Source organism: Streptomyces sp. NPDC032940, assembly GCF_040636935.1.
Taxonomy (GTDB): domain Bacteria; phylum Actinomycetota; class Actinomycetes; order Streptomycetales; family Streptomycetaceae; genus Streptomyces.
On sequence record NZ_JBEZVJ010000040.1, the window covers coordinates 1 to 43,272 of the forward strand.

The following is a 43,272-nucleotide window of genomic DNA, read 5'->3' on the forward strand; positions in this document are numbered from 1 at the left end:
CATCCGCGCCCATCCCTGCCACGGCTGCGACGACCGCGAGGACCACGCCCGCTGGGCCGAGCGGTACCACCGGCTGCTGCGCGACACCTCCCAGCCGGGCACTGTGCCCGGCGAGCCTCTTCGCGTGTCGGCCGCTACCGCATCACCGCTTGCCGGCCAGCTTCCAGGCGGCGGGCAGCGCGCCCATGGCCAGGGCGGCCTTGAGGGCGTCGCCGATCAGGAACGGCGTGAGGCCGGCCGCGATCGCGGCGCTGAGGGACATGTCGGCGGCGAGGGCCAGGTACGGGACGCCGACGGCGTAGATGATCGCCTCGCCCAGCAGCATCGTGCCGGCCGTGCGCAGCACCGAGCGGTCGGCGCCGCGGCGGGCGAGGGCGCCGACGACCGTGGCGGCGAGCAGCATGCCGAAGACATAGCCGAGGGACGGGGCGGCGGTGCCGGAGCCGCCCTCCGCGAACCACGGCACGCCCGCCATGCCGACCAGCGCGTACAGCGCGAGGGAGAGCAGGCCGCGGCCGGCGCCGAGGGAGGTGCCGACGAGGAGCGCTGCGAAGGTCTGGCCGGTCACCGGCACCGGGGAACCGGGCACGGGCACCGCGATCTGGGCCGCGACGCCGGTGAGCACGGCACCGCCCGCCACGAGTGCGACGTCCCGGACTCGGGAGGAGGGGATGAGGTCGGCGAGGACCTGCCCGGTGCGGGCGGGGGCGGCAGCGGTGCTCATGGGGACTCCGCGGTGGTGTGGACATGTCGGGACAGCGTGACGCTATCCCAGAGGGCCACAGGCGATCACGAGCAGCGCTCGACAAAGGCTGGATCGGCGGCTTGGTGGGCTCCCGACAAAGAATGGCGGGCACACCCGCCGCGAGGTGATACCGGTCACTGAGGTGGGGAGGCGGGGGTCACCGGGAGCGGCCCGCGCCCGCTGTGGGGTCCCGCCAAAGGCGACCGGGCTCCACCGGGCAACCGGACCATCACGTTCCGTATCGCGGGCGTCCGCATACTGGGCAGCCGCTGTCGCGGGGAAGGGGCACCGCCGAGACTGTGGGCGTTTTACCCCCGTCCCCCCACGCATTGGACGAGCCTCCAGATGTCCGACAGCACCACCACCGAGGCGCCGCCGCAGTCGGACGACGCCTCCCTCTCGCACGGCCTCAAGCAGCGCCACCTGTCGATGATCGCCCTCGGCGGCGTGATCGGCGCCGGGCTGTTCGTCGGGTCCGGGGCCGGCATCGCCGCCGCCGGTCCGTCGATCGTCGTCGCCTACACCCTCTCCGGCCTCCTCGTGATGTTGGTGATGCGGATGCTGGGCGAGATGTCCGCCGCGTATCCGTCGTCGGGCTCCTTCTCCGCGCACGCCGAGCGGGCGATCGGGCCCTGGGCCGGCTTCACCGCGGGCTGGGCGTTCTGGGTGCTGCTGTGCACGGCCGTCGGCCTGGAGGGCATCGGCGCCGCCCAGATCGTGCACGGCTGGCTGCCGGGCACGCCGGAGTGGGCGTGGGTGGCGCTGTTCATGGTCGTGTTCTGCGGCACGAACCTGGCCGCCGTGAAGAACTTCGGCGAGTTCGAGTTCTGGTTCGCCGCCCTGAAGGTCGGCGCGATCTCGCTGTTCCTGGTGCTGGGCGTGCTGGCCATCGCCGGCGTCCTGCCGGGCACCGACTCCCCCGGCGCCTCCCACCTGAGCGACTTCCTGCCCAACGGCGGCAACGGCCTGATCATCGGCCTGCTCGCCTCGGTCTTCGCCTACGGCGGCCTGGAGACGGTGACCATCGCCGCGGCCGAGTCGGAGAACCCGGTCAAGGGCGTGGCGAGCGCCGTGCGCACGGCGATGTGGCGGATCGCGCTGTTCTACATCGGCTCGATGGCGGTGATCGTCACCCTGGTCCCCTGGGACTCCGCCGAGGTGGTCGAGAAGGGCCCGTACGTCGCCGCCCTCGACGAGCTGGGCATCCCGGGTGCCGGACAGCTGATGAACGTGGTCGTGCTGGTCGCGCTGCTGAGCGCGATGAACGCCAACATCTACGGCGCCTCGCGCATCGGCTACTCGCTGGTCGAGCGCGGCCAGGGGCCGAAGGTGCTGGGCCTGGTGTCGGGCGGGGTGCCGCGGGTCGCGGTCCTCGTCTCCTCGCTGTTCGGCTTCGGCTGTGTGCTGCTCAGCTACTGGCGGCCGGACGACGTCTTCTCCTGGCTGCTGAACATGATCGGCGCGGTCATCCTGGTCGTCTGGATCTTCATCGCCGTCTCCCAGCTGCGGCTGCGCCGCCGGCTGGAGCGGGAGGCGCCCGCGAAGCTGGTCGTGCGCATGTGGGGCTTCCCGTGGCTGACCTGGGTGGCGCTGGCGGGCATGGCCGCGGTCTTCGTGCTGATGGCCCGTGAGCCGGACACGCGGGTGCAGCTGTACTCGACGGGCGGGATGACGCTGGTCCTGGCGGCCGTCGGCTACGCCTGGCAGCGGCGGCGGGCGCGCGGCTAGCAGTCGCTTCGAGCCTCGAAGGGCCCCGTACGGAGACGGATCCGTGCGGGGCCCTTTCGCGTGCCCCGGCACAGCCGGGACGCTTCTGCTGCTAGCGTGCACCTGCAAGCCTTTTGCAATAAGAGGTCGGAGGGGATCCGCCATGTCCGTCTACACGCTTCCTGAACTGCCGTACGACTACTCCGCGCTGGCCCCCGTGATCAGCCCCGAGATCATCGAGCTGCACCACGACAAGCACCACGCGGCCTACGTGAAGGGCGCCAACGACACCCTGGAGCAGCTCGCCGAGGCGCGGGACAAGGAGTCGTGGGGCGCGGTCAACGGCCTGGAGAAGAACCTGGCCTTCCACCTCTCCGGCCACATCCTGCACTCCATCTACTGGCACAACATGACCGGCGACGGCGGCGGCGAGCCGCTGGAGAAGGACGGCGTGGGCGAGCTCGCGGACGCGATCGCCGAGTCCTTCGGCTCCTTCGCCGGCTTCAAGGCGCAGCTCACCAAGGCCGCCGCCACCACGCAGGGCTCCGGCTGGGGCGTGCTGGCGTACGAGCCGCTCAGCGGGCGCCTGATCGTCGAGCAGATCTACGACCACCAGGGCAACGTCGGCCAGGGTTCCACCCCGATCCTGGTCTTCGACGCCTGGGAGCACGCCTTCTACCTCCAGTACAAGAACCAGAAGGTCGACTTCATCGACGCCATGTGGGCGGTCGTCAACTGGCAGGACGTGGCCAGGCGTTACGAGGCCGCCAGGTCCCGGACGAACACGCTGCTGCTGGCGCCCTGAGCCGCCAGGCCCCCTGAGACGTCCCGCCTCGTGATCGTCTTCTCACCCTTCACGGCGGCGGGCGGTATGAGGGAAGCCCCCGCGAGGACGTGACTCGCGGGGGCTTTCTGCGTCCCGGGTGCGTGTGACGGTCGGGGCTGGCGGGCGGCCCCGCCGTGCTGCCCGACCGGCACCGGGAGGTGCCGTCCGGGGCCGGGGCCGGGCTCCACAGCGGGACGGACACCACGGCGGGGCCGACTGGTCCCTCCGTGAGCCGGTCCGCGGGCCCGATCGGCGTCTTTGCGCGCGGCGGGCTTCCCGGTGGGAGGGGTTCCGGGCGACAGTGGCCCGCATGGGTCTTCCGAACAGGCGGTGTCCCAACTGCGGGGACACGGATCAGGACTTCCGGCCGCTCGACGACGCCGAGAAGGCGTATGCGCTGGGGCCGGGGCAGGTGCCCAGGGCCGATCTGGGCACCTACCGGCGCTGCGCCCGCGCGGGATGCGTGCGGGTGCAGTCCTACTTCAACTGGAGGACCGGCTTCGACCTGCCGGAGTCCTTCCGGAGCGCGGCCTCGTGAGGCCCGGACTCACAGGTTGCTGAAGTCGGGGCCCTTGGTGCGGGTGCGCTTGATCTCGTAGAAGCCGGGGACCGAGGCGACCGCGAGGGTGCCGTCCCAGAGCCGGGCTGCCTCCTCGCCCTTGGGGGCCGGGGTGACGACCGGGCCGAAGAAGGCGAGCTGCCCGCCGTCGGCGCCGGGGACGGCGATCACCGGGGTGCCGACGTCCTGGCCGACCTTGTCGATGCCCTCCTTGTGGGAGGCGCGCAGCTGGGGCTCGTAGGGAGTGGAGTCCCAGTGGTCCAGGAGCGACTCGGGCAGTCCGGCGTCCTTCAGGGCGGCGGCGACCGTCTCCCGGCCGGGGCCCTCGCCCTGGTTGTGGATGCGGGTGCCGAGCGCGGTGTAGAGGTCGCCGAGCACCTCGGCGCCGTGCTCCTCCTGGGCCGCGATGACGACCCGGACCGGGCCCCAGGCTTTGTTCTCCAGCATGTCCCGGTAGTCCTCGGGCAGCTCGTCGAGCTTGTCCTCGTTGAGGACGGCGAGACTCATCACGTGCCAGCGGACCTCGATGTCCCGCACCTTCTCGACCTCGAGGACCCAGCGCGAGGTCATCCAGGCCCAGGGGCACAGCGGGTCGAACCAGAAGTCGACGGGAGTCTTGTCCGTCATGTCTCTCCTCAGGGGCGTGCCGGACCGAGCATTTCTCCCGGGGCAACGCGGGAGGCGGCCCCGCCCATTCCCGGCTGCCGCCCGTCAGGGGCACATGGCAGGATCAGTGCTGTCCGCATACTGAACACCGTTCGAGGGAGTACCGCCCGTGCCCGGTCAGAATCTGTCCCGCGACGAGGCCCGGGAGCGGGCCGCCCTGCTGTCCGTCGACGGGTACGAGGTGTCGCTCGACGTGCGCTCGGCCGTCGGTGACGCCCAGGGCGAGGGGCCGCGCACCTTCCGGTCCGTCACCACGATCCGCTTCCGCTGCAACGAGCCCGGCGCGAGCAGCTTCGCCGACCTGATCGCGCCGAGCGTCACCGCGGTCTCCCTCAACGGCCGCGACCTCGACCCGAGCGAGGTCTTCGACGGCTCCCGGATCGCCCTGGAGGACCTGGCCGCCGACAACGAGCTGGTCGTCGACGCCCAGTGCGCCTACTCCCGCACCGGTGAGGGCCTGCACCGCTTCGTCGACCCGGAGGACGGCGAGGTGTACCTGTACACCCAGTACGAGCCGGCCGACTCGCGCCGGGTGTTCGCCAACTTCGAGCAGCCGGACCTCAAGGCGCCGTTCCGCTTCGAGGTGCGGGCGCCCGAGGAGTGGACGGTGTGGTCGAACGGGGCCGGTGAGCTCGCCGACGGCGTGTGGCGGTTCGCGGAGACGAAGCCGATCTCGACGTACATCACGTGCGTGGTCGCGGGGCCGTACCACTACGTGACGGACTCCTACGAGCGGGTGCTCGAGGACGGTACGCGGCTGGAGATCCCGCTGGGCGCGATGTGCCGCAAGGGTCTCGCGCCGCACTTCGACGCCGACGACGTCTTCCTGATCACCAAGCAGGGCCTGGACTTCTTCCACGACCACTTCGACTACCCGTACCCCTTCGGCAAGTACGACCAGGCGTTCGTGCCCGAGTACAACCTCGGCGCGATGGAGAACCCGGGCATGGTCACCTTCCGGGAGGAGTACATCTTCCGCGGGAAGGTGACGCGGGCGTCGTACGAGGGCCGTGCCAACACGATCCTGCACGAGATGGCGCACATGTGGTTCGGCGACCTGGTCACCATGGAGTGGTGGGACGACCTGTGGCTGAAGGAGTCCTTCGCCGACTTCATGGGCGCCTTCGCCAACGTCGGCGCGACCCGCTTCAAGGACGCCTGGATCACCTTCGCCAACCGCCGCAAGGCCTGGGCGTACCGCGCGGACCAGCTTCCGTCCACGCACCCGATCACGGCCGACATCCGTGACCTGGAGGACGCCAAGCTCAACTTCGACGGCATCACCTACGCCAAGGGCGCGAGCGTGCTCAAGCAGCTCGTCGCGTACGTCGGTGAGGACGCCTTCATGGAGGGTGCCCGCCGCTACTTCAAGCGGCACGCGTACGGCAACACGCGCCTCGGTGATCTGCTGTCGGTGCTGGAGGAGACCAGCGGCCGGGACATGGCCGCCTGGGCTCGGTCCTGGCTGCAGACGGCCGGCGTCAACTCGCTGACCCCGCAGGTGCTGCTGAGCGCCGAGGGCCGGATCGACGAGCTGGCGGTCGTGCAGGAGGCCGCCGAGTCGCACCCCGAACTGCGTCCGCACCGGGTGGCGGTGGGCCTGTACCGGCGTACCGGCGAGGGCGCGCTGGAGCGGTACGCGCGTGCCGAGGTGGACGTCGACGGGCCGCGCACGGTGGTCGCGGAGCTGGCCGGGGCCGAGGCGCCCGAGCTGGTCCTCGTCAACGACGACGACCTGACGTACTGCAAGACCCGCTTCGACGAGACCTCGCTGGCCACCCTGCGCGAGCACCTGGGGTCGCTGACCGACCCGCTGGCCCGTGCCCTGTGCTGGTCGGCGCTGTGGAACATGACGCGGGACGCGCTGCTGCCGGCCCGGGACTTCACCGCCCTGGTGCTGCGGTTCGGCGGGCGCGAGTCCGACATCGGCGTCCTGCAGATGCTGCACGCCTGGGCCGAGTCGGCGCTGGTGCACTACGTGGCCCCCGAGGGGCGCGAGGCCGTCGGCCGGCTGCTGGGCGAGGGCGCGCTGCGGGAGCTGCGCGACGCGGCGCCGGGCGGCGAGCAGCAGCTGGCGTGGGCGCGGTTCTTCGCGACGGTCGCCTCCGACGAGGCGGAGCTGCGGCTGCTGCGCGGGCTGCTGGAGGGCACGGAGAGGATCGACGGCCTGGACGTGGACCAGGAGCTGCGCTGGACGTTCCTGGAGCCGCTCGCCGCGCACGGCGAGGCCGACGAGGGCGTGCTGGCGGCCGAGCTGGCCCGGGACGACACGGCCTCCGGCAAGCGGCACCAGGTGCGCTGCCTGGCCGCCCGTCCGTCGGCGGCGGTGAAGGCGCAGGCCTGGGCGCAGGTCGTGGAGTCGGACGCGCTGTCCAACGCGCTGGTGGAGGCGACCATCGCGGGCTTCGCGCAGCCCTCGCAGCGGGAGCTGGTCGCGCCGTACGCGGAGAAGTACTTCGCGGCGATCGAGCGGGTGTGGAGCGAGCGGTCGATCCAGATCGGGATGGACGTCGTGCGGGGCCTGTTCCCGGCCCTGCGCGACTCGCAGGACACGCTCGACGCCACGGACGCCTGGCTGTCGGCCCACGAGAAGGCCGCGCCCGCGCTGCGCCGGCTGGTCCTGGAGGCGAGGGACGACCTGGCCCGGGCGCTGCGGGGGCAGGCCTGCGACGCGGCGGCGGCCACGCGGTAGGTCCTCCCCGGCACCCCGACCTCTGGCCAATGATTGGGCGTTCCGTCATCGTTACGGAATTCAGCCAATAGCAGCCGTAACCCCTGGCCGCACCGTTGCGGACCAGGGGTTTTCGGCATCCGAACACCCGTCCTTTAGGGCGGTCCTGTCCGGATTCGGCGATGGGCTTGTAACAGCGGTTAAGGGGCGGATCGGGCGCGGGAAGTTGCCGGTCATGACGCACAACACCCCGCTCTCCCCCCGCCCCCTCCACCACCTGGCCGACGGCAGGCGCCGCCTCATGACGGCCGCTCAGCTGCGGGCGCACGGTGTCTCGGCCGCCGAGGCCGACGAGCAGTGCCGCCCGGGCGGTCCCTGGCAGCAGCTCCTGCCGAACGTCGTCCTGCTCCACCCGGGCCCGCCCACCAGCGACGAGCGGCTGCACGCGGTCCTGCTGTACGCGGCCCGGGAGCGGTCCGCCGGCGCCACCGGGGTGCCGCTCCAGCCCGGCGCCGAGGGGGCCGCGTCCCCCGCCTACGCGGAGGCGGTGATCACGGGCCTGGCCGCGCTGACCCTGCACGGCTTCAGCGGCGCTCCCCCGCTGCCGTCCCTGGACGCCATCGACGTCCTGGTGCCGCGCACGCGCCGACTGCGTTCGACGGGGTGCGCGCGGATCGTGCGCACGGCCGCGCTGCCGGCCGCCGTGCCGGTCACCGGAGTGCCGGTGGCGCCGGTGGCCCGCGCCCTGGCCGACGCGGTGGCGGGGCTGACGGACGCGGGTGTCGTCCGCCGGCTGCTGACGGAGGCGGTGCGCGCGGGGCACTGCGAACCCGCCGCGGTGGTACGGGAGCTGACCCGGGCGCGGCTGCTGGGCCGGCCGCATGTGGTGGACGCCGTGGACTCGCTCGTGGCCGAGGGGCGGGCGATCGCGGAGCAGCGCCTGTACCGGATGGTGCGCGAGCACGGTCTGCCGGACCCGGTGTGGAACGTCGATCTGCGACTGCCCGGCGGCCCCCACCTCGGCGGTCTGGACGCCTACTGGCCGGAGCAGGCGGTGGCCCTGGAGCTGGACACCCGCGCGCACCGCCAGGAGGACGACGCGTTGTGGTCGGAATACGCCCGCAAGCGCGAGCACTTGGAACGACTGGGCATCACGGTCGTGCACATCACGCCGCGCAAGCTGCGGGAGTCGCTGGAGCACCAGGCGGCCGTGGTGCGTACGGCGTTGATGGCGGCCGGAGACCGGGAACCCGCCGCCTACGTCGTGGTGCTGCCCCGGTAGTGACGGACCGGGGCAGCATCCAGGAGGGGAGCGGAGGGACCGGTGGGCGCGATCGCCCGCCGGTCCCTCCTCGTGCGGACTCGGGTGGATTGTCACGGGCCACCCCTTTATGTCCCCGATGGCGTATGGCGGAAGTACGCCATGGCTCCCCGACGTCACGGACAACTCTCCCCAAACATCGATCCCTTGCGTAAGGCTGAGCGGTCGTCCGGGATCGCATTCCGGACCACTTCGGCCAGGGCCGATCGACCCCGGTCGTACACGCTCGTTCCTTCACCTTCAAGGGATGCAGATGACCCACACCCCCCAGCGCGAACCGATACCGGGCGCGAGACGCGCGGCCCGCCTGGCGATTGCCGCGGGTCTCGTCGCGGCGCTCTCGGCGGCCGGGCCGATACCCCTGGCCCTCGCGGCCGACGCCCCGGCCGCCGGCGCCCCCGCGCCGGCCGACGCCTCCGTCAAGTCCGCGCACGAAAAGCTCGGTTCGGACGACGCGGACCGGCTCGCCGAGGCCAAGGCCGACGGCACGAAGAGCGTCACGATGATGGTCGCCACAGCGCCCGGCCAGACCGAGCAGGTCGCGAAGGAGCTGGACGCCGTCGGCGGCGGCGCCGTGGGCCGGACCGACGACAAGCTCGGCTACGTCCGCGCCACCGTCCCCACCGCGAAGGCGGACTCGGTCATCGCCGCCGCCGCGAAGCTCTCCTCCGTGCACGGCATCGACCTGCGCGACGAGATCCCGCTGGACGACCCGACGCCGAGCGCGGACACGGCGAAGGGCGCCGCGACGAAGGGCCGCGCCTACCCGGCGCCGGACCGCCGGACGCCCGCCGAGAACCCGTACAACCCGTCCTTCGAGACGGGCGCCGTCGACTTCGTGAAGAAGAACCCGAAGGCGGACGGCCGCGGCATCACCATCGGCATCCTGGACTCGGGCGTGGACCTCGCCCACCCGGCGCTGCAGAAGACCACCACCGGCGAGCGCAAGATCGTCGACTGGGTCACCGCGACCGACCCGGTCGTCGACGGCGACCAGACCTGGCGTCCGATGCTGACCTCGGTCTCCGGTCCCGCCTTCACCTACGGCGGCCAGAGCTGGACGGCGCCCGCCGGCTCCTACCAGGTCAACGTCTTCCGCGAGGCGGTCACCGCCGGCGGCGACGCCAAGGGCGACGCGAACCGGGACGGCGACACCACCGACTCCTGGGGCGTCCTGTACGACGCCGCGGCCGGCACGGTCCGCGTCGACCTGAACAACAACCACGACTTCACCGACGACACCGCGATGAAGCCGTACAAGGACGGTTTCCAGGTCGGCTGGTTCGGCACCGACGACCCGAAGACGGACGTGGCCGAGCGCCAGCCGTTCGTGGTCGAGATCCGCAAGGACGTCGTCTACAACGGCGCCGGCGCCAAGGCCGACTTCGTCAACATCGGCGTCATCGAGTCCGAGCACGGCACGCACGTGGCCGGCCTCACCGCCGCTCACGGCCTGTTCGGCGGGAAGATGAACGGCGCGGCCCCGGGCGCGAAGATCGTCTCCTCGCGGGCCTGCTCCTGGTCCGGCGGCTGCACCAACGTCGCGCTCACCGAGGGCATGATCGACCTCGTCGTCAACCGCGGCGTCGACATCGTCAACATGTCGATCGGTGGCCTCCCGGCGCTGAACGACGGCAACAACGCGCGCGCCGAGCTGTACACGCGGCTCATCGACACCTACGGCGTCCAGCTGGTGATCTCCGCGGGCAACGAGGGCCCCGGCGCCAACACCATCGGCGACCCGGGCCTGGCCGACAAGGTCATCTCGGTGGGCGCGTCCATCTCCCGCGAGACCTGGGCCGCCAACTACGGCTCCGCGGTGAAGACGAAGTACGCGATGATGCCGTTCTCCTCCCGGGGCCCGCGTGAGGACGGCGGCTTCACGCCGACGCTCACCGCGCCCGGCGCCGCGGTCAACAGCATCCAGACCTGGCTGCCCGGCGCCCCCGTCCCGGAGGCCGGCTACGACCTGCCGGCCGGCTACGGCATGCTCCAGGGCACCTCGATGGCCTCCCCGCAGGCCGCCGGCGCCGCCGCGCTGCTGCTGTCCGCCGCCGAGCGGGAGGGCATCGACCTGACCCCGGCGAAGCTGCGCACCGCGCTGACCTCCACCGCCGACCACATCCCCGGCGTGCAGGCCTACGAGGAGGGCGCGGGCCTGGTCAACGTCCCCGACGCCTGGCGTGCGATCGAGCGCGGCGCGACCGCGCACGACTACACGGTCAAGGCGCCGGTCGACACCGCGATCGACCAGTTCCTGAAGACCCCGGGCCACGGCACCGGCCTCTACGACCGCGAGGGCGGCCTGAAGGCGGGCCAGAAGAAGACGTACGAGATCACACTGACCCGTACGTCCGGCGCCGACAAGGCGATCCGGCACGAGCTGCACTTCGAGAACAACGCCGGGCGCACCTTCCGGATCGTCGGCTCCGACGAGGTGAAGCTGCCGCTGAACAAGCCGGTGACCGTCAAGGTCGAGGCGCGGCCGGGCTCCGCGGGGCTCAAGAGCGCGATCCTGGAGGTCGACGACCCGCGCACCGAGGGCATCGACAAGCAGGTCCTCACCACGGTCGTGGTCTCGGCGCCGCTGAAGTACACCTTCTCCGCGAAGAACTCGGTGCAGCGCAACAGCACGCAGTCGTACTTCGTGACCGTCCCCGAGGGCGCCAAGACGCTCGAGGTGGCCATCGGCGGGCTGAAGGACAAGAGCCAGACCCGGTTCATCGCCATCCACCCGTACGGCGTCGCGGTCGACGACACCTCCACGCCGAAGTGCTACAACAACTACCTCGACGGCAACGGCTGCCGGCCCGACGTGCGCGCGTACGCCGACCCGCAGCCCGGCGTCTGGGAGATCGAGGTCGAGTCGCGGCGCACCTCGCCGCTGCTGGACAACCCGTACACGCTGGACGCCACCGTCCTCGGCGCCGACTTCGACCCCGAGGTCGTGACCGTGCCGGAGGCCAAGGCGGGCACCCCGGCGGCCGCCTCCTGGACGGTGACCAACCGGTACGCCGCCCTGGAGGGCAAGCTGGTCGGCGGCCCGCTCGGCTCGGCGAAGACGTCCCGCCCGTCGATCGAGCAGGGTGAGACCGCCACGACCACGGTCGAGGTGCCCGAGGGCGCCGCCTCGCTCGACGTCGCCATCGGGGGCGTCTCCGACGCGGCCGCCGACCTGGACCTGACGGTCTACGACCAGGACGGCGCCGTCGCCGGCCAGTCCGCCGACGGCGACTCGGAGGAGTCGGTGTCGATCGCGTCCCCGGCCGCCGGCACATACACCGTGGAGGTCGCGGGCTACTCGGTGCCGTCCGGCGCCACCGAGTACGACTACCGGGACGTGTACTTCGCCGCGTCCCTCGGCTCGGTCACCGTGGACGGCTCGGCGCCGGTGAAGCTCGGCACGGGCGGGACGGCGACGGTCACCGGCAGCGCGACCGCGCTGGCCGCCGCACCGGAGGGCCGTGAGTTCTTCGGCCGGGTCCAGCTGGTGAACGCCCGCGGCACGGTCGCGGGCCTCGGCAGCGTGCGGATCGGGACGGTCGTGCCGTAGTCCGGTACGGCACGACCGTGAGGGGGCGGGCGCCCGGTGGGGTGCCCGCCCCCTCTTCGTGGGGGGAGTCGTACGTCACACCGGGCCCGGCGCGCGGGTGCCGGCCGTCTCCCCCGGGCGGCGTCCGGAGCCGCCGCCGGCTCGGCGAAAATCTGTTCCCACAGCGGAAAGTCACCGCAACTTCCGGCCCGCGTCACCTCTCGAGAGGAATCCTCCAGGAGCGGGCGGCCTGCGACCGGCCGGCCGAAAGGCGGAGCTCAGGGGATTGCCCGTCCGTCCCTCGGGCAAACGATTGGACACACCGACCGGGATTCCGCACATGATGGAAGGGCCCCGCCCGCCCGGCCGGGTGCACGCACGTCACGAAAAGGAGTCACCGTGAGGGTCGGAATCGTCGGAGCCACCGGTCAGGTCGGCACGGTCATGCGCAGGATCCTCACGGAGCGGAACTTCCCGGTCACCGAGCTGCGCCTGTTCGCCTCGGCCCGCTCGGCCGGCAAGGACCTGGACGGTGTCACGGTGGAGGACGCGGCCACCGCCGACTACTCCGGCCTGGACATCGTGCTCTTCTCCGCGGGCGGCGCCACCTCCAAGGCGCTGGCCGAGAAGGTCGCCGCCCAGGGCCCCGTCGTGATCGACAACTCCTCGGCCTGGCGCCGCGACCCCGAGGTCCCCCTCGTGGTCTCCGAGGTGAACCCGCACGCGATCGCCGACCGCCCCAAGGGCATCATCGCCAACCCGAACTGCACCACGATGGCCGCGATGCCCGTGCTGCGTCCGCTGCACGCCGAGGCGGGCCTGGAGGCCCTCGTCGTCGCGACGTACCAGGCGGTGTCCGGCTCCGGGCTGGCCGGCGTGGACGAGCTGTTCGAGCAGGTCAGGAAGGTCGGCGACGACGCCCCGAAGCTCACCCACGACGGCTCGGCGGTGGAGTTCCCGAAGCCGGAGAAGTACGTCGCGCCGATCGCGTACAACGTGCTGCCGCTGGCCGGCTCGATCGTGGACGACGGTCTGCACGAGACGGACGAGGAGCAGAAGCTCCGCAACGAGTCCCGCAAGATCCTGGAGATCCCGGAGCTGAAGGTCTCCGGCACCTGTGTGCGCGTGCCCGTCTTCAGCGGCCACTCCCTCCAGATCAACGCCCGCTTCGCCCGCCCGATCAGCGTCGAGCGCGCCAAGGAGCTGCTCGCCGGCGCCCCCGGCGTCGCGCTGGCCGAGGTGCCGACCCCGTTGCAGGCGGCCGGCCAGGACCCCTCCTACGTGGGCCGCATCCGTCAGGACGAGACCGTGGAGAACGGCCTCGCCCTGTTCGTCTCCAACGACAACCTGCGCAAGGGCGCGGCGCTGAACGCGGTGCAGATCGCGGAGCTGGTGGCCGCCGAGCTGAAGGGCTAGTACCTGCGGGCTACCCCCGCCCGACCTCGTAGAGGAAGCAGCCGTACTCGACGGCCCGGACGTGGACGACCGCCACGGACGGGTCGTCGAACGCTTCCCGGAGGGCGTGGGGGAAGGCGCCGGGGTCCCCGATCAGCCGCCCGCCCAGGATGTGTCCGTCGGCGGAGTAGCGGCGCAGGACGCGGTGCGAGTTGGTGAAGGGCAGGCCGTCCGTCTCCGGGCCCGCGCAGTCCTCGGCGAAGGCGTGGACGAAGACCGGCCCCCGCTCGTCGTACGCGCCCGGGTCGGCGCCCGTCGCCGCCGCCCAGCGGCGCAGCGGCGCGTAGGAGACCAGGGCGATGCGCTCCCCCGGCACGCTGTGGCGCAGGCAGCAGCGCAGGGGTGAGCCGCCCTCGTCATCGGTCACGGGGACGGGGGCGCGGCCGGCGTCGTCGGTGTCGCGCAGTTCCTTGAGGGCGGCCGGGGGGACGGGCCGTACGAGGTAGCCGTTCATGGGTCCCAGCCTCACGCGCACGCGACCCGCGTACCGGCGGGAATTGGACATCGCGTTCGGGGTCGGCCACGTGGAAGGATGGCGCAACCCACACATAACGAGGAGATGACCGCGTGCCTGGCACAAACCTGACTCGCGAAGAGGCGCAGCAGCGGGCGAAGCTGCTGACCGTTGACTCGTACGAGATCGATCTCGATCTCACCGGCGCGCAGGAGGGCGGCACCTACCGGTCCGTGACCACGGTGCGCTTCGACGTCGCCCCGGGCGGCGGCGAGTCCTTCATCGACCTGGTCGCGCCGACGGTCCACGAGGTGACGCTGAACGGCGACACGCTCGACCCGGCCGAGGTGTTCCAGGACTCCCGCATCGCCCTGCCGGGGCTGCTGGAGGGCCGCAACGTCCTCCGCGTCGTCGCGGACTGCGCCTACACCAACACCGGTGAGGGCCTGCACCGCTTCGTCGACCCGGTGGACGACCAGGCGTACCTCTACACCCAGTTCGAGGTGCCGGACGCGCGGCGGGTCTTCGCGAGCTTCGAGCAGCCGGATCTGAAGGCGACCTTCCAGTTCACCGTGACGGCGCCCGAGGGCTGGACGGTCATCTCCAACTCGCCGACGCCCGAGCCGAAGGACAACGTCTGGTCCTTCGAGCCGACCCCGCGCATGTCGACGTACGTCACGGCGCTGATCGTCGGCCCGTACCACTCGGTGCACAGCGCCTACGAGAAGGACGGCCAGTCGGTGCCGCTCGGCATCTACTGCCGGCCCTCGCTCGCCGAGCACCTCGACGCGGACGCCATCTTCGAGGTGACCCGGCAGGGCTTCGACTGGTTCCAGGAGAAGTTCGACTACCGGTACCCCTTCAAGAAGTACGACCAGCTCTTCGTGCCGGAGTTCAACGCGGGCGCGATGGAGAACGCGGGCGCGGTGACCATCCGCGACCAGTACGTGTTCCGCTCCAAGGTGACGGACGCCGCGTACGAGGTGCGGGCGGCGACGATCCTGCACGAGCTGGCGCACATGTGGTTCGGCGACCTGGTCACCATGGAGTGGTGGAACGACCTGTGGCTGAACGAGTCGTTCGCCACCTACGCCGAGGCTGCCTGCCAGGCCGACGCGCCGGGCTCGAAGTGGCCGCACTCGTGGACGACGTTCGCCAACCAGATGAAGACCTGGGCGTACCGGCAGGACCAGCTGCCGTCCACGCACCCGATCATGGCGGACATCCGCGACCTGGACGACGTGCTCGTCAACTTCGACGGCATCACGTACGCCAAGGGCGCGAGCGTGCTCAAGCAGCTCGTCGCGTACGTCGGTGAGGACGCGTTCTTCGCGGGCGTGCAGGCGTACTTCAAGCGGCACGCGTTCGGCAACACCCGCCTGTCCGACCTGCTGGGCGCGCTGGAGGAGACCTCCGGGCGCGATCTGAAGACCTGGTCGAAGGCGTGGCTGGAGACGGCCGGCATCAATGTGCTGCGCCCGGAGATCGAGACGGACGCGGACGGCGTCATCACCTCCTTCGCGATCCGCCAGGAGGCCCCGGCGCTGCCCGCCGGCGCCAAGGGTGAGCCCACCCTGCGCCCGCACCGCATCGCGATCGGCGCCTACGACCTCGACGCGGACGGCAAGCTGGTGCGCGGCGACCGGGTCGAGCTGGACGTGGACGGCGAGCTGACGTCAGTGCCGCAGCTGGTCGGCAAGCGCCGCCCGGCGGTGGTGCTGCTCAACGACGACGACCTGTCGTACGCGAAGGTCCGCCTGGACGAGCAGTCCCTCGCGGTGGTCACCGAGCACCTCGGGGACTTCACCGAGTCGCTGCCGCGCGCCCTGTGCTGGGCGTCGGCCTGGGACATGACCCGGGACGCGGAACTCGCCACCCGGGACTACCTGTCGCTGGTGCTGTCCGGCATCGGCAAGGAGTCCGACATCGGCGTCGTGCAGTCGCTGCACCGCCAGGTGAAGCTGGCCATCGACCAGTACGCCGCCCCGACCGCCCGCGAGGCGCTGCTCACCCGCTGGACCGAGGCGACGCTGGCCCACCTGCGCGCCGCCGAGGCGGGCAGCGACCACCAGCTGGCGTGGGCGCGGGCGTTCGCGGCGACGGCCAGGACGCCGGAGCAGCTCGACCTCCTGGACGCGCTGCTCGACGGCACGCAGAGCATCGAGGGTCTGGCCGTCGACACCGAGCTGCGCTGGGCGTTCGTGCAGCGCCTCGCGGCCGTGGGCCGGTTCGGCGGCGCGGAGATCCAGAGCGAGTACGAGCGGGACAAGACGGCCGCCGGTGAGCGCCACGCCGCCACCGCGCGGGCCGCCCGTCCGACCGAGGCGGCCAAGGCGGAGGCCTGGGAGTCGGTCGTGGAGTCCGACAAGCTGCCGAACGCCGTGCAGGAGGCGGTCATCGCCGGCTTCGTCCAGACGGACCAGCGCGAGCTGCTGGCGCCGTACACGGAGCGGTACTTCGAGGCGCTCAAGGGCGTCTGGGACTCCCGTTCGCACGAGATCGCCCAGCAGATCGCGGTCGGCCTGTACCCGGCCGTGCAGGTGTCCCCGGAGACCCTGGACCGCACGGACGCCTGGCTGTCCTCCGCCGAGCCGAACGCGGCCCTGCGCCGGCTGGTCTCGGAGTCCCGCTCGGGCATCGAGCGCGCCCTGAAGGCCCAGGCGGCCGACGCGGCGGCGGCCGAGTAGCGACACGCACACGTGGGGGCGCCCGGTGCCGCACCGGGCGCCCCCTTCGCGTGTCAGGCGGCCGCGCGTACGGAGGCGTCGAGCAGCTCGCCGAGCAGCGTCCGGGCGTGCCGCAGTTCGGCGATCCGGTCGTCCAGGTCGCCGAGCCGCTCCCGCAGCAGGTCCTGGACGCAGACGTCGACCTCGGGGCCGTCGCCGAGGACGCACGGGAGGAGTTCGCGGATGACCCGGGTCGGGAGCCCGGCGGCCAGCAGCGTGCGGATGCGCGCGACCTCGGTGACGGCCTCGGCCGGGTAGTGGCGCTGGCCCCCCGCGCCGCGCCCGGGGGCGAGCAGCTCCTGCTCCTCGTAGTAGCGCAGCAGCCGGACGCTCACGCCGGTCGCCCGTGCCAGTTCGCCGATCCTCATGTGCCCCACCTCACACTCGACGGCCTTGAACCTCACATCGATGAGAGATCCTACGGTCGGCGCATGACCACTTCACCGCGAACGCCCCTGTCCCTCTACGGCTTCCTGCGCCCCAAGCCCGAGCGCGCCGACGAGGTCAGACGGGTCCTCACCTCCCTCGTCGAGCCCACCCGGCGGGAGGAGGGGAACCTCCAGTACCACCTGCACGAGCACGAGGACGGCCGGTTCTTCCTCTACGAGGTCTGGCGCTCCCAGGCCGACCTGGACCGGCACAACGCCCTCCCGGCGCTGCGGGCGTTCCTGGATCGTCTGCCGGAGTATCTGGAGGGCGAGGTGGAGGGGTACTTCGACACGATGCTGAGCGCCTATCCGGCGGCCGGCGACGTGGTCTGAGCTCCGCCGGGACGGGGTGCGGCGGCCGTGCGCAGCGCGTCCAGGACCCGGCCCACCGCCGTCCCCTCCTCCGCTCCCCTGCGCACGGCCGCGACGACGTGGCGGACCGGGCGGTCCGCGCGCAGCTCCCGCATCGCCACGCCGTCGCGCGGCACCACCGCCATGCGCGGCACGAGGGCGACGCCCATGCCCGCCTCGACCATCGCCAGGATCGCCGTCCAGCCGGCCGCCGAGTGCCCCTGGTGGGGGCGGAACCCGGCGGCCTCGCAGGCTCCCCGGGTGATGTCGGACCAGGGCCCGCTGCCGCCGAAGATCCACGGCTCGGCGGCGAGGTCGGCCAGCCGCAGCCCGGCCGCGGCGGCGAGCGGGTGGTCGCGGGGCAGGGCGACGTCCAGCGGGTCGGCGAGCAGCGGGACGCGGGTGAAGCGGGGGTCGGCGGGGGACGGCGCCTGCGCCGCCAGGGACAGGGCGAGGTCCACCTCCTGGGCGGCGAGCAGCTCGTACGCCTCCTGCGCCTCGGTCTCCCGCACCCGCACCGTGATGCCGGGACGCGTCGCCCGCAGCGCGGTCACGGCCGGTACGACGAGGGCGGGTACGGCGGTGGAGAAGGCGCCGACCCGCACCTGACCGGCGTCCCCGTGGACGTGGGCCGCTAGGTCGGCGTCGGCGCGCTCCAGTCGCTCGAACACCGCCTCGGCGTGCCCGAGCACGAGCCGGGCCGCGTCCGTCAATCGGACCCGTCTGCCGTGGGCCCGGAGCAGTTCCACGCCGAGCTGCCGGGAGAGGTTCGTCAGCTGCTGGGACACGGCCGACGGCGTCATGTGCAGCGCCTCGGCCGTCGCGGTCACCGTGCCCCGGTCCCGCAGCGTCCGCAGGATCTGGAGCTTGCGGAGGTCCCATTCGGCCATGGCGGCAACCTACCGGCGGGCCCCCGCGCCGAGGACGACGCCTCCCAGGATCAGCGCCATACAGCCGGCCTGCGCCCAGCCGGTCGGCTCGGCCAGCAGCAGCCAGGACAGGAGGGCGACGCAGACCGGCTGGAGGTAGTAGACGACACCGGCGCGGGCCGCGCCGATCAGGGAGATCGCTCTGTTCCAGGCGAAGAAGGCCACGGCCGACGAGGCGACGCCGACGTAGAGGAGCGGCAGGACCGTGCCGGCCGTCGGGGTGAAGCCGCCCTGGACGGCGAGGCTGACGCCCTGTGCGGGCAGCAGCATCACGGTGCCGGCCAGGAAGGTGGTGAACAGGAAGGCGGAGCCGTCGAGGCCGGCGGGGCGGCGGCGCAGCAGCGCGCTGTAGGAGCCGAAGGAGCAGGCGGCGGCGATCATCCACAGGTCGCCGGCCGAGAAGGACGCCCCGCCGCCGACGAGCAGCAGCACGCCCGTGCAGGCGATGAGGAGGCCGGCGATCCGGCGGGCGCCGAGCCGGACGCCGGACGCGCGCTCGAAGACGGCCATCAGGACCGGCGAGGCGGCCATGATCATGCCCATGTTGGCGGCGGGGGTGGTGACGCCGGCCTGGTTGACGAGGGTGTTGTAGACCGTCACGCCGAGCAGGGAGGCGAGGAGTACGAAGCCGAGGTGACGGCGGATCAGCGCGCGCTGCCGCCAGGCCCGCCGGGCGCCGAAGGGGGCGACGACGGCGAGCGCCACCACCCAGCGCCAGAAGGCGTGCTGGACGGGCGGGACGCTGTCGCCGAGGGCGCGGGAGGTGACGAAGCTGCCGGACCAGACGAGGGTCGCGAGGACGGCGAGCCCGAGGCCGAGGGCGACGGGAGTCGTGGTCCTCGGCCGGCCGGCAGGGGTGTCGCCGGGATGGGTGGTGGTGAGGGTGCGGCGGTCGGCGATGGCCACGAAGGTCCTTTCCCAGTCGGAGGCCGGTGCCGTCACCGTCGCAGGGCCGGACCCGTCAGGTCCATCGAATCTTTTCGACCGTTCTTTGAAGGAGAACTGAACGGTACGGCCGGGTCGGCCTGGCGGCGGGGTGTGAGCTGCCCCGCTACGGTCGCGCCGAAGGCCAGCGCCATGCCCGCCGTCTGCACGGGCGTCAGCTCCTGCCCCAGGGCCGCCCAGCCGACCACGGCGGCGGTCAGCGGGGAGAGCGGGCCGAGGAAGGTGACCTGGGTGGCGGAGAGCCGGCCGATGCCGCGGAACCACAGCCAGTACGCCACCGCCGTGTTCGCCAGCGCGAGGTAGAGGTAGCCGCCGACCGCCGGGCCGTCCAGCGCGGGCGGGGCACCCTCGACCAGGAGGGCGACGGGGGCGATGAGGAGGCCGCCGGCGGTCAGCTGCCAGCCGGTGAGGGCGAGCGGGCCGACGCCGTCGGGGCGCCCCCACCGCTTGGTGAGGACGGTGCCGGCGGACATCGACGCGGTGGAAGCGAGGGCCGCCAGCGCGCCGAGCGCGTCCAGCGCTCCGGCCGCCTTGAGCACGACCAGGCTGACGCCGGACGCGGCGACGAGGCCGGTGAGCACGGCACGGGCGGTGGGCCGCTGCCCCAGCAGCAGCGCCGAGAGCCCGACGACGAAGAGCGGGCCGACCGAGCCGACGACGGCCGCCATGCCGCCCGGCAGCCGGTAGGCGGACAGGAACAGCAGCGGGAAGAACGCCCCGATGTTCAGCACGCCCAGCACCGCCGCCTTCCCCCACCAGGCGCCGCGTGGCAGCACCCGGACGAGGGCGAGCAGCAGCAGCCCGGCGGGCAGGGCGCGCATCAGGCCCGTGAACAGAGGGCGGTCGGGCGGCAGGAACTCGGTGGTGACGGCGTAGGTGGTGCCCCAGGAGACGGGGGCGAGGGCGGTGAGCGCGATGAGGGCGGGGCGGGTGGCGGCCATGAGGGCACCCTTCGGAGGCGAGAGAAACTCGGCGGAAGTAGCTTACTTCTAAGCAAGTTTCCGTCAAGCTACTTTCTTGCGGTCGAGCGGGAGGGCGCCGATACTCGTTCCATGACTGAACCCCCCAAGGACCCCGTCGACGCGATCGTCGACCAGTGGGCGGCGGTGCGGCCGGACCTGGACACGGCCGCCATGGAGGTCTTCGGCCGCGTCTTCCGGCTCTCGCGCGCGATGGGCGACCGGATGGAGAAGGCGTACACGCCGTACGGGATCTCCCGGGGTGAGTTCGACGTCCTGGCCACCCTGCGCCGCTCCGGCGAGCCCTACGCGCTCTCCCCCCGGCAGCTCTCGGCCACGCTGATGCTCACCACCGGCGGCATGACCGGCCGCCTCGACAAACTCGAGCGGGCCGGGCTGCTGCGCCGCTCCCCCGATCCGCACGACCGCCGGGGGCTGCGGGTCACGCTCACCGAGAAGGGTCTGGAGCTGATCGACGAGGCGGTCGGGGCCGGTCTCGCCGTCCAGACCGAGGCGCTCGCCGCCCTCGACGCCGACCGCGCCGCGCAGCTGGCCGACCTGCTGCGCGAACTCCTCGCCGGCACCGAGAAGTAGACGGCCGAGAAGGGGACGGCCGCTCAGCCCACGTGGGCGGCGACGGCCGCCGCGGTCTGTGCCGCGTCCGCGTCGTCCGCCGCCCGCGAACACCACGTCGGGCACGCGGGTGCCGGTCAGCCGGTAGGAGCCGCGGGGGGGGGCGGGGTAGCGGTGGCCGACACCGGTGAGGTGGCCGGCCGCCCGGCTCCGGGCGGGGTCCACATGGCCGAGGACGGTGGCGAAGACCGCCCGCAGCGCCGGCGTCCAGAGGCGCTCGGCCCGACGACGCCGAACCCCTGGCCAGGTGACCCGGCCAGAGCATACGGCCGGGAATCCACCCCCCGGGAACGCCGAAAGGCGCCGGCCCCGTCGCAGGTACGGCTGATGCGCGTACGTGCGACGGGGCCGGCGCCGATCGGTTGGTGCCGTGGTGGGCCGTCAGGCCTTGGCGCCGGCCTTGGTCTTCACGTTGCGGCTGGTCGAGCGGTGACTCTCCTGGGACCTGTCCAGGACCATGACCAGACCCGCGATGACCACGAACAGCGCGATCGGGAGCAGGACGTACAGACCCAGCGTCTCGATGACGCTCAGGCCCGTGCCGGGGTCGTCGCCGTCGTCGCGGGTCAGCGCGAGCGCGGGGGACGACATGAGCAGCATCATCAGCGTCGTACCGGCTGCCAGGGCGCCGGCGCGCAGGGCGTTCTTCTTGTCCACGGTGCAAAGTTAGCGAACGGCCGAACGGGGCGCGCGCCCGGGGTGCCGTACGGGGCCCCGGGCGCCTCCGTTCAGTGCGCGGAGCGGGCCCGCATCACGTCGATCAGGGCGTGCAGGCGTGGGGAGGCGGCCAGGTCCTCCAGGGTCACCGGGCGTCCCTCGGCGTCGGCGACGGGCAGCCGCCAGTTGGGGTACTGGTCCCAGGTGCCGGGGAGGTTCTGCGGGCGGCGGTCGCCGACGGTGTCGGGGAGCCAGAGGCCGACCATGCGGGCGGGGGTGCGCAGCAGGAAGCGGTGGACGGCCTGGATCTCGGCCTCCTCGGCGGAGGTGTCGGTGCCGCCGGCGGTGCCCTGGAGCAGCCCGAGGCGGGCGAGCAGGCCGAGCCACTCCGCGGTGTCCGCCGCCGCCTCGGCGCGTTCCTGCTCCAGCGGGCGGGTCAGCAGCCCGAGCCGGTCGCGGAGTTCGACGTGGTCGCCGGTGAGCCGGGCGGCGGTGGAGGGCAGGTCGTGGGTGGTGGCGGTGGCCAGGCAGTCGGCCCGCCACTGCCCGGGGGACAGGGGCCGGCCGTCGCCCGCCCAGTCGCGTTCGAACCAGAGCACCGACGTGCCGAGCACCCCGCGGTCGCGCAGGGCCTCGCGCACGCCCGGTTCCACGGTGCCGAGGTCCTCCCCGATGACGACGGCGCCGGCCCGGGTGGCCTCCAGGACGAGGACGGCGAGCATGGCCTCGGCGTCGTAACGCACGTAGGTGCCCTCGGTGGGCGGATGGCCCTCGGGCACCCACCAGAGCCGGAACAGGCCCATGACGTGGTCGATGCGCAGGGCGCCCGCGTACCGGAACAGGCCGCGCAGCAGGCGCCGGAAGGGCGCGTACCCGGAGTCGGCGAGGCGGTCGGGGCGCCAGGGCGGCAGGCCCCAGTCCTGGCCGCGGGCGTTGAAGGCGTCCGGCGGCGCGCCGGCCGACATGCCGGCGGCGAAGTGGTCCTGCTGGGCCCAGGCGTCGGCGCCCAGCGGGTGCACGCCCACCGCGAGGTCGTGCACGATCCCGACCGGCATGCCGGCGGCACGGGCGGCGTCCTGGGCGGCGGTGAGCTGGGTGTCGGTGAGCCAGGCGAGGCGCGAGTGGAAGTCGACGCGGTCCATCAGCTCGCCGCGGGCGCGGGCGGTCTCGGCGGAGCGCGGGTCGCGCAGCGCCTCGGGCCAGCGGCGCCAGTCGGAGCCGTGCACCTCGGCGAGCGCGCACCAGGTGGCGTGGTCCTCCAGGGCGGTGCCCTGTTCGGCGAGGTAGTCGCAGTAGGCGGCGCGGCGGCCGGGGCCGAGGGGGACCTCGCGGAGCAGTTCCAGGGCGTCGCGCTTGAGTTCCCACACGGCGTCCCGGTCGATGAGGGCGCCCTTCTCCAGTACGGCCTCCCGCAGCCGCCCGGCCCGCTGCCGGAGGGCGCGTACGCGGTCGGCTCCGGGGACGTACGCGAACTCGGGCACGGCCTCGATCCGCAGATGGACGGGGTCGGGGAAGCGCCGGGAGGAGGGCCGGTAGGGCGAGGGGTCGGTGGGGGCACCGGGCACGGCCGCGTGCAGCGGGTTGACCTGGACGAATCCGGCGCCGAGGGCGCGTCCGGCCCAGGCGGCCAGCTCGGTGAGGTCGCCGAGGTCGCCCATGCCCCAGGAGCGGCGGGACAGGAGGGAGTAGAGCTGGACGAGGAGCCCGTAGGAACGGCCGGCCGGGGCGGGCAGCCGGTCGGGGGCGACGATGAGGTGGGCCTCGGCGGTCCGGCCGTCGGGCGCCGTGGCGGTCAGCCGGTGGTACCCGGCGGGGAGCTGTCCGGCGTCGGCGCGGATCTCGCCCTGTTCGGTCTCGACGCGCAGGACGGTGCCCTCGGGCAGTGCGGCGAGGGCGTCCGGGGTGCCGCCGCCGGCGCGGGCGACCACGGTCGGCGGCAGCAGGCGCTCGCGCAGCTCGGCCTCACGGGCGGCGAGCGCGGCCCGTACGGTTCCGGGGGTGCCCGCGTCCACGCCGAGGGCGGCCAGCGCGAGGGTGACGGCGGTGGCCGAGGCCGGGACGGTGCGGCCCGGTGAGGGGCTGTAGGAGGTGGCGACGCCGTGCAGGGCGGCGAGCCTGGTCAGATCCTCGGGAAGGTCCTCGGTGGGCGGCTCGGCCGGCCGGGCAGCGGGCATCTGTGACCTCTACGACCTCGTGAGTTCCGGGACGGGGACGGCGAAGGAGGGGCCGCCCTGCTCGGGCACGTCGGCCGTGAGTTCGGGCGAGGACTCGCTGGTCAGCGGCACGGCGTCGGCGAACGGCGACTCGCTGGTGAGGGGCTCGGCGTCGGGCAGCGGGGGCTCGCTGGTGAGCGGCGTCTCGGCACAGCTGCCGGTGGCGCCGAAGACGCAGTAGTGCGGGGTGCCGGAGTCGGCGGAGGGCTCCGCCCAGGGTGTGGACGGCTCCGCCACGGGTTTGGAAGGGGCCGGGAGCAGCAGGGGTGCCGGTGCAGCCACGAGGGTCTCCTTTGTGTCGAGCACGCTTTTGGCGGGTTACGGCAGCCCTACCCAGTCGGCGCCCGGACAGGCACCCCAGGACGGCCAACGTGTCACTGGTCACATTCTGCCCCGGGCATACACCCCAGAACCGAACGAAATTCCCCTGCGGCCGTCACTCGTTCGGGCATGAGCTTGCTGGAGACCGCCCTCCCGCTCGCACCCGCGCTGCTGCTGGCGGGCGTCGGGGGGCATGGCCGTCGGCACCTGGTACTCGGTTGTGACCGGAGCCGGCTCGGTGCCGTGGGCGGCCCTGCTGGTCGCGCCTGCCGTGTACGCGTCCTGCCTGCTCGCCGCGGCGACGGCCCTCCCCCTGCTGGGGCGCTCGGTGCGGCCGGGGGAGCTGCGGTACGTGTAGGGGGACCTGATGAACTGATCCCCATGACGTCGCTGCCGCACCGGGTGCTACGGGCCCTCGACCGGTTCAACGCCGCGCACCCCTGGGACCACAACGCCCACTACCACCCGTGGCTCCTGCGAAGGCTGCCCCGCCGGTTCGGCCGGGCGCTGGACGTGGGGTGCGGCACCGGCGATCTCGCCCGGTCACTGGCGGCCCGGGCCGGTGAGGTGCGGGGCGTCGACGCCGATCCGGTGATCGTCTCGGCGGCCCGGCGGCTGACCCGGCCGGGCACTCCGGTGACGTACACGGTCGCGGACGCTCCGCACGGACTGCCCGAGGGGCCCTTCGACGTCATCACCTGCGTCGCCGTCCTGCACCATCTGCCGCTCACCGAGGCGCTGGCGGCCTTCCGCCGGCGGCTGGCTCCCGGAGGGACACTGGTGGTCGTCGGGCTGTACCGGGCGCGGACGGCGGGGGACCAACTGCTCGGCGTCGTCGCCGCCCCGGCGAACGCCGCCGTCGGCTGGGTCAAGGCACGCGGCCGCGCGGTGGCCCCGCCGGTCGCGATGACCGCCGTCACCCGCCCGGCGGCCATGACCTTCGCCGGCATTCGCCGGGAGGCCGGCACCGCCCTGCCGGGCGCCCGAGTCCGCCGCCGCCTCTTCTGGCGCTACACCTTGGTGTGGCGCCACCCCTGACGGCCGGCCTCGACCCAGCGACGCCGTGAACTCCGCCCACGCCTCCGGCGCCAGCCGCGGCACCGGACCGTCCTCACCACCCTTGGAATCCCGCACGGCCACCATCCGCCTGCGGATCACACTCGGTCACCGCGTCCTGCGGGTCGAGGTGAGCGACCCGCGCGGCGAGCGGTTGCCGTGCCCCCGGCCCGCCGACCAGTTCGGGCGCGGCCTCCTGCTCATCGAGGCACTCGCCGACCGGTGGGGACGGGAGCCGCGTTTCGTCGGCAAGACCGTGTACGCCGAGTGGGACACGGCCCCTGGCAGGCCGGTTCTCCCCTACCCTGAGCGTGTGGAGCCCGGCAGATCCGGAGGAGCCCTCTGACCGTGACCGCCGACAGGCCCCAGATGCTCGTCACCGAGTTCGAGGAACTCGCCCGCCACGCCGCCCGGAGCACAGAAGGCGCACGGCTCGAGTTCATCAACGGACATCTGGGGGGCAAGGCCGTGCCCGACCCTGCCCTTCGGCAAGGATGTCGCACTCCCCGAGCCGGTCGGGATCACCCTGGACACCGAGCCGCTGAAGAACTGGGTGCGCTGAGCGAGCCCCGCCCGGCCCGGGTCCGTCAGGCCGAGATGCCGTCGATCCGGGCCATGGCGTCGTCCGCGCCGTACGGCTGGAGGTAGGGCAGCCAGCGCGGGTCGCGGTGGCCCGTGCCGATGATGCGCCAGGCCAGGCCCGTGGGCGGGGCGGGCTTGTGGCGCAGGCGCCAGCCGATCTCGCCGAGGTGCCGGTCCGCCTTGACGTGGTTGCAGCGGCGGCAGGACGCCACCACGTTGGTCCACACGTGCTGCCCCCCGCGACTGCGCGGGACGACGTGGTCGACGCTGGTGGCCACCCCGCCGCAGTACATGCAGCGGCCTCCGTCGCGCGCGAAGAGCGCCCGCCGGGTGAGAGGAACGGGCCCCCGGTAGGGGACCCGCACGAATCGCTTGAGCCGGACCACGCTGGGTGCGGGGACGGTGACGGTCGCGCTGTGCAGAAAGGCGCCGGACTCCTCGAGGCACACGGCCTTGTTCTCGAGGACGAGGACGAGCGCGCGGCGGAGCGGTACGACGCCGAGTGGCTCGTACGACGCGTTGAGAACCAGGACATGCGGCACGGATGCCTCCTTGTACGCCGGCGGCGCGTGGCTCGCGCCGGGACGATCCGTAGTCAGTCTCCCCTCATGCCAGGTGAACGCGCCACCATGTCCCGGTAACGGGCTGGGAGTGTTTTCGACCACACCTGATGCATCCCCCGGAGCCTGACCAGTTCAAGCGCGGGTGAGCACCGTCTCTCCTGCGGGCTTCTCGCCGATCCCCACATCGTGCCCCGTTAGTGTGGTTGTCCTGCCCGTCCGGTGACCTTCCCGTGACCTTGGACCAGACCCTTGGACCGCGGTCGCCCGGCCGCCCGCGCCGCGGGACGGGCCGCTGCACCTGGAGGTATCCGCCGTGTCCCTGTCCGCCGCCGTCCCCTTGGCCGCCGGTTCGTCGCCGTCGCCCTCGCCGTCCCCGACGGCCCCGGGGGTGCCCACGCTCAAGGACGCCCAGGAGCACGCGACGAACGCCGCGAGCTGGGTCGAGCAGAACTGGTCGACGTGGCTCGCGATCGGGCTGCGCGTGCTGCTGATCGTCGTGATCGCGACGGTGCTGCGCGCGGCGGTACGGCGGGCGATCACCAAGCTGATAGACCGGATGAACCGCACCGCCGGGGCCGTGGACGGCACCGCGCTCGGCGGGCTCCTGGTGAACGCGGAGCGCCGCAGGCAGCGCTCGCAGGCCATCGGCTCGGTACTGCGTTCGGTGGCCAGCTTCCTCGTCCTGGGCACCGCGGCCCTGATGATCCTCGGCACCTTCCAGATCAACCTGGCCCCGCTGCTGGCCTCCGCGGGTGTCGCCGGCGTCGCGATCGGTTTCGGCGCCCGCAACCTGGTCACCGACTTCCTGTCCGGCGTCTTCATGATCCTCGAGGACCAGTACGGCGTCGGCGACACCATCGACGCGGGCGTGGCCTCCGGCGAGGTCATCGAGGTCGGGCTGCGCGTCACCAAGCTGCGCGGCGCCGACGGCGAGATCTGGTACGTCCGCAACGGCGAGGTCAAGCGCATCGGCAACCTCTCCCAGGGCTGGTCGACGGCCGGCGTGGACGTGACCGTCCGCTCCGACGAGAACCTGGACAAGGTGAAGGAGACCCTCGCCGGGGTCGGCGAGCGGATGAGCAAGGAGGAGCCCTGGAACGAGATGCTCTGGGGTCCGATCGAGGTCCTCGGCCTGGACTCCGTGCTGCTCGACTCCATGGTGGTGCGGGTCTCCGCGAAGACCATGCCCGGCAAGGCCCTCACCGTCGAGCGTGAGCTCCGCTGGCGCATCAAGCGCGCCTTCGACGAGGCCGGCATCGCGATCGTCGGCGGCGCCACGGTCCCGGTGGACGGGGCCACGGCCCCCGACCCGACGGCGGGCGTCGCGGCACCGTCGGCGTACGCGAGCACCGTGTCGCCGCAGTCCATGGCGGCGTCCCCGATCCCGCCGCCGAGCACCACCAAGTAGCCCGTCCACACCGTCCGGAGACCGCCCCCGAGGTGACGATCACGTCGTCTCGGGGGCGGTCTCTTGACGTCCCCCCGCGGGCGGGCCTACGTTCTCCAGCCAACAGGAAACTTTCCTAACAGACGTTTCCGCTGCTCGGCGCGGTGGACTTCCCCAGCCGTACCCTGAAAAGCTGAGCGGTCGAGAGGCAGGTGTGGACACGCATGGCAGGAACCGCCGGAACGCCGGGCACCCCGCGTGTCCTGCGCGCCATGAACGACCGGGCCGCCCTCGATCTCCTGCTGGAGCACGGCCCCCTGTCGCGGACCCGGATCGGCAAGCTGACCGGCCTGTCGAAGCCGACCGCCTCCCAGCTGCTGGCCCGCCTGGAGGCGGCCGGGCTGGTACTGGCGGGCGGCACGACCGAGGGGCGCCCGGGGCCCGGAGCCCAGCTCTACGAGGTCAATCCGGCCGCCGCGTACGCCGCCGGGCTCGACGTCACCCCGGGCCGCGTCCTGGCCGCGGTCGCCGACGTCACCGGCCGCACGGTCGGCCGGTACGAGCTGCCCACCCCCGGACGGCGTCCCGCCACCCCCGTCGTCCAGCAGGTCACCGACGCCCTCGACGGCGCCGTGAAGGCGGCCGGACTCGTCCGCGGCGACGTCCACCGCCTCGTCATCGGCACCCCGGGCGCCTTCGACCCGGGCACCGGGCGGCTGCGCTACGCCTCCCACCTGCCCGGCTGGCACTCCCCCACCCTCCTGGACGAACTCGCCGCCGCACTGCCGATGCCGGTCGAGTACGAGAACGACGTGAACCTCGCCGCCGTGGCCGAGCAGCGGCTCGGCGCCGCCCGGGGCCACGAGGACTTCGTCCTGCTGTGGAACCACGAGGGCCTCGGCGCCGCCCTGGTCCTCGGCGGCCGGCTGCACCGCGGCTGGACCGGCGGCGCCGGCGAGGTCGGTTTCCTGCCCGTACCGGGCGCCCCGCTGGCCCGCAAGGTCAGCCGCACCGGCAGCGGCGGCTTCCAGGAGCTGGCCGGCTCCCAGGCGCTGCCGGGACTGGCCCGGGAGCTCGGCGTCACCGACGTGCCCTCGGGGCCGTACCCCGAGGCCGCCGCCGCCCTGGTCGCCCGCGCGGCGCGGGCCGGCGCCGACGAGCCGCACCGGCGGCTGCTGCGGACCTACGCCACCCGGCTGGCCACCGGTCTCGCCTCGCTCGTCTCGGTCCTGGACCCCGAGCTGGTGGTCCTGAGCGGCACCTCCCTCACCGCCGGCGGCGAGGTGCTGCGCGATCTGATCCGGGACGAGCTGGAGGAGCTGGCCGCCTCCCGGCCCCGCCTCGCCGTCGGCGACGTGACCGAGCACCCCGTTCTGCGCGGCGCGCTGGAGAGCGCGCTCGCGGCCACCCGCGACGAGGTCTTCGACACCTCGCGCTGACCCCGCGCCACCCCGTCCTCCGACCCTGCCCCGCCCCGCCCTGCCCTGCCCTGCCCTGCCCTGCCCTGCCCTGCCCCTGGGAGCTTCGCCATGCCTGGAATGTCAAGAAAAGCGGCCTTCGCGGTCGCCGCCTCCGCCTCCCTCGCCCTGCTCGCCACGGCCTGTACGGGCCAGGCGGACTCGGCGGACGGCGCCTCCGACGACCCGAACGCCGAGACGACCATCACCTTCTGGCACGGCTGGAGCGCGCCCGCCGAGGTGAAGGCCGTCCAGGACAACGTGGACCGCTTCGAGAAGGCGCACCCCAACATCAAGGTGAAGGTCGTCGGCAACATCAACGACGACAAGCTCAACCAGGCCCTGCGCGCGGGCGGTTCGAACGGGCCCGACGTGGTGTCCTCGTTCACCACCTCCAACATCGGCAAGTTCTGCTCCTCGGGCGCCTTCCTCGACCTGAAGCCCTTCATCGAGAAGTCGAAGCTCGACCTGGACGCGCTCATCCCGAAGCCGATGCTGGACTACACCCGGTTCGAGGACACCCGCTGCGCCCTGCCCCTGCTCGGCGACGCCTACGGCCTCTATTACAACAAGGACGCCTTCGAGGCGGCCGGGATCAGCCACCCGCCCAAGACCTGGAGCGAGTTCGCCCAGGTGGCGAAGAAGCTCACCAAGCCCAAGGGCGACGGGTACGAGCAGCTCGGCTTCATGCCGAACTACCACGGCTACGAGACCGTCGTCGACCACTACATGTCCCAGTGGGACCACGCCTACTTCGACGAGGACGGCAGGTCCAGCGTCGCCACGGACCCGGCGTTCGCCGAGATGTTCACGTACCAGAAGAAGCTCGTGGACGACCTCGGCGGCTTCGCCAGGCTGGAGAAGTACCGCAACACCTTCGGCGACGAGTGGGGCGCCGAACACCCCTTCCACACCGGCCAGGTGGCCATGCAGCTCGACGGCGAGTGGCGGCTCGGCATGGCGAAGGACGCGGGCGTGGACTTCGAGATCGGCACCGCGCCGATGCCCGTCGCCGACGACGAGGTGGCCGAGTACGGCAAGGGCTTCCTCTCCGGCACCGTCATGGGCATCGCCCCGCGGAGCAAGAAGCAGAACGCCGCGTGGGAGCTGGTGAAGTACATGACGACCGACACGGAGGCCGTCGTCGCCTTCGCCAACGCCATCCACAACGTGCCCTCCACCTTCCCGGCCCTCAAGTCGCCCGGTCTGAAGGCCGACCCGGCGTTCAAGACCTTCCTGGACATCGCCCAGCACCCCGAGTCCAACTCCCCGCCGGCCTCCGTGAACGGCGCGACGTACCAGCTGACGCTCCAGGACTTCGGCTACCAGTACGAGTCGGGCAGGGCGACGGACCTCAAGGCCGGGCTGGAGAAGACCGCCGCGCAGATCGACCGCGACATCGCGCAGGCGAAGTAGCGCTCCATGGCCACCAACACGCTCCGCGCGAAGCGCCGTTCCTCGGCGCTTCGGACGGCGGCCCTCATGTCACCGTGGCTCGTCGGGTTCGGCGTCTTCTTCGCCTACCCCCTGGTGTCCACCGTGTACTTCTCGCTGATGAAGTACGACGGCTTCGGCGTCCCGGAGTTCCGGGGGCTGGACAACTGGGCGTACGTCTTCCAGGACTACCCGCTGTTCTGGCCCGCCCTGCGCAACACCCTCTGGCTGGTGCTGGTCATGGTGACCTGCCGGGTGGTGTTCGGGCTCGGCGTCGGGCTGCTCATCACGAAGATCAGGACGGGCGCGGGGGTCTTCCGCACCCTCTTCTACCTGCCCTACCTCGCCCCGCCCGTCGCCGCGACGCTGGCCTTCGTCTTCCTCCTCAACCCCGGTACGGGGCCGGTCGACTCGGCCCTGGAGGGCCTCGGCGTCCCGGCGCCCGGCTGGTTCACGGACGCCGCGTGGTCCAAGCCGGCGCTGACCGCGCTCGCGGTGTGGGGGGTGGGCGACCTGATGGTGATCTTCATGGCGGCGCTGCTCGACGTGCCGAAGGAGCAGTACGAGGCGGCCGAGCTGGACGGGGCGTCGGCCTGGCAGCGGTTCCGGTTCGTGACGCTGCCGAACATCTCGCCGATCGTGCTGTTCGCCGTGGTCACCGGCGTGATCCAGACCATGCAGTACTACACGCAGCCGCTGGTCGCCGGGAAGGTCGCCTCCGGGATCATCGGCGGCTCCGGGCAGTCCTTCGAGCCCGGCTATCCCGACAAGTCGACTCTCACCCTCCCCCAGCTCGTCTACAACCTCGGCTTCCAGCGCTTCGACTACGGCTCGGCCTGCGTGGTCGCGCTCGTGCTGTTCGCGCTGGCGATGGCGTTCACGGCGCTGCTGATGCGCCGCCGGGGCGGTCTGATCCAGGCAGGTGACCGATGACCACCCAGGTACCGACGGCCCAGGTGCCGGCCCGGCCCGCCGCGGCCGCCGGCCCGCCGCCCACCGAGGAGCGCACCGCCCGCCGGCGCGTGCTGCTGCACTGGATCGCCGTCCACTCGCTCGGGGTGGCCGCCGCGCTCTTCTTCACGCTGCCGTTCGTCTTCGTGGTGCTCACCTCGCTGATGAGCGACCAGCAGGCCCTCACCCGAGACCTGTGGCCGCACACCTGGGAGTGGGGCAACTACCGTGCGGTACTGGACACCCCGGGCTTCCTCACCTGGTGGAGGAACACCCTGTTGTACGCGGGCCTCGGCACCGTGCTGACCGTCGCGTCATCGGTCCCCGTGGCGTACGCGCTGGCCAAGTTCCGCTTCCGCGGGCGGCACCTGTCCCTGATGCTGGTGATCTCGACGATGATGCTGCCCCCGCAGGTGATCATCATCCCGATGTACCTGTTCTGGGCGAAGCAGCTCGACCTGTCCGGCACCCTGTGGCCGCTGATCGTCCCGATGGCCTTCGGCGACGCCTTCTCCATATTCCTGCTGCGGCAGTTCATGCTGACCATCCCGGACGAGTACCTGGACGCGGCGAAGGTCGACGGCTGCGGCGAGCTGCGCACGCTGCTGAAGGTCGTCCTGCCGATGGCGAAGCCGGGCATCGCGGCCGTGGCCCTCTTCCAGTTCTTCTACGCCTGGAACGACTACTTCGGCCCCCAGATCTACGCCTCCGAGAACCCCGGCGCCTGGACGCTCTCCTACGGCCTGGAGTCCTTCAAGGGCGCCCACCACACCGACTGGAACCTCACCATGGCCGCGACCGTGCTGGTCATGGCCCCCGTGATCCTCGTGTTCTTCTTCGCACAGAAGGCGTTCGTCGAGGGCGTCACACTGACCGGAGTAAAGGGTTGATGACCGAATGAAACTCACCGTGGTAGGCGGCGGTTCGACCTACACGCCCGAACTCGTCGACGGCTTCGCCCGGTTGCGGGACACGCTCCCGGTCGAGGAACTGGTCCTGGTGGACCCGGCCGCGGACCGGCTGGAGCTGGTGGGCGGCCTCGCCCGCCGCATCTTCGCCCGGCAGGGTCACGGCGGCCGCGTGGTCACCACCTCCGACCTGGACGCCGCCGTCGACGGCGCCGACGCGGTCCTGCTCCAGCTGCGCGTCGGCGGCCAGGCGGCCCGCGAGCAGGACGAGACCTGGCCGCTGGAGTGCGGCTGCGTCGGCCAGGAGACGACCGGCGCGGGCGGCCTCGCCAAGGCGCTGCGCACCGTGCCGGTGGTGCTGGACATCGCCGAGCGGGTGCGCCGGACCAACCCGGACGCCTGGATCATCGACTTCACCAACCCGGTCGGCATCGTCACCCGCGCCCTGCTCCGGGCCGGGCACCGGGCGGTCGGCCTGTGCAACGTGGCGATCGGACTCCAGCGGAAGTTCGCCGCGCTGCTCGGGACCGAACCCGCCGACGTCCACCTGGACCACGTGGGCCTCAACCACCTCACCTGGGAGACCGGCGTCCGCCTCGGCGGCCCCGAGGGCGAGGACGTGCTGCCCCGCCTGCTGGCCGACCACGGGGACACGGTCGCCGCCGACCTGCGCCTGCCCCGGCCGCTCCTGGACCGCCTCGGCGTCGTCCCGTCCTACTACCTGCGCTACTACTACGCGCACGACGAGGTCGTCGAGGAGCTGCGCCACAAGCCGTCCCGGGCCGCCGAGGTCGCTCAGATGGAGCGGCGGCTGCTGGAGATGTACGCCGACCCCGCCCTGGACGAGAAGCCCGGGCTGCTGGCCAAGCGCGGCGGCGCCTACTACTCGGAGGCGGCCGTGGACCTGGCGGCGGCCCTGCTCGGCGGCACCGGCTCCCCGTACCAGGTGGTGAACACCCTGAACCGGGGCACGCTGCCCTTCCTGCCCGACGACGCGGTGATCGAGGTGCAGGCCGCGGTGGGGCGCAAGGGCGCGACCCCGCTGGCCGTGCCGGCCGTGGACCCGCTGTACGCGGGCCTGATGGCGAACGTGACGGCGTACGAGGACCTGGCCCTGGACGCGGCCCTGCGCGGCGGCCGGGAGCGGGTGTTCCGGGCGCTGCTCGCCCACCCCCTCGTCGGCCAGTACGCGTACGCCGAGCGGCTCACCGACCGGCTGGTCGCGCACAACCGGGAGCACCTGGCGTGGGCCTGAGCGGGAGCGTGCTCGCCGTGGACGCGGGCAACAGCAAGACGGACGTGGCGGTCGTGGCGGCGGACGGGGAGGTGCTCGGCACGGCACGCGGCGGCGGTTTCCGTCCGCCCGCCGTGGGCGTCGGGCCGGCGGTGGACGCCCTCGCCGAGGCGGTGACGCGGGCGTTCGCCGCGGCCGGTGTCACGGGCGTCGACCACGTCTCGGCGTGTCTGGCCAACGCCGATCTGCCCGTGGAGGAGGAGGAACTGTCCGCCGCGCTGGACGCGCGCGCGTGGGGCACGTCCGTGGAGGTGCGCAACGACACCTTCGCGATCCTACGGGCCGGTGTCACCGAGCCGCGCGGGGTCGCCGTCGTGTGCGGCGCCGGCGTCAACTGCGTCGGCATGCGCCCCGACGGCCGCACCGCCCGTTTCCCGGCCCTGGGCCGGATCTCCGGCGACTGGGGCGGCGGCTGGGGCCTGGCCGAGGAGGCGCTGTGGCACGCCGCGCGCGCGGAGGACGGGCGGGGCGAGCCCACGGCGCTGGCCCGCACCCTGCCGGCGCACTTCGGGCTCGACTCCATGTACGCCCTCATCGAGGCCCTGCATCTGCGGCGCGTCGAGCCGGTTCGGCGTCACGAGCTGGCGCCCGTCCTGTTCGCCACGGCGGCCGACGGCGACCCCGTGGCCCGGGCGGTCGTCGACCGGCAGGCGGACGAGGTGGTGACGATGGCCACCGTCGCGCTGACCCGGCTCGGCCTGCTGGACGAACCCACGCCGGTCCTGCTCGGCGGCAGCGTCCTGGCCGCCCGGCACCCCCGGCTCGACGGCCGGATACGCGAGCTGCTGGCGGCCCGTGCGCCCCGGGCCGAGCCGCGCGTGGTGACCGCGCCGCCGGTGCTGGGCGCGGTGCTGCTGGGGCTGGACCGGACGGGAGCGGGCCCTCGGGCGCAGGATCGGGTGCGGGTGCACTTCGGCGCCTGAGGGGCGCGGAAGGGGCGGAAGGAGCACGGAGGGGGCTCAGGGGCGCGAGGGGGCCGAGGGGGCGCTCACGGGGCGCATGAGGCACCCGGCGGGGAACCGAACCGCTTCCGAACGCGTATTCATGGGCAGGGCTGAGGGCGGTGCCACCGGTCGACCGATGCCGTGCGCGGGGTGCGGAACCCCGCGTTCGGATCAAGATCGGGTGAAGGCCGGTGCGAATGTCGGTGCGGGGCGCGATACTTGCGGCGACGGATGACCATGGGGGAGGTCAGAGTGACTCGACCGCCGAAGCGCAGCGCGGCGCCACCGCCGGGCGCGAGCATGCCCCCGCCGCCCGCCGTACCGCCGGGGCCGCCCCTGCCGCAGCAGCGTGCGGCCGGCGGCGCCCCGCCCGGCTCCCCGTCCCCGGCGCCTCGCCGCACCGCGTTCGCCGAGGGCGTGGACCGCCTGCGCGCCGCGGCCACCACCGAGCCGGGCCGGCTGCGCATCATCGGCGCCCTGCTCGCGGTGCTCGTCCTCGCCTTCGGCGCGGTCACCGCCTGGCAGATGAACGAGCGGTCCGCCGCCGCCGACGACGTGCTCCACCGCAGCCAGCCGCTCAGCTCCGCCGCCGCCGACGTCTACCGCTCCCTCGCCGAGGCCAACACCGCGGCCTCCAGCGGGTTCCTGGCCGGCGGCCAGGAGACGAAGACCTCCCGCGACCGGTACGAGAAGGGTGTGCGCACCGCGGCCGAGGGGCTCGTGGAGGCCGCCGCCAGCTCGGACGCCGGCTCGCCCGCCGCGCAGACCATCACCCGGCTCAACCGCCTGCTGCCCGAGTACAAGGGCCTGATCGAGCGGGCCCGCACCTACAACCGGCAGGGCTTCCCGGTCGGCGGCGCCTATCTGCGCTACGCCAACGAGAAGATGCAGGAGGAGATGCTCCCGGCCGCGGAGGACCTCTACACCCGGGAGAACCAGCGGCTGAGCGACGACTACGCCGACGCGAAGCCCTACCCCTGGGCGGCGATCGCCCTCGGCGTCCTCGCGCTGGCGGCCCTGGGCTGGGCTCAGCACCGCAACTACCGGCGCACCAACCGGGTCCTCAACCACGGCCTGGTCGCCGCGACGTCCGCCGCGGCCGTCGTCCTGCTGTGGCTGGTCGTCGGCCACAGCGTCGCGCGGTCCGACCTGAACGACTCCTACGACCACGGCGTGCGCTCGCTGAACGCGCTGCACGAGGCCCGCATCGCCTCCCTCAAGGCCCGGGGCGACGAGAACCTCACGCTGGTGGCGCGCGGCGCGGAGACGACGAAGGTCGGCGACGAGACGTACGACGCCTACGACTTCGACTTCGAGAAGAACATGACCGCCCTCGGCAAGGGCCTGGCCGAGGCGCGGCGGCTCGCCGACGACGAGGCGGGCAGCCGGCCGGTCGCGGCGGCGAACGACAACATGACGGAGTGGAAGAAGCGCCACGCGTCCGCCCGTGAGCAGGACGAGAACGGCAACTACCAGCAGGCGCTGGATCTGGTGATCGGCGGCAAGGGCGCCACGGTCGAGTGCTTCGACGGCGTCGACGCCTCGCTGGCCGAGGCCCTCGGCCACGAGAAGGACGAGTTCGAGCGGGCGGCGGGCGACGGCCTGGGCGCGATGCGCCTGCTGCCCGAGGGCGCGGCGGCCCTCGCCGTGCTGGGCGCGGCCGGCGCGGTGCTGGGCATCGGCCGCAGGCTGTCGGAGTACCGGTGATGCGCGGCCATGGACCGGCGAACGGATGGGAAGGAGTGGCGGTGAGAGGGGGCGTGAGGATGCGTGCGCGACGGCTGCGGACCGGCCTGAGGGGCTGGGGCGGGGTGGGGGCGATGGCGTTCGCCTGCGCCCTGGCGGTGCTCTTCGCCCTGCTCCTGCCGGTGGTCCGGTCGCACGGTGAGAGCGATGGCGCGGGCACCGGCGGCCAGGGCGCCGCCCAGGGCCACCAGGCGCGCGCCGCCGAGGAGTGCACGGACCCGGAGAAGCAGACCCTGTCCCCGGACGGCGCGGACGGCCCCACCATCGACGCGATCCGGGCCCGCGAGGGCGCCAAGCGCAAGCTGATCGTCGGTGTCGACCAGAACAGCTACCGCTGGGGCTACCGCGACCCGAACAGCGGCGGCGACGCCCAGCTGGAGGGCTTCGACATCGACCTGGTGCACCGCATCGCCGAGGACATCCTCGGCGACCCGGACGCGGTGCAGTTCAAGGCGATACCCACCGACCAGCGGGTCCCGGCGATCCAGGACGGCCGGGTCGACATGGTGGTCCGCACGATGACCGTCAACTGCGACCGGCTGGCGGACGTCGCCTTCTCCTCGCCCTACTTCAGGACCGGCCAGCAGCTCCTCGCGCCCAAGTCCTCGGACATCACGGGGTACGACGACACGCTCTCCGGCAAGCGGATCTGCACGGCGGCGGGTTCGACGGCGCTGAGCACGCTGAAGCAGGACCAGGCGGACGGCGGGGCGGCGGCCGGCGCCGACCTCGGCACCACCGTGCCCAACCAGCTGGACTGCCTGGTGCGGCTCCAGCTCGGCGAGGTCGACGCGGTGGTCACCGACGGCGCGCTCGCCGCGAGCCAGGCCGCCCAGGACCCCACGGTCGAACTGAAGGGCGACCCCTTCACCACCGAGTACTACGGCGTGGCGATGAAGAAGGACGCCGACGACCTGGTACGCCGGGTCAACCAGATCCTGGTGGAGTGGCGCGCCGACAAGTCCCGGGGCTGGCAGCACTCGTACGAGGTGTGGCTGTCGCCGGCGATGGGCGACGACTCCCGGAAGTCGGAGCCGCCGGCGCCGCAGTACCTGCGCAGGAGCTGAACGGCCGCCGCGGCAGCAGAGGAAGAGCACGCACGAGTCGGCGGCGCACGAGTCCGCAGCGAGCGGGTCCGCGACGAACGGGTCCGCAACGAGCGAAAGGTGATCGATGGGCGACACGGGACCCACCGGGCCGGTGATGGACCGGGACGAGGTGGACCGTGCGCTGGCGCGGCTCGGTGCGGAGCACGAGGCCATCGAGACCTCGCTCCTCGCCCTCCAGGACCACGCGGGCCGCAGACTCCTGGAGGGCGCCGAGCTCACGGGCGTGACCCGCGAGCGCTGGGCCGCCGCGGAGGCGTCGATCACCCTGCTGTGGGCCTACTTCGACGCGTACTCGGGCGCCCTGCGCTCGGCCCGGGAGATCCGCGCCCGGCGCCGCTGGTCCAGCCGCGAGGACCTGGCGGAACTGACGGAGCTGCTGCGCGGCGAGGCGGTCACCGTGGCCGGCAGCGCCGCCGCCACCGCCCACGCGCCCACCCTGCACGGCGGTCCGGGCCGGCTCAGCGAGCGGTACTCGCTGGTCACGCTGGTGGACCGGATGAACCAGCTGTACGCGTCCTCCCTCGATCTGGTGGTCGCCGCCGACGCGGTGTGGTCGGCGCTGCCCGCGCGCATCGATTTACTCGCCGCCGAGCTCCAGCGCACCCGCCGGCTCGCGCACTCGGTGGGCGTGCGCCCCGGCGAGCATCCGGCCGGGGACGACCTGGAGCGGATCACCCGCACCCTGACCAGGCTGCGCGAGCAGGTGGTCTCCGACCCGCTGGCGTTCTGGGCGCCCACCGAGGGCAGTTCGGCGCCGGGCGGCGGCCGGCCGGACACCACGGTCTACGACCGGGAGGCGCGCGCCCTGGAGGACGTGCGCCGGGAGATCGACGCGGTGCTGGCCGTCCGCCAGGACGCCGAGCAGCGGATCGTGCGGCTGCGGGACGTGCTCTCCCGCGCGGACCGCACCCTCGCCGAGGCCCGCACGGCGCGCGGCGAGGTGCTGGCGAAGATCGCCGCGACCGAGGTGCCGGTGGTCAGCGGACCGCCGACCGTGCTCCAGGAGCAGCTGGCGACGGCCGCCGAGTACCGCCGGCACGCCCAGTGGCACCGGCTGTCCCCGCTGCTGGAGTCCCTGGAGGAGAAGGCCGAGGACGAACTGCTGCGGGCCCGCGAGTCGTTGACCGCGGTCACCGCGCCGCTCGCCGTGCGCGCCGAGCTGCGCGGCCGGCTGGACGCGTACAAGGCGAAGGTGGCCCGGCTGGGCTTCGCGGAGGACCCGGAGCTGGTGGAGAAGTACGAGAAGGCGCGCCGCATGCTGTGGAGCGCGCCCTGCGACCTGCGCGTCGCCGAGGAGGCCGTCCTGCGCTACCAGCACGCGGCGGCCGAACTGCTGGGCTCCGCGCCGCGCGTGCCCGGTCAGGGCGGGCCGGTGGACCGGACGGGGCCCGGCGCATGAGCGACAACGGGGAGGCGACGGCATGAGCCAGGAGCAGCGGACGTGTCAGCGTCCCGGCTGCGGCGGGTCCTACGAGGACATGGGCGGCGGCGAGCTGTACTGCGACACCTGCGGTCTCGCGCCGGTCGTCGCACACAACGGCATGGTGGGCTCGACGCCGACCGGGATCACCGGCGGCGGGCGGGGGTCGCGCGGCTCGGCGGGCGGCGGCAGCGGCAGCGCGCGATCCAGCGCCCGCAGTGCCCGCAGCGCGCGGACGTCGTCGCAGTCGGCGCGGTCCCGGCGCTCGGTGTCGGGGCGGCTCTCGCGCTCCGTGTCGGGCCGGTCCACGGGCCGTTCGGTGTCGGTGCGCAGCTCGGGGTCGCCCGCCGGGTCGTCCGCGCGGGGGCGGCTCGGCGCCGGCCTGGTGGAGGTCCCGGCGATCCCGCGGCCCGACCCGCGCGCGATGGTGCTGGACCATCCCGAGGTGCCCGAGCGCAAGCGGTTCTGCTCCCGCTCGGACTGCGGGGCGCCGGTCGGACGGGCGCGCGGGGAGCGGCCCGGCCGCACGGAGGGCTTCTGCACGAAGTGCGGCCACCCGTACTCGTTCGTGCCCAAGCTGAAGTCCGGGGACGTCGTGCACGGCCAGTACGAGGTGGTGGGCTGTCTCGCGCACGGCGGGCTGGGCTGGATCTATCTCGCCGTCGACCGGGCCGTCTCCGACCGCTGGGTGGTCCTCAAGGGCCTGCTGGACACCGGCGACCAGGACGCGATGGCGGCGGCGATCTCCGAGCGGCGCTTCCTCGCCGAGATCGAGCACGCCAACATCGTGCGGATCTACAACTTCGTCGAGCACCTCGACCAGCGCACCGGCTCCCTCGACGGCTACATCGTCATGGAGTACGTGGGCGGCAAGTCCCTCAAGGAGATCGCCAACGCCCGCCGCACGCCCGAGGGCCGCCGCGACCCGCTGCCGGTGGAGCAGGCGTGCGCGTACGGCATCGAGGCGCTGGAGGCCCTCGGACACCTGCACAGCCGCAATCTGCTGTACTGCGACTTCAAGGTCGACAACGCCATCCAGACCGAGGACCAGCTCAAGCTGATCGACATGGGCGCGGTGCGCCGCATGGACGACGACGAGTCCGCGATCTACGGCACGGTGGGCTACCAGGCGCCCGAGGTCGCCGACGTCGGCCCCTCAGTGGCCTCCGACCTGTACACGGTCGGCCGCACCCTCGCCGTGCTGACCTTCGACTTCCAGGGCTACACCACCGTGTACGCCGACTCCCTGCCGGACCCGGACACCATCGAGGTGTTCCGGCAGTACGAGTCGTTCTACCGGCTCCTGGTGCGCGCCACCGATCCCGACCCGGCGCGCCGGTTCGCCTCCGCGCAGGAGATGGCCGAGCAGCTGACGGGCGTGCTGCGCGAGGTGGTCTCGCTCCAGACGGGCCGCGCCCGGCCGGCGCTGTCCACGCTGTTCGGGCCCGAGATGCGGGTCACGGACACGGAGTTGTTCCCCCGGCTGGACGGCGAGGTGTCACGGCTGGGGGCCCGGGAGACGGGGCTGCGCAAGCGAGGTGACGGTGCCTCGGCCGCGCGGCCCGCGGGTGGCGTGGGCGCCGGTCCCGAGCTGCCGGGCGGCACGTACGCGGCCGTCGGGGCGCCCGGCGGGACCGTCACCGGCGCCCCGGCCCACGGGGGGACGGGCGTGGCGGCCGCTGCGCCCGCCTCGGGGGGCGCGAGCGCCGCGCTGCCGGGTGCCGTGAGCACCGTCGGCGGTGTCCAGGCCGGTGCCTCCGGACTGGTCGCCCCCGTCGACGCCCCCGCCGCCGCGCTCGCGCTGCCGGTCCCCCGGGTCGATCCCGGGGACCCCAACGCCGGTTTCCTGGCGGGCCTGATGGCCTCCGCGCCGGGTGAGCTGCTGACCGCGCTCGCCGCCGCGCCGGCGCCGTCGGCCGAGACCCGGCTGCGGCAGATCCGGGCCCGGCTGGAGCAGGGCGACGCGCCCGGCGCGCTCGAGGCGCTGGAGGCCCTGGAGGGTGAACGGCCCGACGACTGGCGGGTGGTCTGGTACCGGGGCCTGGCCTCCCTCGTGACCGGCGACCGCGAGGGCGCCGCGCTCGCCTTCGACGCCCTCTACGACGCCTTTCCGGGCGAGATCGCGCCCAAGCTGGCGCTCGGCCTGTGCGCGGAGGTGCTGGGCCAGCTGGACAACGCCGCCGAGTACTACCGCCTGGTGTGGGCGGCCGACCCGAGCCATGTGAGCGCCGCGTTCGGCCTGGCCCGGGTCCAGTTGGCCGGCGGTGACCGCTCCGGTGCCGTGCGGACGCTGGAGTCGGTGCCGGAGTCGTCGGTCCACTGCACGGCCGCGCGCGTGGCGGCCGTACGGGCCCGGCTGCGCCGGCGGACGGCCGCGCCGGGCGACACGGCGTTCCTGGACGATCTGGCGGCGGCCGCGCGGCAGGTCGAGGCGCTGGACGTGTACGGTCTGGATCCGGCGCGCCGCGAGCAGTTGTCGGTCGAGGTCCTCGGCTGTGCCCTGGACTGGGTACTCTCCGGGGGCCGGGGTTCCGTTCCCTCCGCCGCCGGGGGACGGTCACTGCTCGGCAGCGGTCTGGACGAACGCGCTCTGCGTTTCGGCCTGGAGCGTTCGTACCGCACGCTGGCCCGGCTGGCGCGGGGCGGCGAGGAGAGGATCGACCTGGTGGAACGTGCCAATCGTTACCGCCCCCGGACGTGGGTGTAGTTGATGTCGCAGATGCCCCAGCAGGCCGCTGTGTCGAGGTGCCCGAGCTGCGAGGAACCCCTCGAGTCGGACGACCGTTTCTGCGGCGCGTGCGGATACGACCTGTCCGCCGTGCCCGCGCGGCCCGAGGACAGCCCGACGATCGTCATGAACGGCACGGTGCCCGCCCCCTCGTCGCCGCCGGACGGCCTCGACTGGCCCGCCGCGCGGGAGACGGACGGCTCCGGCCGGCCCGTGCCCGAGTCGGCGCCGGCCGACGTGCCCGGCACGGACTCGGGCGGCTCCCCGCTGCCGCCGCACCGGCCGGCCGCACCCCCGCCACCATCGCCTGCCGCCGCGCCCCCGGCGCCCGCCGCGTCCCCGCCACCACCGCCTGCCGCCGCGCCCCCGTCCGGGGCCGAACCGGCCGCGTCCGGTGTGCGGTTCGACCGTCCCGGCGAGCCCGACGAGTACCCGTTGCAGGCCCCCGACCCACGGTCGGCCCCCGCTCCGGCACCCGCACAGCCCCCGGCACCAAAGGCCGCCCCGGCCGCGGCCGGCAAGGTGTGCGTGGCCTGCCGCGCGGGCCGTGTCGACGACGACGGCTACTGCGAGAACTGCGGCCACGCCCAGCCCCGCGAACGCGACCACATGGAGCAGGAGTCGGGCCCCGTGGCCGCCGTCAGCGACCGCGGGCTGCGCCACCACCGCAACGAGGACGCCTTCTGCGTGGGCCACACCGCGCTGCCCGACGGGACGCCCGCGACGGTGGCGATCGTGTGCGACGGCGTCTCCTCGGCGACCCGTCCGGACGACGCCTCCCTCGCCGCTTCCCGCGCGGCCGGCGAGTCGCTGCTCGCGGTCCTGCCGAGCGGCACGCACCCGCAGCAGGCCATGCACGACGCGATCGTCGCCGCCTCGCACGCCGTCAACGCGCTGGCCGAGGAGCCCGCCACGGCCCGCGAGCAGGCACCGCACCAGAACGCCCCGGCCTGCACCCTCGTCGGCGCCGTGGTCGCCTCGGGCCTGCTGGTCGTCGGCTGGGTCGGCGACAGCCGCGTCTACTGGGTGCCGGCGGACCGCAGCACCCCCGCGGCCCGGCTCACCGAAGACGACTCGTGGGCCGCCCAGATGGTCGCCGCGGGCCTGATGAGCGAGGCCGAGGCGTACGCCGACGAGCGGGCCCACGCGATCACCGGCTGGCTCGGCGCCGACGCCTACGAACTGGAGCCGCACACCGCGTCGTTCAAGCCGGACCGCCCGGGTGTGGTCGTGGTCTGCACCGACGGCCTGTGGAACTACGCCGAGTCGGCCGAGGAGATGGCCCGCGCCGTGCCCCTGGACGCCGCCACGCGTCCGCTGCACAGCGCCCGCGTCCTGGTCGGCCACGCCCTGGACGGCGGCGGCCACGACAACGTAACAGTGGCCGTCGTGCCGTTCCCGGCGCCGCCCGCGGGGGCAGGATCCGGCTGAGGCCGCACGGCCCGGCCACGCGCACACGGCCGGGCGGCGGCGGGGCGGCCTCGGGGGGCGGCGGGGGGGGGGGGCGCCCCCCCCCCCCCCCCCCCCCCCGGGGGGGGGGGGGTGGGGGTGGGGGGGGGGGGGGGGGGCGGGGGCGGGGGGGGGGGGTGGGGGGC

Annotated in this window: 35 protein-coding genes and 1 pseudogene; 25 read left to right on the forward strand and 11 right to left on the reverse strand. The window is 73.3% G+C overall.

All coding sequences use genetic code 11. From position 1 onward, the window contains the following. Positions 1-142 precede the first annotated feature (142 nt). A complete protein-coding gene (locus tag AB0E77_RS31000) occupies positions 143-724 on the reverse strand; it encodes a biotin transporter BioY (RefSeq protein ID WP_361577301.1) in 582 nt (193 codons plus the stop codon). A 366-nt stretch (positions 725-1,090) separates the two neighbouring features. On the opposite strand from AB0E77_RS31000, the gene AB0E77_RS31005 reads away from it, so the two are divergent. From AB0E77_RS31005 to AB0E77_RS31015, 3 genes are all read left to right on the forward strand, one after another. Beyond that, positions 1,091-2,473 carry an amino acid permease gene (locus AB0E77_RS31005; protein WP_361577302.1) on the forward strand — a complete coding sequence of 461 codons (1,383 nt, stop codon included), beginning with the start codon at positions 1,091-1,093 and terminating at the stop codon, positions 2,471-2,473. A 142-nt stretch (positions 2,474-2,615) separates the two neighbouring features. Then, positions 2,616-3,257: a superoxide dismutase gene (locus AB0E77_RS31010; RefSeq protein WP_361577305.1), complete on the forward strand. Its 642-nt coding sequence runs from the start codon at positions 2,616-2,618 to the stop codon at positions 3,255-3,257. Between the two features lie 331 nt (positions 3,258-3,588). Further along, positions 3,589-3,816, forward strand: coding sequence for a hypothetical protein (locus tag AB0E77_RS31015; protein ID WP_361577308.1), 228 nt, complete (start codon positions 3,589-3,591; stop codon positions 3,814-3,816). 9 nt (positions 3,817-3,825) lie between these two features. Here the strand turns inward: AB0E77_RS31015 and AB0E77_RS31020 are convergent, their stop codons facing one another. Then, a complete protein-coding gene (locus AB0E77_RS31020; protein WP_361577311.1) occupies positions 3,826-4,464 on the reverse strand; it encodes a DsbA family protein in 639 nt (212 codons plus the stop codon). 148 nt (positions 4,465-4,612) lie between these two features. Here AB0E77_RS31020 and pepN (AB0E77_RS31025) point away from each other — a divergent pair, with 148 nt between their 5' ends. The 4 genes from pepN (AB0E77_RS31025) to AB0E77_RS31040 all read left to right on the forward strand — a co-directional run bounded on the left by pepN (AB0E77_RS31025) (position 4,613) and on the right by AB0E77_RS31040 (position 13,443). Then, the gene (gene pepN, locus AB0E77_RS31025; RefSeq protein ID WP_361577314.1) at positions 4,613-7,195 is read left to right on the forward strand and encodes an aminopeptidase N; all 2,583 of its coding nucleotides are present in this window, start codon (positions 4,613-4,615) and stop codon (positions 7,193-7,195) included. A gap of 214 nt (positions 7,196-7,409) precedes the next feature. Then, positions 7,410-8,456, forward strand: a complete 1,047-nt coding sequence (locus tag AB0E77_RS31030) for a hypothetical protein (RefSeq protein ID WP_361577317.1) — start codon at positions 7,410-7,412, stop codon at positions 8,454-8,456. 292 nt (positions 8,457-8,748) lie between these two features. After that, positions 8,749-12,048: a S8 family serine peptidase gene (locus AB0E77_RS31035; protein ID WP_361577320.1), complete on the forward strand. Its 3,300-nt coding sequence runs from the start codon at positions 8,749-8,751 to the stop codon at positions 12,046-12,048. Positions 12,049-12,426: 378 nt separating this feature from the next. Then, positions 12,427-13,443, forward strand: coding sequence for an aspartate-semialdehyde dehydrogenase (locus tag AB0E77_RS31040; RefSeq protein ID WP_361577323.1), 1,017 nt, complete (start codon positions 12,427-12,429; stop codon positions 13,441-13,443). 10 nt (positions 13,444-13,453) lie between these two features. On the opposite strand, the gene AB0E77_RS31045 is transcribed toward AB0E77_RS31040, so the two are convergent. Then, the gene (locus tag AB0E77_RS31045; protein WP_361577325.1) at positions 13,454-13,936 is read right to left on the reverse strand and encodes a DUF1203 domain-containing protein; all 483 of its coding nucleotides are present in this window, start codon (positions 13,934-13,936) and stop codon (positions 13,454-13,456) included. A 113-nt stretch (positions 13,937-14,049) separates the two neighbouring features. Between AB0E77_RS31045 and pepN (AB0E77_RS31050) the strand changes: the two genes are divergently transcribed. Further along, positions 14,050-16,623 (forward strand): aminopeptidase N, encoded by a 2,574-nt coding sequence (gene pepN, locus AB0E77_RS31050; RefSeq protein WP_361577328.1) that lies wholly within the window; start codon positions 14,050-14,052, stop codon positions 16,621-16,623. 53 nt (positions 16,624-16,676) lie between these two features. Here pepN (AB0E77_RS31050) and AB0E77_RS31055 read toward each other — a convergent pair whose 3' ends face one another. Beyond that, entirely contained in the window at positions 16,677-17,030 is a 354-nt protein-coding gene (locus AB0E77_RS31055) for a MerR family transcriptional regulator (protein WP_361577331.1), read from the reverse strand. Positions 17,031-17,093: 63 nt separating this feature from the next. Between AB0E77_RS31055 and AB0E77_RS31060 the strand changes: the two genes are divergently transcribed. Continuing rightward, entirely contained in the window at positions 17,094-17,423 is a 330-nt protein-coding gene (locus tag AB0E77_RS31060; protein WP_361577334.1) for a putative quinol monooxygenase, read from the forward strand. On the opposite strand, the gene AB0E77_RS31065 is transcribed toward AB0E77_RS31060, so the two are convergent. The 3 genes from AB0E77_RS31065 to AB0E77_RS31075 are packed head-to-tail and all read right to left on the reverse strand — an operon-like array spanning position 17,396 to position 20,256. Beyond that, entirely contained in the window at positions 17,396-18,331 is a 936-nt protein-coding gene (locus tag AB0E77_RS31065; RefSeq protein WP_361577337.1) for a LysR substrate-binding domain-containing protein, read from the reverse strand. The genes AB0E77_RS31060 and AB0E77_RS31065 overlap by 28 nt on opposite strands. Before the next feature lie 9 nt (positions 18,332-18,340). Beyond that, complete coding sequence (locus AB0E77_RS31070; RefSeq protein WP_361577340.1) at positions 18,341-19,276, reverse strand: DMT family transporter; 936 nt, start codon at positions 19,274-19,276, stop codon at positions 18,341-18,343. Between the two features lie 32 nt (positions 19,277-19,308). Beyond that, positions 19,309-20,256, reverse strand: a complete 948-nt coding sequence (locus AB0E77_RS31075; RefSeq protein WP_361577343.1) for an EamA family transporter — start codon at positions 20,254-20,256, stop codon at positions 19,309-19,311. 111 nt (positions 20,257-20,367) lie between these two features. Between AB0E77_RS31075 and AB0E77_RS31080 the strand changes: the two genes are divergently transcribed. Beyond that, positions 20,368-20,868 carry a MarR family transcriptional regulator gene (locus tag AB0E77_RS31080; RefSeq protein WP_361577346.1) on the forward strand — a complete coding sequence of 167 codons (501 nt, stop codon included), beginning with the start codon at positions 20,368-20,370 and terminating at the stop codon, positions 20,866-20,868. Positions 20,869-21,288: 420 nt separating this feature from the next. Here the strand turns inward: AB0E77_RS31080 and AB0E77_RS31085 are convergent, their stop codons facing one another. The 3 genes from AB0E77_RS31085 to AB0E77_RS31095 all read right to left on the reverse strand — a co-directional run bounded on the left by AB0E77_RS31085 (position 21,289) and on the right by AB0E77_RS31095 (position 24,059). Next, complete coding sequence (locus tag AB0E77_RS31085; protein WP_361577349.1) at positions 21,289-21,564, reverse strand: hypothetical protein; 276 nt, start codon at positions 21,562-21,564, stop codon at positions 21,289-21,291. 71 nt (positions 21,565-21,635) lie between these two features. Further along, a complete protein-coding gene (gene malQ / locus AB0E77_RS31090) occupies positions 21,636-23,738 on the reverse strand; it encodes a 4-alpha-glucanotransferase (protein ID WP_361577352.1) in 2,103 nt (700 codons plus the stop codon). Between the two features lie 9 nt (positions 23,739-23,747). Beyond that, a complete protein-coding gene (locus AB0E77_RS31095) occupies positions 23,748-24,059 on the reverse strand; it encodes a hypothetical protein (protein ID WP_361577355.1) in 312 nt (103 codons plus the stop codon). A 232-nt stretch (positions 24,060-24,291) separates the two neighbouring features. Between AB0E77_RS31095 and AB0E77_RS31100 the strand changes: the two genes are divergently transcribed. From AB0E77_RS31100 to AB0E77_RS31110, 3 genes and pseudogenes are all read left to right on the forward strand, one after another. After that, positions 24,292-24,456: a hypothetical protein gene (locus AB0E77_RS31100; protein WP_361577358.1), complete on the forward strand. Its 165-nt coding sequence runs from the start codon at positions 24,292-24,294 to the stop codon at positions 24,454-24,456. A gap of 23 nt (positions 24,457-24,479) precedes the next feature. Then, positions 24,480-25,136 carry a class I SAM-dependent methyltransferase gene (locus AB0E77_RS31105; RefSeq protein WP_361577361.1) on the forward strand — a complete coding sequence of 219 codons (657 nt, stop codon included), beginning with the start codon at positions 24,480-24,482 and terminating at the stop codon, positions 25,134-25,136. Positions 25,137-25,272: 136 nt separating this feature from the next. Further along, positions 25,273-25,500: pseudogene (locus AB0E77_RS31110) on the forward strand (ATP-binding protein); the annotation flags it as partial. Positions 25,501-25,741: 241 nt separating this feature from the next. Here the strand turns inward: AB0E77_RS31110 and AB0E77_RS31115 are convergent. Next, positions 25,742-26,278, reverse strand: a complete 537-nt coding sequence (locus AB0E77_RS31115; protein ID WP_361577364.1) for an HNH endonuclease — start codon at positions 26,276-26,278, stop codon at positions 25,742-25,744. Positions 26,279-26,612: 334 nt separating this feature from the next. On the opposite strand from AB0E77_RS31115, the gene AB0E77_RS31120 reads away from it, so the two are divergent. The 12 genes from AB0E77_RS31120 to AB0E77_RS31175 all read left to right on the forward strand — a co-directional run bounded on the left by AB0E77_RS31120 (position 26,613) and on the right by AB0E77_RS31175 (position 43,108). Continuing rightward, positions 26,613-27,707, forward strand: a complete 1,095-nt coding sequence (locus AB0E77_RS31120) for a mechanosensitive ion channel family protein (RefSeq protein ID WP_361577367.1) — start codon at positions 26,613-26,615, stop codon at positions 27,705-27,707. Positions 27,708-27,910: 203 nt separating this feature from the next. Next, on the forward strand, positions 27,911-29,125 hold the full coding sequence (locus AB0E77_RS31125) for an ROK family transcriptional regulator (RefSeq protein ID WP_361577370.1): 1,215 nt from the start codon (positions 27,911-27,913) through the stop codon (positions 29,123-29,125). 90 nt (positions 29,126-29,215) lie between these two features. Further along, positions 29,216-30,559 carry an ABC transporter substrate-binding protein gene (locus AB0E77_RS31130; protein ID WP_361577373.1) on the forward strand — a complete coding sequence of 448 codons (1,344 nt, stop codon included), beginning with the start codon at positions 29,216-29,218 and terminating at the stop codon, positions 30,557-30,559. 6 nt (positions 30,560-30,565) lie between these two features. Continuing rightward, positions 30,566-31,510, forward strand: coding sequence for a sugar ABC transporter permease (locus tag AB0E77_RS31135; protein WP_361577376.1), 945 nt, complete (start codon positions 30,566-30,568; stop codon positions 31,508-31,510). After that, a complete protein-coding gene (locus AB0E77_RS31140) occupies positions 31,507-32,418 on the forward strand; it encodes a carbohydrate ABC transporter permease (RefSeq protein ID WP_361577379.1) in 912 nt (303 codons plus the stop codon). Before AB0E77_RS31135 ends, AB0E77_RS31140 begins: the two co-directional genes overlap by 4 nt. A 7-nt stretch (positions 32,419-32,425) precedes the next feature. Continuing rightward, on the forward strand, positions 32,426-33,691 hold the full coding sequence (locus AB0E77_RS31145) for a 6-phospho-beta-glucosidase (RefSeq protein ID WP_361577382.1): 1,266 nt from the start codon (positions 32,426-32,428) through the stop codon (positions 33,689-33,691). Next, positions 33,682-34,653, forward strand: coding sequence for a BadF/BadG/BcrA/BcrD ATPase family protein (locus AB0E77_RS31150; protein ID WP_361577385.1), 972 nt, complete (start codon positions 33,682-33,684; stop codon positions 34,651-34,653). Before AB0E77_RS31145 ends, AB0E77_RS31150 begins: the two co-directional genes overlap by 10 nt. A 273-nt stretch (positions 34,654-34,926) precedes the next feature. Beyond that, complete coding sequence (locus tag AB0E77_RS31155) at positions 34,927-36,381, forward strand: hypothetical protein (protein ID WP_361577388.1); 1,455 nt, start codon at positions 34,927-34,929, stop codon at positions 36,379-36,381. A gap of 59 nt (positions 36,382-36,440) precedes the next feature. After that, a complete protein-coding gene (locus AB0E77_RS31160) occupies positions 36,441-37,487 on the forward strand; it encodes a glutamate ABC transporter substrate-binding protein (RefSeq protein ID WP_361577391.1) in 1,047 nt (348 codons plus the stop codon). Positions 37,488-37,593: 106 nt separating this feature from the next. Beyond that, positions 37,594-38,928, forward strand: coding sequence for a hypothetical protein (locus AB0E77_RS31165; RefSeq protein WP_361577394.1), 1,335 nt, complete (start codon positions 37,594-37,596; stop codon positions 38,926-38,928). 22 nt (positions 38,929-38,950) lie between these two features. Then, complete coding sequence (locus AB0E77_RS31170) at positions 38,951-41,656, forward strand: tetratricopeptide repeat protein (protein WP_361577397.1); 2,706 nt, start codon at positions 38,951-38,953, stop codon at positions 41,654-41,656. A gap of 3 nt (positions 41,657-41,659) precedes the next feature. Further along, on the forward strand, positions 41,660-43,108 hold the full coding sequence (locus AB0E77_RS31175) for a PP2C family serine/threonine-protein phosphatase (RefSeq protein WP_361577400.1): 1,449 nt from the start codon (positions 41,660-41,662) through the stop codon (positions 43,106-43,108). The last annotated feature ends 164 nt before the right edge of the window (positions 43,109-43,272 follow it).

Bases quoted from the DNA above. Each gene is read 5' to 3' on its own strand.
- AB0E77_RS31045 (WP_361577325.1), bottom strand. From the start codon at position 13,936: ATGAACGGCTACCTCGTACGGCCCGTCCCCCCGGCCGCCCTCAAGGAA.
- AB0E77_RS31065 (WP_361577337.1), bottom strand. From the start codon at position 18,331: ATGGCCGAATGGGACCTCCGCAAGCTCCAGATCCTGCGGACGCTGCGG.
- AB0E77_RS31000 (WP_361577301.1), bottom strand. From the start codon at position 724: ATGAGCACCGCTGCCGCCCCCGCCCGCACCGGGCAGGTCCTCGCCGAC.
- AB0E77_RS31035 (WP_361577320.1), top strand. From the start codon at position 8,749: ATGACCCACACCCCCCAGCGCGAACCGATACCGGGCGCGAGACGCGCG.
- AB0E77_RS31160 (WP_361577391.1), top strand. From the start codon at position 36,441: ATGCGTGCGCGACGGCTGCGGACCGGCCTGAGGGGCTGGGGCGGGGTG.
- AB0E77_RS31100 (WP_361577358.1), top strand. From the start codon at position 24,292: ATGGCCGTCGGCACCTGGTACTCGGTTGTGACCGGAGCCGGCTCGGTG.
- AB0E77_RS31165 (WP_361577394.1), top strand. From the start codon at position 37,594: ATGGGCGACACGGGACCCACCGGGCCGGTGATGGACCGGGACGAGGTG.
- AB0E77_RS31075 (WP_361577343.1), bottom strand. From the start codon at position 20,256: ATGGCCGCCACCCGCCCCGCCCTCATCGCGCTCACCGCCCTCGCCCCC.
- AB0E77_RS31020 (WP_361577311.1), bottom strand. From the start codon at position 4,464: ATGACGGACAAGACTCCCGTCGACTTCTGGTTCGACCCGCTGTGCCCC.
- AB0E77_RS31135 (WP_361577376.1), top strand. From the start codon at position 30,566: ATGGCCACCAACACGCTCCGCGCGAAGCGCCGTTCCTCGGCGCTTCGG.
- malQ (WP_361577352.1), bottom strand. From the start codon at position 23,738: ATGCCCGCTGCCCGGCCGGCCGAGCCGCCCACCGAGGACCTTCCCGAG.
- AB0E77_RS31060 (WP_361577334.1), top strand. From the start codon at position 17,094: ATGACCACTTCACCGCGAACGCCCCTGTCCCTCTACGGCTTCCTGCGC.
- AB0E77_RS31175 (WP_361577400.1), top strand. From the start codon at position 41,660: ATGTCGCAGATGCCCCAGCAGGCCGCTGTGTCGAGGTGCCCGAGCTGC.
- AB0E77_RS31030 (WP_361577317.1), top strand. From the start codon at position 7,410: ATGACGCACAACACCCCGCTCTCCCCCCGCCCCCTCCACCACCTGGCC.
- AB0E77_RS31015 (WP_361577308.1), top strand. From the start codon at position 3,589: ATGGGTCTTCCGAACAGGCGGTGTCCCAACTGCGGGGACACGGATCAG.
- AB0E77_RS31145 (WP_361577382.1), top strand. From the start codon at position 32,426: ATGAAACTCACCGTGGTAGGCGGCGGTTCGACCTACACGCCCGAACTC.
- AB0E77_RS31125 (WP_361577370.1), top strand. From the start codon at position 27,911: ATGGCAGGAACCGCCGGAACGCCGGGCACCCCGCGTGTCCTGCGCGCC.
- AB0E77_RS31010 (WP_361577305.1), top strand. From the start codon at position 2,616: ATGTCCGTCTACACGCTTCCTGAACTGCCGTACGACTACTCCGCGCTG.
- AB0E77_RS31170 (WP_361577397.1), top strand. From the start codon at position 38,951: ATGAGCCAGGAGCAGCGGACGTGTCAGCGTCCCGGCTGCGGCGGGTCC.
- AB0E77_RS31105 (WP_361577361.1), top strand. From the start codon at position 24,480: ATGACGTCGCTGCCGCACCGGGTGCTACGGGCCCTCGACCGGTTCAAC.
- AB0E77_RS31140 (WP_361577379.1), top strand. From the start codon at position 31,507: ATGACCACCCAGGTACCGACGGCCCAGGTGCCGGCCCGGCCCGCCGCG.
- AB0E77_RS31005 (WP_361577302.1), top strand. From the start codon at position 1,091: ATGTCCGACAGCACCACCACCGAGGCGCCGCCGCAGTCGGACGACGCC.
- AB0E77_RS31080 (WP_361577346.1), top strand. From the start codon at position 20,368: ATGACTGAACCCCCCAAGGACCCCGTCGACGCGATCGTCGACCAGTGG.
- AB0E77_RS31055 (WP_361577331.1), bottom strand. From the start codon at position 17,030: ATGAGGATCGGCGAACTGGCACGGGCGACCGGCGTGAGCGTCCGGCTG.
- AB0E77_RS31130 (WP_361577373.1), top strand. From the start codon at position 29,216: ATGCCTGGAATGTCAAGAAAAGCGGCCTTCGCGGTCGCCGCCTCCGCC.